The organism is Ramlibacter alkalitolerans (assembly GCF_016722765.1).
GTDB classification, from domain to species: domain Bacteria; phylum Pseudomonadota; class Gammaproteobacteria; order Burkholderiales; family Burkholderiaceae_C; genus Ramlibacter; species Ramlibacter alkalitolerans.
In genome coordinates, this window is record NZ_JAEQND010000002.1 from 1 (window position 1) to 55,071 (window position 55,071).

General features: G+C 69.8%; 54 protein-coding genes (1 of these 54 only partly in view). 21 read left to right on the forward strand and 33 right to left on the reverse strand.

Annotated features, from left to right (window positions below; translation table 11 throughout):
• The first annotated feature begins 598 nt into the window (after window positions 1-598).
• On the forward strand, window positions 599-970 hold the full coding sequence (locus JI746_RS02945) for a hypothetical protein (RefSeq protein ID WP_201687308.1): 372 nt from the start codon (window positions 599-601) through the stop codon (window positions 968-970).
• Window positions 971-988: 18 nt separating this feature from the next.
• On the opposite strand, the gene JI746_RS02950 is transcribed toward JI746_RS02945, so the two are convergent.
• A complete protein-coding gene (locus tag JI746_RS02950) occupies window positions 989-1,750 on the reverse strand; it encodes a 2OG-Fe(II) oxygenase (RefSeq protein ID WP_201687309.1) in 762 nt (253 codons plus the stop codon).
• Between the two features lie 239 nt (window positions 1,751-1,989).
• Here JI746_RS02950 and JI746_RS02955 point away from each other — a divergent pair, with 239 nt between their 5' ends.
• Window positions 1,990-2,430 (forward strand): CreA family protein, encoded by a 441-nt coding sequence (locus tag JI746_RS02955; RefSeq protein ID WP_201687746.1) that lies wholly within the window; start codon window positions 1,990-1,992, stop codon window positions 2,428-2,430.
• A gap of 96 nt (window positions 2,431-2,526) precedes the next feature.
• Here the strand turns inward: JI746_RS02955 and JI746_RS02960 are convergent, their stop codons facing one another.
• Both JI746_RS02960 and JI746_RS02965 read right to left on the reverse strand, forming a co-directional pair.
• Window positions 2,527-2,865, reverse strand: a complete 339-nt coding sequence (locus JI746_RS02960; RefSeq protein ID WP_201687310.1) for a hypothetical protein — start codon at window positions 2,863-2,865, stop codon at window positions 2,527-2,529.
• Between the two features lie 21 nt (window positions 2,866-2,886).
• A complete protein-coding gene (locus tag JI746_RS02965) occupies window positions 2,887-3,309 on the reverse strand; it encodes a hypothetical protein (protein ID WP_201687311.1) in 423 nt (140 codons plus the stop codon).
• A 153-nt stretch (window positions 3,310-3,462) separates the two neighbouring features.
• On the opposite strand from JI746_RS02965, the gene JI746_RS02970 reads away from it, so the two are divergent.
• Entirely contained in the window at window positions 3,463-4,908 is a 1,446-nt protein-coding gene (locus tag JI746_RS02970; protein ID WP_201687312.1) for an MFS transporter, read from the forward strand.
• An 18-nt stretch (window positions 4,909-4,926) separates the two neighbouring features.
• Here JI746_RS02970 and JI746_RS02975 read toward each other — a convergent pair whose 3' ends face one another.
• Window positions 4,927-5,367: a MarR family winged helix-turn-helix transcriptional regulator gene (locus tag JI746_RS02975; RefSeq protein ID WP_201687313.1), complete on the reverse strand. Its 441-nt coding sequence runs from the start codon at window positions 5,365-5,367 to the stop codon at window positions 4,927-4,929.
• A 192-nt stretch (window positions 5,368-5,559) separates the two neighbouring features.
• On the opposite strand from JI746_RS02975, the gene JI746_RS02980 reads away from it, so the two are divergent.
• From JI746_RS02980 to JI746_RS02990, 3 genes are read left to right on the forward strand one after another with little or no spacing between them, the layout of a single operon-like run.
• Window positions 5,560-6,099 carry a VOC family protein gene (locus tag JI746_RS02980; protein ID WP_201687314.1) on the forward strand — a complete coding sequence of 180 codons (540 nt, stop codon included), beginning with the start codon at window positions 5,560-5,562 and terminating at the stop codon, window positions 6,097-6,099.
• A 7-nt stretch (window positions 6,100-6,106) separates the two neighbouring features.
• Entirely contained in the window at window positions 6,107-7,729 is a 1,623-nt protein-coding gene (locus tag JI746_RS02985; RefSeq protein WP_201687315.1) for an FAD-dependent oxidoreductase, read from the forward strand.
• Window positions 7,726-7,917 carry a DUF2783 domain-containing protein gene (locus tag JI746_RS02990; RefSeq protein ID WP_201687316.1) on the forward strand — a complete coding sequence of 64 codons (192 nt, stop codon included), beginning with the start codon at window positions 7,726-7,728 and terminating at the stop codon, window positions 7,915-7,917. The genes JI746_RS02985 and JI746_RS02990 overlap by 4 nt, the downstream gene beginning before the upstream one ends.
• Window positions 7,918-7,982: 65 nt before the next feature.
• Here the strand turns inward: JI746_RS02990 and fahA are convergent, their stop codons facing one another.
• Genes fahA through JI746_RS03005 form a run of 3 tightly spaced genes read right to left on the reverse strand, consistent with a single transcriptional unit; the run spans window position 7,983 to window position 11,290 of the window.
• Window positions 7,983-9,305, reverse strand: a complete 1,323-nt coding sequence (fahA, locus tag JI746_RS02995) for a fumarylacetoacetase (RefSeq protein WP_201687317.1) — start codon at window positions 9,303-9,305, stop codon at window positions 7,983-7,985.
• Window positions 9,306-9,307: 2 nt separating this feature from the next.
• Window positions 9,308-10,285: a Bug family tripartite tricarboxylate transporter substrate binding protein gene (locus JI746_RS03000; protein WP_201687318.1), complete on the reverse strand. Its 978-nt coding sequence runs from the start codon at window positions 10,283-10,285 to the stop codon at window positions 9,308-9,310.
• 48 nt (window positions 10,286-10,333) lie between these two features.
• Window positions 10,334-11,290, reverse strand: a complete 957-nt coding sequence (locus JI746_RS03005; protein WP_201687319.1) for an MBL fold metallo-hydrolase — start codon at window positions 11,288-11,290, stop codon at window positions 10,334-10,336.
• A 102-nt stretch (window positions 11,291-11,392) separates the two neighbouring features.
• Between JI746_RS03005 and JI746_RS03010 the strand changes: the two genes are divergently transcribed.
• Together JI746_RS03010 and rarD are read left to right on the forward strand one after the other, a co-directional pair.
• The gene (locus JI746_RS03010; RefSeq protein WP_201687320.1) at window positions 11,393-12,217 is read left to right on the forward strand and encodes an IclR family transcriptional regulator; all 825 of its coding nucleotides are present in this window, start codon (window positions 11,393-11,395) and stop codon (window positions 12,215-12,217) included.
• A gap of 85 nt (window positions 12,218-12,302) precedes the next feature.
• A complete protein-coding gene (gene rarD / locus JI746_RS03015) occupies window positions 12,303-13,205 on the forward strand; it encodes an EamA family transporter RarD (protein WP_201687321.1) in 903 nt (300 codons plus the stop codon).
• A 30-nt stretch (window positions 13,206-13,235) separates the two neighbouring features.
• On the opposite strand, the gene JI746_RS03020 is transcribed toward rarD, so the two are convergent.
• The 4 genes from JI746_RS03020 to JI746_RS03035 form a co-directional block, all read right to left on the reverse strand.
• Window positions 13,236-13,517, reverse strand: coding sequence for a hypothetical protein (locus JI746_RS03020; protein WP_201687322.1), 282 nt, complete (start codon window positions 13,515-13,517; stop codon window positions 13,236-13,238).
• A 106-nt stretch (window positions 13,518-13,623) separates the two neighbouring features.
• Window positions 13,624-13,851: a DUF2798 domain-containing protein gene (locus tag JI746_RS03025; RefSeq protein ID WP_201687323.1), complete on the reverse strand. Its 228-nt coding sequence runs from the start codon at window positions 13,849-13,851 to the stop codon at window positions 13,624-13,626.
• Window positions 13,848-14,438, reverse strand: coding sequence for a flavodoxin family protein (locus JI746_RS03030; protein ID WP_201687324.1), 591 nt, complete (start codon window positions 14,436-14,438; stop codon window positions 13,848-13,850). The genes JI746_RS03025 and JI746_RS03030 overlap by 4 nt, the downstream gene beginning before the upstream one ends.
• A 43-nt stretch (window positions 14,439-14,481) precedes the next feature.
• Entirely contained in the window at window positions 14,482-14,979 is a 498-nt protein-coding gene (locus JI746_RS03035; RefSeq protein WP_201687325.1) for a DUF2938 domain-containing protein, read from the reverse strand.
• Window positions 14,980-15,057: 78 nt separating this feature from the next.
• Between JI746_RS03035 and JI746_RS03040 the strand changes: the two genes are divergently transcribed.
• From JI746_RS03040 to JI746_RS03050, 3 genes are all read left to right on the forward strand, one after another.
• Window positions 15,058-15,519, forward strand: a complete 462-nt coding sequence (locus tag JI746_RS03040) for a helix-turn-helix domain-containing protein (protein WP_201687326.1) — start codon at window positions 15,058-15,060, stop codon at window positions 15,517-15,519.
• Window positions 15,516-15,971 (forward strand): OsmC family protein, encoded by a 456-nt coding sequence (locus tag JI746_RS03045; RefSeq protein WP_201687327.1) that lies wholly within the window; start codon window positions 15,516-15,518, stop codon window positions 15,969-15,971. Before JI746_RS03040 ends, JI746_RS03045 begins: the two co-directional genes overlap by 4 nt.
• A 188-nt stretch (window positions 15,972-16,159) precedes the next feature.
• Window positions 16,160-16,606 (forward strand): PACE efflux transporter, encoded by a 447-nt coding sequence (locus JI746_RS03050; protein WP_201687328.1) that lies wholly within the window; start codon window positions 16,160-16,162, stop codon window positions 16,604-16,606.
• Between the two features lie 38 nt (window positions 16,607-16,644).
• Here JI746_RS03050 and JI746_RS03055 read toward each other — a convergent pair whose 3' ends face one another.
• The 5 genes from JI746_RS03055 to JI746_RS03075 all read right to left on the reverse strand — a co-directional run bounded on the left by JI746_RS03055 (window position 16,645) and on the right by JI746_RS03075 (window position 22,467).
• The gene (locus tag JI746_RS03055) at window positions 16,645-17,949 is read right to left on the reverse strand and encodes a flavin-dependent oxidoreductase (RefSeq protein WP_201687329.1); all 1,305 of its coding nucleotides are present in this window, start codon (window positions 17,947-17,949) and stop codon (window positions 16,645-16,647) included.
• Between the two features lie 82 nt (window positions 17,950-18,031).
• Entirely contained in the window at window positions 18,032-18,592 is a 561-nt protein-coding gene (locus tag JI746_RS03060) for a DUF3280 domain-containing protein (RefSeq protein WP_201687330.1), read from the reverse strand.
• 84 nt (window positions 18,593-18,676) lie between these two features.
• On the reverse strand, window positions 18,677-19,648 hold the full coding sequence (locus tag JI746_RS03065) for a Bug family tripartite tricarboxylate transporter substrate binding protein (protein WP_201687331.1): 972 nt from the start codon (window positions 19,646-19,648) through the stop codon (window positions 18,677-18,679).
• Window positions 19,649-19,676: 28 nt separating this feature from the next.
• Window positions 19,677-20,885: an acyl-CoA dehydrogenase family protein gene (locus JI746_RS03070; protein ID WP_201687332.1), complete on the reverse strand. Its 1,209-nt coding sequence runs from the start codon at window positions 20,883-20,885 to the stop codon at window positions 19,677-19,679.
• A gap of 10 nt (window positions 20,886-20,895) precedes the next feature.
• The gene (locus JI746_RS03075; RefSeq protein ID WP_408004073.1) at window positions 20,896-22,467 is read right to left on the reverse strand and encodes an AMP-binding protein; all 1,572 of its coding nucleotides are present in this window, start codon (window positions 22,465-22,467) and stop codon (window positions 20,896-20,898) included.
• A gap of 173 nt (window positions 22,468-22,640) precedes the next feature.
• On the opposite strand from JI746_RS03075, the gene JI746_RS03080 reads away from it, so the two are divergent.
• Window positions 22,641-23,582 carry a LysR family transcriptional regulator gene (locus JI746_RS03080; RefSeq protein ID WP_201687333.1) on the forward strand — a complete coding sequence of 314 codons (942 nt, stop codon included), beginning with the start codon at window positions 22,641-22,643 and terminating at the stop codon, window positions 23,580-23,582.
• Between the two features lie 89 nt (window positions 23,583-23,671).
• On the opposite strand, the gene JI746_RS03085 is transcribed toward JI746_RS03080, so the two are convergent.
• On the reverse strand, window positions 23,672-24,343 hold the full coding sequence (locus JI746_RS03085) for a glutathione S-transferase family protein (RefSeq protein WP_201687334.1): 672 nt from the start codon (window positions 24,341-24,343) through the stop codon (window positions 23,672-23,674).
• Window positions 24,344-24,495: 152 nt separating this feature from the next.
• Between JI746_RS03085 and JI746_RS03090 the strand changes: the two genes are divergently transcribed.
• The 5 genes from JI746_RS03090 to JI746_RS03110 all read left to right on the forward strand — a co-directional run bounded on the left by JI746_RS03090 (window position 24,496) and on the right by JI746_RS03110 (window position 28,773).
• Entirely contained in the window at window positions 24,496-24,789 is a 294-nt protein-coding gene (locus JI746_RS03090) for a DUF1330 domain-containing protein (RefSeq protein ID WP_201687335.1), read from the forward strand.
• A 32-nt stretch (window positions 24,790-24,821) separates the two neighbouring features.
• Complete coding sequence (locus tag JI746_RS03095) at window positions 24,822-25,616, forward strand: N-acyl homoserine lactonase family protein (protein WP_201687336.1); 795 nt, start codon at window positions 24,822-24,824, stop codon at window positions 25,614-25,616.
• A gap of 41 nt (window positions 25,617-25,657) precedes the next feature.
• Entirely contained in the window at window positions 25,658-26,521 is an 864-nt protein-coding gene (locus JI746_RS03100; protein ID WP_201687748.1) for an NAD(P)-dependent oxidoreductase, read from the forward strand.
• Between the two features lie 112 nt (window positions 26,522-26,633).
• Complete coding sequence (locus JI746_RS03105; RefSeq protein ID WP_201687337.1) at window positions 26,634-26,972, forward strand: hypothetical protein; 339 nt, start codon at window positions 26,634-26,636, stop codon at window positions 26,970-26,972.
• A 292-nt stretch (window positions 26,973-27,264) separates the two neighbouring features.
• Window positions 27,265-28,773, forward strand: coding sequence for an MFS transporter (locus tag JI746_RS03110; protein WP_330892927.1), 1,509 nt, complete (start codon window positions 27,265-27,267; stop codon window positions 28,771-28,773).
• Window positions 28,774-28,853: 80 nt separating this feature from the next.
• Here JI746_RS03110 and JI746_RS03115 read toward each other — a convergent pair whose 3' ends face one another.
• The 4 genes from JI746_RS03115 to JI746_RS03130 form a co-directional block, all read right to left on the reverse strand.
• Window positions 28,854-32,657, reverse strand: a complete 3,804-nt coding sequence (locus JI746_RS03115; RefSeq protein ID WP_330892928.1) for a multicopper oxidase domain-containing protein — start codon at window positions 32,655-32,657, stop codon at window positions 28,854-28,856.
• A 486-nt stretch (window positions 32,658-33,143) separates the two neighbouring features.
• The gene (locus JI746_RS03120; protein WP_201687339.1) at window positions 33,144-33,725 is read right to left on the reverse strand and encodes a DNA-3-methyladenine glycosylase I; all 582 of its coding nucleotides are present in this window, start codon (window positions 33,723-33,725) and stop codon (window positions 33,144-33,146) included.
• A 6-nt stretch (window positions 33,726-33,731) separates the two neighbouring features.
• On the reverse strand, window positions 33,732-34,355 hold the full coding sequence (locus JI746_RS03125; RefSeq protein WP_201687340.1) for a glutathione S-transferase family protein: 624 nt from the start codon (window positions 34,353-34,355) through the stop codon (window positions 33,732-33,734).
• 58 nt (window positions 34,356-34,413) lie between these two features.
• Window positions 34,414-35,025: a DUF488 domain-containing protein gene (locus JI746_RS03130; protein WP_201687341.1), complete on the reverse strand. Its 612-nt coding sequence runs from the start codon at window positions 35,023-35,025 to the stop codon at window positions 34,414-34,416.
• Between the two features lie 87 nt (window positions 35,026-35,112).
• Between JI746_RS03130 and JI746_RS03135 the strand changes: the two genes are divergently transcribed.
• The gene (locus JI746_RS03135; protein ID WP_201687342.1) at window positions 35,113-36,069 is read left to right on the forward strand and encodes a glycerophosphodiester phosphodiesterase; all 957 of its coding nucleotides are present in this window, start codon (window positions 35,113-35,115) and stop codon (window positions 36,067-36,069) included.
• Between the two features lie 24 nt (window positions 36,070-36,093).
• On the opposite strand, the gene JI746_RS03140 is transcribed toward JI746_RS03135, so the two are convergent.
• Genes JI746_RS03140 through JI746_RS03150 form a run of 3 tightly spaced genes read right to left on the reverse strand, consistent with a single transcriptional unit; the run spans window position 36,094 to window position 38,722 of the window.
• The gene (locus JI746_RS03140; RefSeq protein ID WP_201687343.1) at window positions 36,094-36,432 is read right to left on the reverse strand and encodes a GlpM family protein; all 339 of its coding nucleotides are present in this window, start codon (window positions 36,430-36,432) and stop codon (window positions 36,094-36,096) included.
• An 18-nt stretch (window positions 36,433-36,450) separates the two neighbouring features.
• The gene (locus JI746_RS03145; RefSeq protein ID WP_201687344.1) at window positions 36,451-37,365 is read right to left on the reverse strand and encodes an amino acid ABC transporter substrate-binding protein; all 915 of its coding nucleotides are present in this window, start codon (window positions 37,363-37,365) and stop codon (window positions 36,451-36,453) included.
• Window positions 37,366-37,372: 7 nt separating this feature from the next.
• Window positions 37,373-38,722 (reverse strand): dicarboxylate/amino acid:cation symporter, encoded by a 1,350-nt coding sequence (locus JI746_RS03150; protein ID WP_201687345.1) that lies wholly within the window; start codon window positions 38,720-38,722, stop codon window positions 37,373-37,375.
• 188 nt (window positions 38,723-38,910) lie between these two features.
• Between JI746_RS03150 and JI746_RS03155 the strand changes: the two genes are divergently transcribed.
• A complete protein-coding gene (locus JI746_RS03155; protein WP_201687346.1) occupies window positions 38,911-39,405 on the forward strand; it encodes a septal ring lytic transglycosylase RlpA family protein in 495 nt (164 codons plus the stop codon).
• A 28-nt stretch (window positions 39,406-39,433) separates the two neighbouring features.
• Here the strand turns inward: JI746_RS03155 and JI746_RS03160 are convergent, their stop codons facing one another.
• From JI746_RS03160 to JI746_RS03200, 9 genes are all read right to left on the reverse strand, one after another.
• A complete protein-coding gene (locus tag JI746_RS03160) occupies window positions 39,434-40,423 on the reverse strand; it encodes a Bug family tripartite tricarboxylate transporter substrate binding protein (RefSeq protein WP_201687347.1) in 990 nt (329 codons plus the stop codon).
• A 25-nt stretch (window positions 40,424-40,448) separates the two neighbouring features.
• On the reverse strand, window positions 40,449-41,465 hold the full coding sequence (locus JI746_RS03165) for a YeiH family protein (protein ID WP_201687348.1): 1,017 nt from the start codon (window positions 41,463-41,465) through the stop codon (window positions 40,449-40,451).
• A complete protein-coding gene (locus JI746_RS03170; RefSeq protein WP_201687349.1) occupies window positions 41,465-43,105 on the reverse strand; it encodes a 3-(methylthio)propionyl-CoA ligase in 1,641 nt (546 codons plus the stop codon). Before JI746_RS03170 ends, JI746_RS03165 begins: the two co-directional genes overlap by 1 nt.
• A 22-nt stretch (window positions 43,106-43,127) precedes the next feature.
• Window positions 43,128-44,468, reverse strand: coding sequence for an MFS transporter (locus tag JI746_RS03175; protein WP_201687350.1), 1,341 nt, complete (start codon window positions 44,466-44,468; stop codon window positions 43,128-43,130).
• Window positions 44,465-45,436: a quinone oxidoreductase family protein gene (locus JI746_RS03180; protein ID WP_201687351.1), complete on the reverse strand. Its 972-nt coding sequence runs from the start codon at window positions 45,434-45,436 to the stop codon at window positions 44,465-44,467. Before JI746_RS03180 ends, JI746_RS03175 begins: the two co-directional genes overlap by 4 nt.
• 9 nt (window positions 45,437-45,445) lie before the next feature.
• Window positions 45,446-46,018, reverse strand: coding sequence for an RBBP9/YdeN family alpha/beta hydrolase (locus JI746_RS03185; RefSeq protein WP_201687352.1), 573 nt, complete (start codon window positions 46,016-46,018; stop codon window positions 45,446-45,448).
• A gap of 8 nt (window positions 46,019-46,026) precedes the next feature.
• On the reverse strand, window positions 46,027-47,091 hold the full coding sequence (locus JI746_RS03190) for a BKACE family enzyme (RefSeq protein WP_201687353.1): 1,065 nt from the start codon (window positions 47,089-47,091) through the stop codon (window positions 46,027-46,029).
• Between the two features lie 28 nt (window positions 47,092-47,119).
• The gene (locus JI746_RS03195; RefSeq protein ID WP_201687750.1) at window positions 47,120-47,968 is read right to left on the reverse strand and encodes a TauD/TfdA dioxygenase family protein; all 849 of its coding nucleotides are present in this window, start codon (window positions 47,966-47,968) and stop codon (window positions 47,120-47,122) included.
• A gap of 151 nt (window positions 47,969-48,119) precedes the next feature.
• Window positions 48,120-50,765 carry a LuxR C-terminal-related transcriptional regulator gene (locus JI746_RS03200; RefSeq protein WP_330892929.1) on the reverse strand — a complete coding sequence of 882 codons (2,646 nt, stop codon included), beginning with the start codon at window positions 50,763-50,765 and terminating at the stop codon, window positions 48,120-48,122.
• A 121-nt stretch (window positions 50,766-50,886) separates the two neighbouring features.
• On the opposite strand from JI746_RS03200, the gene JI746_RS03205 reads away from it, so the two are divergent.
• Together JI746_RS03205 and JI746_RS03210 are read left to right on the forward strand one after the other, a co-directional pair.
• A complete protein-coding gene (locus tag JI746_RS03205) occupies window positions 50,887-52,104 on the forward strand; it encodes a porin (protein ID WP_201687355.1) in 1,218 nt (405 codons plus the stop codon).
• A gap of 171 nt (window positions 52,105-52,275) precedes the next feature.
• On the forward strand, window positions 52,276-55,071 hold the 5' portion of the coding sequence (locus tag JI746_RS03210; protein ID WP_269129395.1) for an ATP-binding protein. It continues 90 nt past the right edge of the window; only the first 2,796 of its 2,886 coding nucleotides appear in the window; the start codon lies at window positions 52,276-52,278; its stop codon lies off the right edge, out of view.

A 55,071-nucleotide genomic window follows, 5' to 3' on the forward strand; every position in this document is an offset into this window, starting at 1 on the left:
GGCCCCTCGGCAGTTCCTCGGACCAGACACTTTGCCTAAGTAGCTCTTCCACGCTGACCTCCTTGCACGAAGGGGGTCAATTCCTCGTGTCGTCAAGGGGTCAGTTTCTGGTGTCGCCTGACAGCCAATTCGGGGCGGCTCGCAGGATTCGACGCGATTGTCGGAGCGGAGCCACATCCGCCTTGCTGTTCCAGACCAGCGCGGCGAGCTTCAAGTAAGCTCATCCAAAGGTTTGAACGGCGATCCTGCCAGGGGTCGGATTGCCGACGCCAGCATCCACCGACGAAAGAAAACTGATGTCCATTCTCCAAACGAATCCCATCGTCTTCTTTTGGCGGTGGATACGGTACAAGGTCATGAAGTGGCAGATGAAGAACGTGGATCCCATGTACCCCGACATGATCAAGTACGTGAAGGACAAGAACGACTTCGAGTCCACCTACGGCACCGGCTGGTAGGCACCTGGCACCACCCGCCGGTCGCGCGGGCCTGCTGCCAGCCCGCGTGCGGGCGTGCGGGCGTGCGAGTGAGGGGGAACTGGCGAGCCTGCGGAACTCGGGTACGCTTTGCTTTTGCGTCCGATCCGTGAGGCCTCGCCATGAGCATTCCGGTTGATCTGTCCACCCTGGCCGAAGTCCTGGGCCGCTACCGCTTCGCCTACCTGCTCACGTCGAGCGAACGGGGAGCGCCGCATGCCGTCGCCGTCACCGCGGTGCTGCAAGGCGGCGAACTGGTGGTGGCCGAGACCGGGCGCCGCACCCGCGACAACGCCCTGCAGCGGCCCGAGGTGGCCCTCGTGTGGCCGCCGCAGTCGGAGGCGGAGTACTCCCTGATCGTCGACGGAACTGCTGCCGCGGCCGGCGATGGCTTGCGCATCGCGCCGGCGCGCGCCGTGCTGCACCGGCCGTCGGCGCCGCGCCAGCCGGCCACCCCAGGGGCCTGCGGTTCCGACTGCGTGGAGATTGCGTAGACCTCTCGCCGCGGCTTCTCAGGCCGCGTCGTGGAAGATCAATCCGAGGGTCGTGCGCGTGCCGCTGCAGATGCGGCTGACGCCGTGCCGCATGTTGACGCGATGAAAGCCGCGGCTGCCCCGCACGGGCCGATGGCTCACCGCGAACACCGCTGCATCGCCCTGCGCCAGGGGCACGACGAGCGGCCGCGATTGCATCCGCGGCCTTTGTTCGGTCAGCACCAGTTCGCCGCCTTCGAATGCACTTCCGGGCCGCGACAGCAGGATCACGACCTGCAATGGAAAGATGTTCGCACCGTACAGGTCCTGGTGCAGGCAGTTGTAGTCACCCGCACCATAGCGAAGCATCAGCGGCGTGGCACGCGTCTGGCCGGCGGCGTGGCACTGCTGCAGGTATTCGGCGTGCGAGGGCGGGTAGGCGTGCGCGATCCCCAGCATCGCATTCCAGCGGTTCGCAGTTGCGGCGAGGTGTCCATAGAACGCGGTGCGAAGCAGCGACAGCACTTGCGGGAGCGGATAGTCGAAGTACTTGTATTCGCCCCGCCCGAAACCATGCCGTGCCATCACGACTTTGCTGCGAAAGGTGTGCGGGCCAGCGGCGTCGTAGAGGGCCGCCAGGTCTGCGCATTCCGGCGGCGACAGCAACGCCGGCAGCACGGCCACGCCATCCGCATCGAGTTCCGCATGCGCGCGCGTCCAGTCATGGGCGGCCAGGCGCAGTGCCGGTTCGGGCGCATGCCTTGCCGCTGCAGGAATCGGGTCGGGATGGAGAGGGGCCATGAGGTGACGATAGGGCCGCCGCGCTGCGCCGACTCGCCGGAACCGGACACGTCGTTCCGGCGTCGAGGGCGGCAGTGATCGCCTTCGTCTTGCCAGGCCCGCGCACTCGCTACATTGGCACATCTTAGCCACCACGCAAGACGCACATGAACGCTCCACACGCATGCTCCCGGCCTGTCGCCCACGCTCCGGCCCAGCGCCGCACCGCCTTCACGGGCGCTGCCGTCGCGGCGGCCTGGATGATGACGAGCCTCTGCGCGAGCGCGGAACAGATCGGCTCCGTCGACACCGTGTTCAAGTTGATCGGCCCCAACCACAAGATCGTGGTCGAGGCGTACGACGATCCGGCTGTCACCGGCGTCACGTGCCATGTGTCGCGCGCGAAGGCCGGTGGGATCAGCGGCGCCGTCGGGCTGGCGGAGGATCCCAGCGACGCGTCCATCGCCTGTCGTCAGGTGGGCCCTATCTCCTTTCCCCAGCCTCTTGCGCAGCAGCAGGAGGTCTTCAGCGAGCGCACGTCCATCCTGTTCAAGCGCCTGCGCATCGTGCGCATCGTCGACAGCAGACGCAACGCGCTCATCTACCTCACGTACTCGGACAAGCTGATCGAAGGCAGCCCGAAGAACAGCATCACGGCCGTTGCAGTCGACCGCGCTACGCCCATTCCGGTGAAGCGCTGAGGACGGGCGGCTGAACGGATGAAGCTGACCCATTGAACCAGGCTCTGGCATCGGCGACGACTGAGCGAGTTCCGAATCTGGAACTCGCGCGCAACCTCAGCGCCTGAATTCCTCGCACATCTTCGCGGTCTCGGCCGAAGTTTGCAGCTTGCCGTTGGAGCACGCCGAGCGCGCCGCCTGCACGCATTCCGCTGCCGCGACGTCTTCTTCCTGCCGCGTCTGCCTGCGCAGACCGGGGATGACGAAGGGCCGGAAGGTCTTGCCGCACTGGCCGCTGATCTTCGGATCCCGGTTGTCCCGCGCCAGGTCCGTCACGACGTTCCAGGCCCGGTAGGCGACGTCGAACGGCGGCGCCGGTGATTCGCACCGTGCGCCGGGGCTGAGCACCAGGGCGACCGCGAAGGCAGCAGCGGCCCTGCGGCACGCTGCCTTCATGTGCCTCCTCGGGATGGGCTATCAACGATAGCGTGGATCGTTCGGGAACCGGTCGTACATGTTCGCGACGCCGTCGGCATCGCGGTCGTCGGACGGCCCCAGCGCGTAAGTGCCGGCCACATAGGGGAACAGCTGCCCATTCTGCTCGATGTACGCAGGCTGGTTGTTGGCGCCGAGATAGACCGTGCGGCCCCACTGGTCGCGGTAGCTGCCGAACTGGTCGATCGGAATCTGCCGTCCGGCCGCATCGAGCTGGTAGCGCCGCCCATAGGCGTCGGTGTAGATGCCGTTCACGATCGGCACGGGGGCCGATGGCCTGGCGTCGTACGGGACGCCGAAAATGCGCGAGATGGTGTTCCCCACGCTGTCGATGACGTCGGCCTGCGCAATCCCGCCGATCGCGAACGCCCCCACAGCGATGGCGGACAAGATGGTCTTCTTCATGAGCTACTCCTGCGCGGAACGTTCCGCTTGCAGTCATTGCAGCCGGGCGTGCCGCCGCGCGGCAGCGGTGCACCCGCCGACGCCGTGTGCGCAGATTCGCGCCCGACTGTAGGCGCTGCCGCCTGAGCAGGGCTTTTCGGCGATAGTCCGCGCATGCGCAACCCAAGCAGCGTGCCGGCGCGGCTCGACGCGCTCCCCTGGTCTCGGTGGCACTGGCGCGTCGTGCTCGCCCTCGGCGTCGCCTGGGTGCTGGACGGGCTGGAAGTGACCATCGTCGGCTCGATCGGCAGCGTGCTGGAACGCCCGGACACGCTCGCGTTGACGGCCGCCCAGATCGGCTGGTCCGGCTCGGTCTATGTGGCCGGTGCCGTGGCCGGCGCGCTGCTGTTCGGGCGGCTGGCCGACCGGCTCGGGCGCAAGCGCCTGTTCCTGCTCACGCTGCTCGTGTACATGGGCGCGACCGTCGCCACCGCCTTCACGCAGGGATTCGATGGCTTCGCGCTGTGCCGCTTCATCACGGGCGTGGGGATCGGCGGCGAATACGCGGCGATCAATTCGGCCATCGACGAACTGATTCCGGCCCGGGTGCGCGGCCGCGTCAATCTCGCCATCAACGGCAGCTTCTGGATCGGCGCGGCGGCGGGCGCCGTCGTGAGCCTGGTGCTGCTCGATCCGCGCGTGCTCGGGCCGCAGGGCTGGCGCGCCGGCTTCCTGCTCGGGGCGGTGCTGGCCGTGGCGATCCTCCTGGTTCGGCGCCAGGTGCCGGAAAGCCCGCGCTGGCTGCTCGCGCACGGTCGTGCCGGGGAAGCCGAAGCCATCGTGGCGGCGATCGAGCGGGAAGCCGGCGCGTCGAAGGCCGCGTCGGCCGAAACAGGCGCACCTGCTGCGATGAGCTGCTCGCGCGCGGGCGTGGTCCCCTCGCTGCGCGAGGTCGCGCACGTGCTGGTGCGCCGCTATCCGCAGCGCAGCGCCGTCGTGCTGGCCCTCATGGTCTCGCAGGCCTTCTTCTACAACGCCATCTTCTTCACGTACGCGCTGGTGCTCACGCGCTTCTACGCCGTCGACGCCGCGCGTGTCGGCCTGTACATCCTGCCGTTTGCGGCGGGCAACGTGCTGGGGCCGCTGTTGCTGGGGCCCTTGTTCGACCGCGTCGGCCGCCGCGTGATGATCACGCTCACCTACGCGCTGTCGGGCGTGGGCCTGCTCGCGACCGGCGTGGCCTTCCTCTCCGGCGTGCTCGGTGCGGGGACGCAGACCCTGGCGTGGTCGGGCGTGTTCTTCCTCGCCTCGGCCGCTGCGAGCTCCGCCTATCTCACGGTCAGCGAGGTCTTCCCGCTCGAGATGCGCGCCCTGTCGATCTCGATCTTCTATGCGGTCGGCACCGGTGCCGGCGGCTTCGCTGCGCCGGCCCTGTTCGGCGCGCTGATCGAAACCGGCAGCCGGGGGAATGTGTTCATCGGATACGCCGTCGGCGCCGCGCTGGTCATCGTTGCCGCAGGTGTGGCGTGGCGCTACGCCGTCGACGCCGAACGCAAGCCGCTGGAGGAGGTGGCGCCGCCGCTGGGTGGGCTGCGCGATGGTGGCGGCAAGGAGAAGTGACGGAAGCGCCCACCCGTTTCACCCCTGCCGCGTCAGCTGCCGCGCCCGCGCTTCCACCTTCTCGAGGGCACTGGCAAGCACGGCCTGTTCCTCCGCGGTGAGGTCGGACAGCAGGTACTCCTCGCGCGCCTGCACCATGGGCCCGATCTTGCGGTACAGCGCCGTGCCGGCGGGGAGCAGGCGCACGCGCCAGGCGCGGCCATCCTCGGGGTCCGGCGAGCGGGCCACCAGGCCATTGGCTTCGAGCCGTGCGAGTGCGCGGCTCACCTGCATCTTCTCGAGCGTCGTGCGCTCCTTCACGTCGGACGTGCGCACCTCGCCCTGGTCCGCCAGGGCAGAGAGCACCCGCCATTCGTCGCGCGTGAGCGAGAAGCGCTCGCCATACACCTGCGCGGTCGCCAGGCTGACCTGTTCCGCCAGCACGGCCAGGCGGTAGGGGAAGAACTTTTCGAGCTCCATCCGACGAATCGTATCAGCTGTGACGATCTCGCGGGCGCTGCCCGTCGGCGCGGCGGGAAAGGGACCTGCCTGCGGTCGTGGCAGCACGTGCGGATACCGTTCGTCGTTTGTTGATCGCAAACGCACTTGCAGGGAACGGAAGGTGCCGCTAGCATGGTAACTCCCGTTACCAACCAGCCTCGAGGAGTCACCATGAAAGTCCAGCGCATCCACCACGTCGCCTACCGCTGCCGCGACGCCCGCGAGACCGTCGAGTGGTATCGCAAGCACCTGAACATGGAGTTCGTGCTGGCGATCGCCGAAGACCGCGTGCCTTCCACCAAGGCGCCGGACCCGTACATGCACCTGTTCATGGACGCCGGCAACGGGAACGTCCTGGCCTTCTTCGAGATCCCCAACTCCCCGCCCATGGGGCGCGACCCCAGCACGCCGGACTGGGTCCAGCACATCGCCTTCAAGGTGGATGGCGACGAATCCGTCCTGGTGGAAGCCAAGGCGCGCCTGGAAGCGGCCGGCATCGAGGTGGTGGGGATCACCGACCACACGATCTTCAAGTCGATCTACTTCCGCGACCCGAACGGACACCGGCTCGAGCTGGTCGTCGACACGGCGACGCCGGAGCAGAGCAAGATGCTGGACGACGTGAAGTGGGAAATGCTGGAGGAGTGGTCGCGCACGAAGCGCGCCCCCAAGCAGGCAGCGTGGATGCACGAGAAAGAACTGGCGGCCTGAGTCGGCGATGCAGAAGACCTACACCTATCCCGAGTTCGCGTACCGGCAGTCCGAAGAGCAGCGCCTGGGCGTCACGAGGCGCCACCCGGTGGTGATCGTCGGCGCCGGGCCGATCGGATTGACCGCCGCCCTGGAGTGCGCCAGCCGCGGCATCCCCGCCGTGCTGCTGGATGACAACAACACGGTCAGCGTCGGTTCGCGCGCGGTGTGCTACGCCAAGCGGCCCCTGGAGATCTGGGACCGTCTCGGCGTCGGCGAGGCCATGGTGCGCAAGGGCGTGAGCTGGAACGTGGGCAAGGTCTTCTTCCACGACGACCTCGTCTACCAGTTCGACCTGCTGCCGGAAGAGGGGCACAAGATGCCCGCGATGATCAACCTGCAGCAGTACTACCTGGAGGAATTCCTGGTCGAAGCCTGCGATAAGAGCGGCTTGGTGGACCTGCGCTGGAAGCACAAGCTGATCAGCCTGTCGCAGGAAGCCGACCACGCCAGGCTCACCCTGGAAACGCCGGACGGCATCTTCCAGGTGGAGGCGGACTGGGTGATCGCCTGCGACGGCGCCAACAGCGACACGCGCAAGATGGTGGGCGCCGAATTCACCGGCCAGTTCTTCCAGGACCGCTTCCTGATCGCGGACGTCGTGATGAAGGCCGAATTCCCGACGGAGCGCTGGTTCTGGTTCGATCCGCCCTTCCATCGCGGCCAGAGCGTGCTGCTGCACCGGCAATGCGAGAACGTCTGGCGCATCGATTTCCAGCTCGGGTGGGAAGCCGACCCGGCGGAGGAGAAGAAGCCCGAGAACGTGATCCCTCGCATCCAGGCGATGCTCGGGCCGGACGTCGAGTTCGAGCTGGAGTGGGTCTCCGTGTACCAGTTCGCCTGCCGCCGCATCGACAAGTTCCGCTACGACCGCGTGCTGTTCGCCGGCGACGCCGCGCACCAGGTGTCGCCGTTCGGCGCCCGCGGCGCGAACACCGGCGTGCAGGACGTGGACAACCTCGTGTGGAAGCTCAAGCTCGTGCTCGATGGCCAGGCGCCCGAGACGCTGCTCGACTCCTACCACGAGGAGCGCGCGTTCGCCGCCGACGACAACCTGCTGAACTCCACTCGGTCGACGGACTTCATCACGCCCAAGAGCCGCGGCAGCCGCGTGCTGCGCGATGCGGTGCTGCAACTCGCGGAAGAACAGGCGTTCGCGCGCAAGCTCGTGAACAGCGGGCGGCTCTCGACGCCCACGCCTTACGTCGCGTCTTCGCTCAACACACCGGACGAAGAGAGCTTTGCCGGTGCGATGCAGCCCGGGACCAACTGTGCCGACGCGCCGGTGAAGCGCCGGGGCGAGAAGCTCTGGTTCCTGAACCAGCTGCCCGCCGGCTTCGCCCTCGTGGTGTTCGCGCCCGAGGCGCCGCTGCCGCAGGTGAGCATCGGCGACGTGAGCGCGCAGGTCGTGTGCGTGGGCCGCGACTTCAGCGATGCGGAAGGCCTGCTCGGACAACGCTACGACGCCCAGCCCGGCACCGTCTACCTGCTGCGTCCCGACCGCCACGTGGCGGCGCGCTGGCGCAGCTTCGATGCCGCGCGCATCCGCGCCGCGCTGGCGCGCGCCTGCAACCTGAAGGAACCGGCATGACCCTCCAGCTCCAACCCAACATCCCCGACCCGGACGGCTTCTACCAGGAGCTGATCGGCATGCAGCGCGACCTCGACGAGGAGCAGGCGGCGCTGTTCCAGGCGCGGCTCCTTCTCGTGCTGGCGAATCACGTGGGCGACCGCGCGGTGCTGACCGCGGCGATGGAGGTGGCGCGCCGCGCAGGCTGACGCAAAGCGCACGAACAGAAAAACCCCAGCGTCCTGCGACGCTGGGGTTTCTTCGTTGGAGCGGCTCAGGAATGCGCTGGTGACGCGACGATCGTGCCGGCGCACTCGCCGAAGCCGATGCGGCGAAAGCCCTCGCGCTCGCAGGTGCCGCGCAGCATCAGCGTGTCGCCATCGGCGAGGAACGCGCGGGTCTCGCCGTTCGGCAGCCGGATCGGCTCCTTGCCACCGCGCGTGAGCTCCAGCAGCGACCCGGCCTGGTCCGCGCCCGGGCCGGACAAGGTGCCCGATCCGAACAGGTCCCCTGCCTGCAGGTTGCAGCCACCGCTGGTGTGGTGCGCCACCAGTTGCGCGGGCGTCCAGAAAGCGGCCTCGTCCGCGCGTCCGCTCGAAATTCGCACGGCCGGCTCGCCGGCGGCGCGCATCGCCGCCGTCTGCAGCCAGGTCTCCAGCCGCACTGCCAGCGCTCCTTGCTCGCGCGTCGCACGCGAGTCCAGGTAGGGCAGCGGTTCTTCCGAGCCGGCAGGCCGCTGCAGGGGCGCGCGGAAGGGCGCGAGCGCCTCCATCGTCACCACCCAGGGCGAAAGGGTGCTGGCGAAGTTCTTGGACAGGAAGGGCCCGAGCGGCTGGTATTCCCAGGACTGGATGTCGCGCGCGGACCAGTCGTTGAAGAGCGTCACGCCGAACAGGTGGTCTTCCGCGGCGTCGATCGCGATCGGCTCGCCCAGCGCGTTGGGAGCGCCGATGAGGAATCCCAGTTCCACTTCGTAGTCGAGCCGTTGGCAGGGGCCGAAGGAGGGCCTCTGCGCTTCGGCGGCCTTGGTCTGCCCGAGCGGGCGGCGGATGGGCGTGCCGCTGGCGACGATGGACGAACTGCGGCCGTGATAGCCGATCGGCACCCACTGGTAGTTGGGCAGCAGTGGGTTGTCGGGGCGGAACAGGCGGCCCACGGACGTCGCGTGGTGGATGCCCGTGTAGAAGTCGGTGTAGTCGCCGATCGCGCACGGCACGGTGAGTTCGATCCCGGACTGCGGCACGAGGCAGCGCTCCAGCGCCTGTTGCTGCGAGCTGCCGGTAGTCAATGCCTGCGACAGCGCGGCCCGCAGCGCGCGGCGCGGGCCGGGGGCCGCCGCCATGACGGTGTTGAGGTCGCCTGCAGCCAGCGCGTCCAGCGCGCTGGCCAGTGCCGGCGGCCACGCGCCGTGCTCGCGCGCAGCGCGCAGGTCCAGCACCTGGTCGCCGATCGCCACGCCGATGCGCCACGGCTCGCCCGTGCCGCAGCGGCGGAAGCGCCCGAACGGCAGGTTCTGGAGCGGGAAGTCGGTGGCGGCGTCGTTGGCCGACGCGACCCAGCTGCGCAGCGCCGGGTCGTGCGTGGCGTCGATGGACATCGTCAATCCAGCTTGATGCCGGCCGACTGCACCAGCTTGCCCCAGCGGTCGCGTTCCTGCCGCGTGAAGGAGGCCATCTGCTGCGGCGTGCCGGGCATGGCTTCGAGACCCAGCGCCTGGAAGCGCGCCTTGACGGGCGTCGAGTCGAGCGCAGCCTGCAGCGCCTTGGCGTACTTCGCCACCGCATCGGCCGGCGTGCCGGCCGGCACCACCAGGCCTTGCCATGCGTACGCGGTGAAGTCCGTGAGGCCCTGCTCCGTCAGCGTGGGGATGTCCGGCATCGTCGCGAGCCGCGCCGGGCTGGCGACGCCGAGGGCGCGCAGCTTGCCGGCGGCGACGTACTGCTGCACGCTGGCCGTGTCGATGAGGCCGAAGGGCACCTGGCCGCCCAGCAGGTCCTGCACCGCCGGCGCGGCGCCCTTGTAGGCCACGTGCTGCAGCTTCAGGCCACTGCGTTCACGCAGCAGTTCGCCGGCGAGATGGTGCGGGCTGCCGATGCCCGCGGAGGCGAAGCTCACCGGATTGGCCTGCGCCTTGGCCCAGGCGACGAACTCCTTGAAGTTCTTGGCCGGGACATTGGGATTCACCACCAGCAGCAGCGGGAAACGCGCCAGCATGCCGACCGGGATGAAGTCCTTCTCCGCGTTGTAGGGCAGCTTGGAGAACAGCCAGGGGTTGGCCGCCAGCGTGGCGAAGTCCGCCGTGAACAGCATGTGGCCGGCGTCGCGCGTGCTCGCCACATAGCCGGCGGCGATGTTGGTGGCCGCACCGGGCTTGTTGTTGATGATGATCGTCTGGCCCAGGGTCTTGCCCATGGCCTCGGCGACCGTGCGGGCCACCACGTCGGAGCCGCCGCCTGCGGCGTAGCCCACCACCCATTCGATCGGGCGGTTGTCCTGCGCCAGGAGCGCCGTGGGCGCGGCCGCCAGGGCCGCCACGGCCGTCAGCACGCTGCGGCGGGAAAGGTTCTTCAGGTTCACGGTCTCTGTCTCCTCGGGTGGTCGAAAGGTTGGGGCGATGCGGGGGCTTCAGCCCTCGAGCGCGGCCCACATCTGGCGGTCGCGCTCGGCCGTCCAGATGCGCGGGTCGGGGTACTGCGTGACTTCGTCGTAGCAGCGCGTCACGTCGAAAGGCATGCAATGGTCGAAGATGACCCAGTTGCCGTAGCGCGGCCTGAGCTGGGCCACGACGTCGCGGTACACGGCCTTCAGGTCCTTGCCGGCCTTCGCGCCGGCCTGCACCAGTTCGTGCACGTCGCTGATGAAGGCGCGCGTGCCGGCCAGCCCGCGCGAGACCTGCTCGCGCGTCGTGAGGGCGGCACCGCGGCCGGGCACCAGCGCCACCGGATCGAGCTGGGCGAGCTTGTCGAGCGTCTGCGGCCAGTCGCGGAAGTAGGCGTCGCCGGCGTAGGGCGTCGCATCGAACTCCACCAGGTCGCCGGAGAAGAGGACGCGCTGCTGCGGCAGCCAGGCCACCGTGTCGCCCTTGGTGTGCCCGCGTCCGAGCTGCAGCAGCTGCACTTCGACCTTGCCGAGCCAGATGGACATCCGGCCCTCGAAGGTCATGGTGGGCCAGGTCAGGCCTTCCGGCACCGATTCGGCGGCGCGGAACAGGCGCGGGAAGCGCCCGATCTCGCTGGCCTTGTCCTGCTCGCCGCGCTCCACGATCAGGTCGTAGGTGTCGCGGCTGGCGACGATGTGCTCCGGGTCGTAGCCGGAGGCACCGAGCACGCGCACGGCGTGATAGTGGCTCAGCACGACGTACTTGATCGGCTTGTCCGTGACTTCGCGGATGCGGCGGACCACGTCCTGCGCCATCACCGGGGTGGCCTGGGTGTCGATCACCATCACGGCGTCGTCGCCGACGATCACGCCGGTGTTCGGGTCGCCTTCCGCCGTGTACGCGTAGGCGTTCGGCGAGAGCTGGACGAAGCTGACCTTCTTTTCTTCGAGGTCGGCCTGGGAGGCAAAGGCTTTGGTGCGCATGGGGGAGTCGGTCCTGATTTGCTGATTGCAAACGCGTTTGCGGAATCATAGCGGTCCGGCGCGAGGGTTGTCAAACGCGTTTGCAATGAACAAAATCAGGGGATGCCCGCATCTGCCAGGAACCAGCCCGCCGCCGAAGAGGCCGAAGACAGCCGCCGCGCGGTGCAGTCCGTGGAGGTCGGGGGCCGGCTGCTGCTTGCCCTGGCCGAGAGCCCGGGCGCCCTGCCGCTCAAGGAGCTCGCCGCGCGCGCCGGGCTGGTGGCGTCGCGGGCGCACCCTTACCTCGTGAGCTTCCAGCGGCTCGGGCTGGTGGAGCAGGAGGCGGGGAGTGGCTACTACGCGCTGGGTGCGGCGGCCCTGCAGATCGGCCTGGCCTGCCTGCACCAGCTCGATCCGCTCAAGGCCGCCGAACCGGCGGCGCAGGAGCTGGCCCACAGCACCGGCTACGCCGTGGCGATCGCGGTCTGGGGAAACTTCGGGCCGACGATCGTGCGCCTGATCGAGGCGCAGCAACCCTTGCACATCATGCTGCGGGTGGGCAGCGTGATGTCCGTGCTCGGCACGGCGACGGGGCGGGCGTTCGCGGCCGCACTGCCGACCGACATGCTCGAGCGCGCGGTGACGCTTTCACAAGGCCAGGAAGTCGGCGCCACGCGCGTCGGCGCCAAGGCTTGGCGCAAGGAAGTCGAGGAGGTCGCCGCGGAAGTGAAGCGCCACGGCGTCTCGCGTGCAGCGGGACGGCCGATCCCGGGCGTGAATGCGTTCAGCGCCGCGGCCTTCGACCACGAGGGCCATTGCGCGCTGGTGCTCACCGCCCTCGATCACGAGGACCGGCTCAAGGCGGACTGGAACGGCGCCGGCGCGCGTGCAGTGCGCGATGCAGCGGCGGCCATCACGCGACGGCTCGGCGGCGCCGCGGCTCGGTAGACGCCCATTCGGCACCCCCCGCGCAGGCAGGGGTCCAGAGCACGCGCGCAGCGCGTGCACGCAACAGCAGCGACAATTGCCACCAATGTCTTCCGGTGTGCTTCAAGCGGCCCTCGCGTACGCGATGTGGGGCCTGTTCCCGCTGTACTTCCACCTCGTGTCGGCTGTCGCACCACTGGAGATCGTGCTCCAGCGCTCGCTGTGGTCCCTGGCGTTCGTGCTCGTGCTGCTCACGGTGCTGCGGCGCTGGACCTGGTTGCGGGGCGTCGTGCGACGCCCCAGGACCGTGGCCACGTTCGCACTGAGCGCGCTGCTGCTTTCGGCCAACTGGCTGGTCTATGTCTGGGCGGTCAACCACGGCCGCGTCGTCGATTCGAGCCTGGGTTACTTCATCACGCCTCTTTTCAACGTGCTGCTCGGCTACTTCGTGCTGCAGGAGCGGCCGCGCCGCGCCCAGTGGTGCGCGCTTTCCGTAGCGGCCGCTGGTGTGCTGTGGCTGGCCATCGTCGCCGGCTCGCTGCCGTGGGTCGGGCTGGTCCTTGCCGCCACCTTCGGGATCTACGGCTTGATGCGCAAGACCGCGCCGCTCGGTGCGCTCGAGGGCCTGGCGCTCGAGACGCTGCTGCTCGCACCCCTCGCTGCGGGCCTGCTCGCCTGGCAAACGTCGCACACCGGCAGCACCGTGGGCGGTGACGTCGCATTGCTGGGTCTCCTGGCCTTGTCGGGCCCGCTGACCGTCCTGCCCCTGCTGCTTTTTGCCGCGGGGGCCCGGCGCATCCCGCTGACGACGCTGGGCCTGCTGCAATACATCGGCCCCACCATCCAGTTCGCGCTCGGCGTGTGGTTGTTCCACGAGCCGTTCGCCGGACTGCGTCTTGTCGGCTTCGTGTTGATCTGGCTGGCGCTGGTGATCTACACCGCGGAAAGCTGGGTGGCGATGCGACGGCGCCGCTCGATGGAACCCGTCACTGCCGAGGCGCGGGCCTGAGTCGCGCGCGCCGGCACGCGACGGCCCTGCTCAGCGCAGCGCCCGCGCCAGGAGGAAGCCGAGCGAGAACGCCGCGGCCAGGCAGGTGAGCGGCTTGTTCAGCACGCGCTCGCGCAAGTGCTCGCCGGCGCCGCTGAACGCCGAGTCCCTGGAGCGGATCGGCGCGAGAGCGAAGGTGTTGATGCGTTCGCCATCCGGCTGCCCGTCGAGCGGCGCCACGCTGGCGACCGGAATCACGGCGACGGGCTCGTCGCTGTCGACCTCCGGCACCGGGATGGAAGAGGCGAGGGTTGCGGGGGAGCTCGATTTCATGGGGGTCCGTCCTGGCTGCTTCGCTCGAGTCTAGGACCGCTGGCGCTACGGCCGTGTAGGCGCACGCCGGTTGTGGCGCTTCGCCGTGATGCGCAGGTGCCGGCCGTCACTCCGGCCGGAGCACGGCCCGCACGAGGCGTCGCGCCAGCGGGCCGACAAGCAGCACGATCGGGAAGGCCAGTAGCCACGCTGCAAGCCATGACCTGGCCCAGAGCCTCGGGAATCCCGCCCCGATGCCGCTCGCGAGCCCGGCGGAGACTCCCGAGACCACGAGCGACATCAGCCCCGAGAGGACCAGGCCGAACAGGACCGGCTCGAACTTCCTCGGAATCATGCTGCCGCCTCCGCTTCCGGCGCGCAGGTCATGCACGACAGCGCGCCCGCGATGTTGGCTCCGAACATTCGCGCCGTCTTGAGATCGCCCGGCGCGAAGCCACCCGCGCCCGGACCGGAATGCCCGGCCTGCGCCATCAGGCCCGACCAGGAACCCAGCCGGTTGGCGGCCTGGTCTTCGGGGATCCCGGCGTGCTGCTCGGGGAGGATGGCGTTGCCCACCCAGAACATGCCGTGCTGCATGGCGAACACGAACATCGACATCAGCGTCGACTGCTTGTCGCCCGAAGGCAGGGCAGAGACGGTGAAGCCCGAGGCGAGCCGGCCCTTCAGCGCGTGCGATTTCCAGAGCCGGCCGGTCGCGTCCATGAACGACTTGAACGTGCCCGAGACGCCGCCCAGGTAGGTGGGCGATCCGAAGACGAAGCCGTCGAACGCCAGCAGACGCTCGGGCGCGGCGACCAGGTCCTCGGCTCTCAGCAAGGTGGTCTGCACCCCTGGCGCCGTCCTCGCGCCTTCGGCGACGAGTTCCGCGATGCGGCGGGTGTTGCCGTGGGCACTGTGGTAGATGACTGCGAGCTTCTTCACTGGAAGGGTCCTTTGTGTGGGGTGGATTTCGGGGACGGGTTCCTCATCGCGAGATCCAGGCGAGGAGGAGGGCGGACAGGTAGAGACCCAGTCCGAACACAGCGTGGTTGGCCAGGCTGCGGGCCCGGTTCCTGGCCGGCGCCGGCGTCTTCGAAGCGGCGATGCCCGCGCCCATCGCGGGCTGCATGAGGAGCCAGGGCGCGGCGACCGTCGCAAGGCCGACGGCGAGCGCTGGCACCAGGGAGGGGGTGCGCGTCCACTCGAGGCCGAAGAGGGCGACGAGGACGGCGGCAAAGGCAACGCCGCTCGCGTAGTGCGTCAGCCACCCGAGCGCCAGTTCGCCCCGGACCGGAGCGGCCTTGCCGATCGACGCATGCAGGAAGACGCCGCGGGGCCAGTGCCCGACCCATCGGCCGAGCAGGGCGAAGTCGAGGGTGGCGACGCCGAGCCGGCCGAGCAGGGCCAGCCAAAGGTCCATGGCGGCTGTGGCGCCGACGCCGATGAGGGCGGTGCGGGCGACGTGTTCGATGGTGAGGTTCATGGGGGTTCCTGGTTGACGGGAAGCAGTCCGGCCGCCACTATGCAAGTTCAAGTCGACTTGAGGTCAAGAGGTTTGTTCATGGACATCGCCGAAGTCGCCAGGCGGTCCGGCGTGCCGGCTTCCGCGCTGCGCTACTACGAGGAAAAGGGGCTGATCGCCTCGATGGGACGCGCCGGCCTGCGCAGGACCTTCCCCGAGCTGGTGCTGGACCAGCTCTCGCTCATCGCGCTGGGCCAGGCAGCCGGCTTCTCCCTCGACGAGATCAAGGGCATGTTCTCCGCCCGCGGGCGCGCCAACATCGATCGCGCGGCCCTGGTGGCCAAGGCCGACGAGATCGACCTCACCATCCAGCGGCTGCAGGCGCTGAGCAAGGGCTTGCGCCATGCGGCGGTGTGCCCGGCCGCGAACCACTCCGAATGCCCCACCTTCCAGCGCCTTCTGCGGGCTGCCGGGGCGGGAAAGCTTGCCCCGGCAGCGAGGAAGCGCACCGTCTCGCCCGCCAGGAAGGCCGGCGCGGCGAAATCAGCAGGGAAACCATGATCGAAGCATTTCCCCACCACTATCGCGCGCACGGTGCAGGAACGCCCGAAGGCGCAGTGCGCGTCGAGGCCGCCGGCCTGCCGGCGATCGAGACGCTGCCGCCACCGCAGTTCGGCGGGCCGGAGGGCTATTGGTCGCCCGAAAGCCTGCTCTTGTCCGCCGTGGCCGATTGCTACGTGCTGTCCTTCCGCTCCGTGGCGCATGCGTCCAGGCTGCAGTGGATCGACCTGCAGGTGGATGTGGACGGCGTGCTCGATCGCGTGGACGGCATCGTGCGCTTCACGCACCTCACGCTCTCGGCGTGCCTGACCGCGGCGGAGGGCAGCAGCGCCACGCTGGCACTCACCGTCCTCAAAAAAGCCAAGTCGCTGTGCCTCGTCAGCAACTCCCTGATTGCGGAAAGCGTGTTGGTGCCCGACGTGCGCATCGGGGGCGAGGCTGGGCCGCGCTGAGCAGGCAAGCCGTTGGAAACAGGGCGCTCGAAACAGCGAGGCTGGCGCGTTGCGGCAGAACCACCCAGGGACCCTGGGGCTTCTCGCATCTTGTGCGGCACGTGCCCGGCGAGACCCGTAATCTCCGCAACGAGCAAGGAATCGGCCCGTCCTGCGCCGCAGGGCCGCGCGCGCACGCTCTCCGAGAGATGTCACCAACAACCCGCCGAGTTCTTCAAGCCGTCCTGTACGAGCTGGTCGCGATCGCCGCCGTGGGACCGGCACTGAGCCTGGCCTTCCACGAGCCGCAGACCTCCACCTTCGCCCTCGCCGTCGTGCTCTCCACCATTGCACTGGCGTGGAACTACGTCTTCAACTGGATCTTCGAGCGCTGGGAATCGCGACAAGGCGTCGGCGGCCGTTCACTGGCGAGGCGGCTTGCCCACGGCGCCGGCTTCGAGGGCGGCCTGGCGGTGATCCTCGTCCCGGTCATGTCGCTCTGGCTGGATATTTCCCCGTCGGCAGCCTTCGTGGCCAACCTGGGGCTCCTCGTGTTCTTCTTCGTCTACGCCATCGCGTTCACCTGGGCCTTCGATCGGGCTTTCGGGCTGCCGGCGTCGGCGGTGAAGAACGCGCCGAAGGGCGTCGACGCGTAGCAGGCCTGCACGCCGAAAACGGCGTGCAGGCTTGCGTCTCATCGAACGCTGACGCGCGCGCCCGGCGCAATGATCGGGGGCGCTGCGTTGAGCGTGTGCATGGCGAAACCGGCCGCTGCCTTGTAGCGCGCCATGTAGGCCTCGCGCTCCGCGGCGGGTATGACCTTCTCGATGTCGTCGAACACGCCGCCGCAGCGCTCGTCCACCAATCCCAGCAGGCCGAACGGGCCGGCGCCGCGGTTGCGCAGCACCAGCGCCGAGATGTCGGCGCACAGCTTGGCGTCGTAGGTGCGCAGCGCCGCCGGGGTGACACCGTGTTCCACCAGCGCGGCACCCAGCACCCGCGCATCGACGATGGCCTGGCTGGCGCCGTTGGAGCCCACCGGGTACATCACGTGGGCAGCGTCGCCCATGAGCGCCACCCGGCCATCGACCCACGTGGAAACGGGGTCGCGATCGATCATCGGATACTCGAACACCTGCGTGGCGCCGCGCAGCATGGCGGGAACGTCGAGCCAACCGAAGTCCCAGCCTTCGAAGTGGTGGATGAACTCGGCCACGTCTACCCGCCGGTTCCAGTCGCCTTGCGTCCAGCCCTCGCGGTTGTCCACCGTGATCTCCGCGATCCAGTTGATGGTGGCCAGCCCGCTCGCGGGGTCGGGCTGCGAGATGGGGTAGAACACGACCCGGTGCTTCAAGCTGCCGAGGCCCACGAACGAGGCGCCGGTGCGGATCGGCACGCCCGGTGTGGTGCCGCGCCACATGATCGCGCCGCCCCAGTGGATCGGCGGCTGCTCCGGATGCATCTGCGCACGCACGGCGGAGTGCAGCCCGTCGGCGGCGATCAGCAGCGCGCCTGCTGCTTCGAGGCGGCGGCCGTCGCGGGTCTCGATGGACGCGACCACGCCCTCGGGCTCGTTGCGGTAGCCGGTGACGCGGTGCCCCAGCCGAACGGCGTCCGGCCCGAGCCGCTCCAGCACCGTGCGATGCAGCAGCATCTGCAACTCGCCCCGGTGGACCGAATACTGGGGCCAGCGATAGCCGGCTGCCAGGCCGCGGGGCTCGGCGTAGATGTCCTTGCCGTTGCGCCCGACCAGCGCCCATTCGCGAGCCTGGATGCCGATCGTGTCCAACGTGCGATCGGCGAGGCCCAGCTCGAACAGCTCGCGCACCGCATTCGGCTGCAGGTTGATGCCGACGCCCAGCGGCTGGAGTTGTGCGACCGCCTCGAACACGATGCACGGCACCCCGATCTGGTGGAGCGTGAGCGCGAGGCTCAGACCCGCAATGCCGCCGCCGGCGACCAGGACGGGAGATTGCAGCGAGTGATGCAGGCCGGTCATGCGGGGCATTGTCCCCGATCGAGGGGGCGCAGGAGCGCGGGTCGCCTTCAGGGCACTCGCGCCGTCGTGGCCCACAACGAAGCTATTGCCCGTAGCGAGGATTGACCGATCGCTTCTCGGCCATGTCGCGCACGAGGTAGCGAACCGCACGCTTCCAGGATTCATCCTCGTTTCCGCGCATGTCCACCGACTTGCTGAAGATGACCTTGCCGGCGGGCACGTCGAAGATCTGCACGTTGAAGTTGAGGATCAGCTCACTGACCTTCTGCACCCACGGGGTCATGACGAGATCGACGCCGAGTTGCTGCCCGACCTGCGCGGCGCAGTCGTCGCAGCGGTAGAAGAACTCCTGCTGCGCGCGCAGGTTCTCCTGCAGGGCCTGGGCGGGGTCCGGGTCGACCACCCGATAGAGCCCGCGTCCGCGCAGCTCCTCGCGCAGTTGGAGCAAGGCATTGCGCAGGCGCACCTCCTGGGCGGACTTCGTCGCCGGATTGTTCTGGTCGTCGAGCAGTTCCACCTGCAGCACCGCGATGCTCCGAAGGCCGGGCGCGGGCGCGGGCGTGGGCGCCTGCGCGATTGCGTGCGGCGCGCCGAGCCAGAGGGCGGCAGCCGATCCAAGCACCATCCTGCGCCCGATGTCCATCTGCTTTCCTCCCGAGGAAGTCACGCGCCGCCGAGGCCGCCATCATTCCCCAAGCCTGACGCGTCGGTCAACGGTTCGTGCGGCTCACTGCGCCGTGATGCCGGCGACCTTCATCATTTTCTCGGCCAGCACGATCTCCGACTGGAGGCTGTGGGCGTACTCATCGGACTTGCTGGCCACGACGGCGGCCCCATTGGCCTCCAGCCGGGCGCGCACGGAGGGGTCCGCCAGGGCCTTCTGCAGGGCTTCGCTCACGCGCTGCACGATGGGCGCAGGCGTGCCGGCGGGGAGGGACAGGCCACCGAAGGAAACCAGCGTCACGCCGGGGATGCCGGCCTCCGCCAGCGTCGGGACTTCGGGCAGTCGCGGGTTGCGCGTCGGCGCGGTGATCGCTAGCGCCTTCAGCTTGCCGGCCGCGATGTGGGGCAGCGACACCGAACTGATCGTGAGCGCGAAGTCGACCTGCTTTCCCAGCACCGCATTCGCCGATTCGGAAGCGCCCTTGTAAGGCACGTGCAGCGCCTGCGCCCCGGTGCTCCTGAGGATCAGTTCCGCACCCATGTGCGCCGGGGTGCCGACACCGCCGGACGCGTACGACAGCTTGCCTGGTTGCTTGCGCGCACGTTCGATGAGTTCCTTCGCGCTGTGGATGCCGGAGTCCGCCGCGACCACCAGCACGACGTCGGAGCGCGTGATCCCGCCGACGTGGATGAAGTCCTTCATCACATCGTAGCCCGGCTTGCGGTACATGCGCATGTTGGTGGCCATCGGCGTCGCGGAGTACACCCAGGTGTAGCCGTCCGCCGGCGAGCGCGCGGCGATCTGCGCACCGAGATTGCCGGCGGCGCCGCCCTTGTTCTCCACCACCACGGGCTGCTTGAGGATGTCCGAGAGCGCCTCCGCGGTGATGCGCACGGTGATGTCCGGGGCGGTGCCGGCCAGGTAGGGCACGATCCACTTGATCGGGCGTGAGGGAAAGGCCTCCTGCGCCACGGCGGCACCGGTCAGCGCGAGGCCGGCGGCTGCCAGCACCAGGTTGCGTCGGATGGTCTGCATGCTTGTCTCCTTGATTTCGTGTCGGGTCTTAGCGGACGGCAGCCCCGAGCAGCTCGCGGGCGATGGTGTTGCGCTGGATCTCGCTCGTGCCGGTCAGCACGCGGTACATGCGAAGCAGCCGGAACAGGAACTCCACGCGGCTGCCCTGCACGATGCCCTCGCCGCCGTGCACCTGCACCGCGCGGTCGGCGATGCGGAAGGCAGTCTCGGAGCAGAACAGCTTGGCCATCGAAGCCTCGGCGCGCGCGTCGCCGCCGTGGTCCAGCGTGCGTGCCACGCTGAGCATGAGTGCACGTGCGGCGAGGAGTTCCGTCGCCATGTCGGCCAGCAGGTGCTGCACCGCCTGGAACGTGCCGATCGGCTGGCCGAACTGGCGGCGCCGTACGGCGTGCGCCAGCGAGTCTTCCAGCGCCAGTCGGGCCAGGCCCAGCATCGCGGGACAGTGCAGCAGGCGATTCACCGTGATGCGTCCGAGCGCCAGGGCGAGACCGCGGCCGCGCTCCCCGATCTGGTTGGCCGCGGGGACGCGGCAGTCGGTCAGCACGATGTTGCCGGTGTGCGTCTGCCCCGCCATGGTCCTGTACCCCGCTTCCACGCGGAAGCCCGGGCGATCGCGTTCGACGAAGAACGCCGTCGTCTCGCGCACGGCCGGGTCCTGGCTCGTCGAGCAGATGATCACGGCGAAGTCGCAGAAGGGCGAGCCCGAGATGAAGCGCTTGGTGCCATTCAGGATGAAGCTGTCGCCGTCCTGCACGGCACGGGTCTGCAGCGCGCCCGCGTCCGAACCCGCCTCCGGTTCGGTGATCGCGAAGCAGATCGCCTTCTCCGCCCGCGCCACCGGCAGGATGAAGCGCTCCATCTGGTCCGGCGTTGCCTGCTTCGCCAGCGCGCCCACACGCGGCGGGCCGGTCAGTTCGCCCAGGATGTGCGGTGCAAATGGGGACCCGCTGGCGTAGATCGCTTCCTTGATCAGTGCGTGGTCCAGGATGCTGAAGCCGGCCCCGCCCAACTCCTTGGGCAGGGTGACGCCGTAGAAGCCCAGGTCGCGCGAGCGCTTCCAGACCTGTTCCAGCACGGCGCGCGGCGCGCCGCTCTCGCTGGTGATGCCGTGCCCGCTGGCGAGCGGATCCAGCTCCTCGCGCACGAAGGTCTCGACACGTGAGATGAAGTCGCGCGCGGCGTCCGAGCCTTCGAAGGGCGGCAGCGGCGCGCGCAGCGCCGGGGTGGAGGTATGCATGCAGCGCTCCTCAGTTGACGCGCCGCTCGCGGCCGCGCCAGTAGTGTTCCCGCACGTCCTTGCGCGACAGCTTGCCGTTGCCGTTCTTCGGCAGCTGCGGCACGAAGTCGACGGAGCGCGGGCGCTTGAAGTCCGCCAGGCGGCCGCGGCAGAACTCCATGATCTCCTCGTCCCGTGCGCTGGCTCCTTCGCGCAGCACCACGACGGCCTTCACCGTCTCGCCCCAGTGATCGTCAGGCACGCCGACCACGCACACTTCGTAGATCGCGGGGTGCTGCGCCAGCACGGACTCGATCTCGCTCGGGTAGATGTTGAAGCCGCCGGACACGAGCATTTCCTTCTTGCGGTCGACGATGTAGATGTAGCCTTCGTCGTCCACGCGCGCGAGGTCGCCCGTGCGCAGCCATCCATGGGCGTCGAGCGCCGCCTGCGTCTGCTCGGGTGCGCGCCAGTAGCCGGCAAAGACGTCCGGCCCGCGCACGCAGATCTCGCCGATGGCGTCGCGGCTGACGGGATGGCCGGCGTCGTCCAGCACCTGTACGTCGGATTCGCACAGCGGACGGCCGCAGGCCGACAGCAGTTCGGGGCGATCGCCCTCGATGGCGCTTGCATGGTCGGCGATGCTCAGGCCGACGACGCCGCCGGTCGTCTCGCCGGCGCCGTAGCCTTGCGCCAGCACGGGCCCGAAGGCGGCCCAAGCCTCGCGGATGCGTGCCGGTGACATCGGCGCAGCTCCGTAGCTCAGGAGGCGCAGGCTGGACAGGTCGCGCGTACGGAGGCTGGGCTCGGCCAGCAACGCGTGGATCATGGCCGGCACCAGGAAGGCCATCGTCACGCGGTGCTTCTCGATCGCCGCCAGGTAGTCGGCCGGCCGGAAGCCCTCCAGCAGCAGGATGGTCGCACCCTGGAACAGCATCGGCTGGATGAACATGCCGCTGGCATGCGTGATGGGGCCCGACAGGAGCAACACGTCGCCGGGGCCGGCGTGCATGCGGCCCATGGTCACCTTTCGCAAGGAGGCCATGCGGTTGCCCACGGTCTGCATCGCCGCCTTCAGCTTGCCGGTGGATCCGGAGGTGTAGTGCAGCACGGCCAGTTCGTCGGGCTGCATTTCCTCGTGGAAATGCGAGTCGGGGGAGCCGGCAAGGAGGTCCTCGTACGACAACCAGCCGCGATCCGCGTCCGCAGCGGCAGGATCGAAGGCGATGCGGTGCTGCAGGGAAGCCACCTCACGGGACGCTTCATCCACCATGGCGCGGTGCTCGGGACCGGCCAGGCAGGCGATCGGCTCGGCGTTCGCGAGCGCATCCGCCAATTCCTGCGGCGCGAGCCGGGAGTTCAGCGCCACCTTGACCAGACCTGCCTTGTAGAGCGCGCATTCCAGCTCCACGATCTCGGGGCGATTGGGCGAAACGACCGCGACCCGGTCGCCTCGCTTCAGCCCGAGCGCCTTCAGCGCGTGCGCGAGGCGGTTCGAGCGTTCTTCCAGCGCACGGTAGCTGAGTGCGCCGTCGCGGAACAGGACTGCCGGCCGCTCGGGCCAGAAGCGCGCGCTGCGCGCGATGTACATGCCGAGGTTCACGGGCGGGCCTCTCCGCGGCGGGGGCTGTGCGTCATGGTCTTGTCTCCTTGGTGTGCCCGAAGTCTAGGAAGCAAGGACCGGCCTGCGGATAATCCAGCGGGGCTCTGCGATAACGAGCGGTTATCGGAGACCGTCTGCCCAGGCAAGGCGGGAATCTTCACGGAGGTGCGGGGATGGCAGTGCGACTGGACGACATCGACTACTTCCTGGCCGTGGCGGAGCACGGGCAGGTCCGCCGGGCCGCGGGAGCGCTGGGCCTGTCGCAGCCGGCGCTGACCAAGGGCCTGCAGCGGCTGGAGAAGGAACTGGGCTTCCCGCTCTTCGAGCGCGGCGCGCGCGGCATGACGATGACGCCGGTGGCGGCGCAGTTCCGGCAGCGGACGAAAGCCCTGCGCGCCAGCCTGGGCGATGCGATCAAGGAGGCGGCCGACCTGCACCTGGGGGCCATGGGCCTGCTGCGGGTCGGCGTGTCGCCGCTGTACGCCCAGCAGCTGTTCGTGCCCGCCTGCCTGAAGTTGCACCAGCAGCGTCCCGCTGCGCGCCTGCGGGTCGACATCAACCTGAACGATGCCTTGATCGCGGCGCTGCGCCTGGGCGACCTGGACCTGTCCATCCACGCGATCCCGCGCGTCCTGCCGGAGGATCTGGAGGCGGTCCCCCTCATGAGCGACGACCTTTGCATGGTGGTCCGCGAGGGCCACCCGCTGCTGTCACGCCGGCGCGTGCGCCTGCAGGATCTCGTCGATGCCCAGTGGATGCTGCCCGGCCCCGGCGTTGCAGGCCGCCGCGGCGTGGAGGCGCGGCTCGCCGAAGCCGGGCTGCCGCCGCCGCGCGTCGCGGTGGAAGTGAGCAACACCGCCGGCCAGTTGAGCCGCCTGCTGGTCCACAGCGACCTGGTCTCGATCATGAGCGAGGCGATGCTGGCGGGGCGCGGCGTCACGGGGCTGGCGCCGCTGCCCTTCGCCGAGGCGCGCTTCACGCGCGCCATCGGCGCGGTCATGCGCGCGGCCCATCCACTGCCGCCCCTCGCAAGGCGATTCCTGGAGATCCTGCAGGAGGGTCGCAAGCCGGTCAGCGAGACGCCAGCGGCCGATGTGCAGGGGTTTGGCGACTGATGCCTGCAGGATGCTTGCGCCCTCAGGCTCGACGACGGCAAGGCCCATCGTGCTCCGGTGACGTTGGCGTGGAGACACACCCACCTGGATCAGCGACCCCCGCCCAAGGGCGCTGGAACGACGGACACGCCCTGGGCGATGGCCGCCGCGTGTTCGGCATCCAGGGCGCGTCGATAAGCGCGTTGTTCGCGAAGGCGTTCCCAGTACGCCGCGACGGCCGGCGTGAACCGGGGTGCCAGGCCGATGAGATCGGCGAGCATCAAGGCATATCCAACCGAGATGTCCGCTGCCGTGAAGCGGCCGGCGCACAGGTAGCTCTCCTGCGTCAATCGGGGCTCCAGGGTTCGCAACCGGGCCAGGAACCACTTCGCATAGTCTTCGGCCACGCTCGGCTGGCGGCGATCCTCCGGCTCGAAGCGCGAGTAGCGCAGCACCAGCGTCTGCGGGAACGTGAGGGTCGCCTCCCCGAAGTGCAGCATGTTCAGGAAGCTGCCGTATTCCGCGTCCCCGCGGTCAACTTCCAGCAGCGTCCCTGGAACCAGCGAGCACAGGTACTGGCAGATGGCCGCCGATTCGGTCATCCGGGTCTCCCCGTGCACGAGCAGCGGGATCGTGCCCAGCGGATTGATCTCGAGGAACGCCCGCGCATGCTGCCGTGGCGGGAACGGCAGCATGATCAGTTCATGGGGCAAGCCGAGTTCCTCGAGAGCCCAGAGGGCGCGGAACGAGCGGGCGCTGACGCAGTGATACAGGCGGATCATCCCTGCAGCATACGAAAGCCCGGGACCTGCGGAGGGACGAACTGGCTGCAGTGCATGCCAGCCGGAAAGGTCCCGGTCCTGGGATCGTGAGCGAAGAGCCGGGATGCGCGACACTGTCGCCTTCCCACCCGTCGCAACGCAAGGAGACACCCATGCCCAAGGCCTACTGGATTTCAACTTACCGGTCGATCAGCGACCCCGCTGCCGTGGCGCAATACGCCAAGCTGGCCGGCCCCGCACTCCAGGCCGCAGGCGGCCGCTTCATGGCGCGTGGCATGCCGGCGAAGGTGTACGAGATGGGCGTCGCGCAGCGCGCCGTGCTGATCGAATTCGACAGCGTCGAGCAAGCGATCGCAGCGCACGACAGCCCCGCGTACCAGGAGGCCCTGGCGGCACTCGGAAACGGCGCCGAGCGCGACATCCGCATCCTGCCCGCCGCAGAGTGATCGGCAGATGGGGGAGGCGTGAAGGAGACATCTTGACCAACGCGCATCGCGTCTACGCCATCAAGTATGGCCATCTGGAGCGCACGGCTCGTACCAACTTCATCCATCCGCCGGGCGACCACGAGGCGGCGATGCCGATGGACTACTTCCTGTGGCTGATTCTCTGCGACAGCGGCCGCACGATCGTCGTCGACACCGGGTACAACGCGCGCGCGGCACGGGAGCGCGGGCGCACGATGCTGCGGCACCCGGCGGAGGGACTCGCGCGCATGGGGGTCGACCCGCGGCTGGTGGAGGACGTGGTGATCACCCACCTGCACTACGACCACGCCGGCAATGTCGACGCGTTTCCGAAGGCCAGGTTCTGGCTGCAGGAAAGGGAAATGGAGTTCGCGACGGGCAAGTACATGTGTCGCGACTTCTTTCGCCTCGCGTACGAGCGGGAAGACATCATCGGAATGGTCAACGCCCTGTTCGACCAGCGCCTGGAATTCGTGGATGGAGATGCCGAACTGGAACCCGGCGTCACCCTGCATCGCGTGGGCGGCCACACCGCCGGATTGCAGATGGTCCGGGTCGCGACGCAAGCAGGGCCGGTCGTGCTGGCGTCCGACCTGTTCCACTACTACGCCAACCTCGAACTCGCACAACCCTTCCCCATCGTGTACAGCCCCACCGAGCTGATGGACTCGTTCGAACGCGCCAAGGCCTTCGTCAAGGACGGCGGCTGGCTGGTGCCGGGACACGACCCCCTGGTGATGAAGCGCTTCCGCCCGGAGCCGTCGGACCCCGAGTTCACCGTGCGCCTTTGGGAACCCGCCGGCTGAAGCAGAACACCGCGCTGCCGGACATCCACTTCGACACTGCCATGCAACACATCGGATTCATCGGCCTCGGCATGATGGGGCGCCCCATGGCGCATCGGCTGCACCAGGCGGGCTTCGGCCTGGCAGTGCACGATGCCAACCCGCAGACGGAGGCCGCTTTCCTGAACGATCATCCGGGCACCGTCGCCGCCGTGGGCGCCGAAACCTGCGCGGAACGCGACGCCATCGTGACGATGCTGCCGAACTCCGACGCGGTGGAAGAGGCCCTCTCCCGCGTGACGCCGCATCTGCAGCCGGGCACGGTGGTGATCGACATGAGCTCGTCGGACCCGAATCGCACGCGCCAACTGGCAGGCAGGCTTGCCGAGCGGGAGATCGTGCTGATCGATGCGCCGGTCTCCGGAGGGGTGAAGAAGGCCGCCGCCGGAACACTCGCCATCATGGTCGGCGGGAATGCCGCGGCCCACGAGCGCTCGCGCAAGCTGCTGGAGGCGATGGGGAGCAACATCACGCACGTCGGCCCCTCGGGGGCGGGACATGCGCTCAAGGCCCTGAACAATTACGTGTCGCTCGCCGGGCTCATCGCGACCGCGGAGGCAGTGCATGTGGGGCAGGCGTTCGGAATCGCGCCCGCCACCGTCGTCGACGTGATCAATGCCTCCACCGGGCGGAACAACACGACGGAGAACAAGGCTCACCAGTACATGCTGTCCCGCACTTTCGATTCGGGGTTCTCGCTGGCGCTGGCTGCCAAGGACGTCGGCATCGCAGCGGCCCTGGGCCCCTCGCTGGGGCAACCGATGGTGCTGGCGCAGCTGGTCCAGCAGATGGCCAGCGATGCTTCGTCCCGGCTCGGACCGAATGCGGACCATACCGAACTGTTCCGCTATCTCGAAAAGGACTGAAGACGTCAGCGGTCCGGTCCGAACCGCAGCCATGAATGGAAACGGTCGATTTCCTACGCTGCGCCGGCGGCAGGGTGCCTACGCTGGATCTGCAACGACAAGGAGCAAGATCATGCAGACGAGCAACATCCAGCAAAGCATCAGTTCGATCGAGGAGTGCGCTGACGAAGCCAAGCGGGCAGCGGCCTCCGCACCGGGCGACCTGAAGCAATCCGTGGAGCAACTCCATCAGCAGGCCCGGCAGGCGCAGCAGGCTTGCAGCAGCAACGCCAGCCAGCAGCAGGGTGACGCCTCCCAATTGCGGGAGCCGGTCATGCAACTCGAGCAGGCTGCGGACCGGGCGATGCAGGCCTGCCGCAACGCCGGCAATGTGGATCCGCAGTTGCAGCAGGCCATCCAGCGCGCGCACCAGCAGGCGTCGAGTCTCAAGAAGCAGCTGCAAATGGGTTGATCGAGTACGGTCCGGCCCCTGCCGGACCGACTGCCTGCGCGCGGCCGCTCGTGCCTCCAGCTGGAGGAGAGACCTTGCGTCGCAGTCGCGAAAGCGCGATAGAAGGCCGTGCCGCGCGGTTCTGCTGTCGTACCGGTCGCTTGTCGCACTCGCCCGATAATCCGCCGGATGAACCAGGTGATCTCCGGCGAGCGTGCGACCCGTGAGCCAGGGCATCCGTCTTCCCTGTGATGAAGCCGCGGCGCGCCGCGGTGAGTGCCTGTCCGCCTGCACTGCGGGCCAGAAGCGCTGGGTGCTGGCCGCTTCCATCCTCGGTTCCAGCCTCGCATTCGTCGACGGCACGGTCGCGAACGTGGCGGTGCCGGCGATCCAGCATGGGCTGTCGGCCACCGTCTACGAGGCCCAGTGGGTCATCGAAGCCTACGCCCTCCTGCTGGGCGCGCTCCTGCTGGTGGGCGGCTCCCTGGGCGACCTGCACGGGCGGCGGCGCGTCTTCCTGGCCGGCGTCGGCCTGTTCGGCCTGGCGTCGCTCGCGTGCGCCCTGTCGCAGACGGTGCACCAGCTCATTGCAGCGCGCGCCGCGCAGGGTGTCGGCGGCGCGCTGCTGGTGCCGGGGAGCCTCGCCTTGATCAGTGCGACGTTCCCGCAGGACGAGCGTGGCAAGGCGTTCGGCACATGGGCCGGATTCACCGGCGTCACTTCGGGCGGCGGACCCCTGGTGGGCGGATGGCTGATCGATCACTACTCGTGGCACTGGGCGTTCGCCGTCAACGTGCCGCTGGCGCTGGTGGTGCTCGGCATCACCTGGGCGCGCGTGCCGGAGAGCCGCGACCCGGCGAAATCGGGCACGAAGCTCGACACGCCCGGTGCCTTGCTTGCGACGCTCGGGCTCGGTGGCATCGTCTTCGCGTTCATCGAGGCGCCGACGCGGGGCTGGCGCTCGATGGCGGTGCTGCTGGCCCTCGTCGTGGGCATCGCCTCGCTCGCGGCCTTCATTCGCGTCGAGCGTGCGCGGCCCTCGCCGATGCTGCCGCTGCACCTGCTGCGCAACCGCAACTTCGCCGGTGCCAACCTGCTCACCTTGCTGCTGTATGCGGCCCTGGGCGGCGGCCTGTTCTTCCTGCCCTTGAACCTGATCCAGGTGCAAGGCCTGTCGGCCACGGCCGCGGGTGCGGCCCTCCTGCCCTTCATCGTGATGATGTTCGCCCTCTCGCGCTGGGCCGGCGGACTGGTGGAGCGGTACGGGGCGCGCCTTCCCCTGGTCGTGGGCCCGCTGATCGCCGCCGGCGGCTTTGCGCTGCTGGCGCTCGCGGGCGTGCACGCGAGCTACTGGAGCGCCTTCCTGCCCGGAATCTCCGTCATGGGCCTCGGCATGGCCGTCGCCGTCGCACCCCTCACGACGACGGTGATGAACGCGGTGGGACCCGAGGTCTCGGGCACGGCCTCGGGCGTGAACAACGCCGTGTCGCGCGTCGCGGGCCTGCTGGCCGTCGCCGTCTTCGGCTACCTGATGGCCTCCATCTTCGAGCCGCGGCTGCAGCAGGCCCTCGTTTCTTCGGGCTTGCGCGGCGACGTTGCCGATGGCATCTGGTCACAGCGCGCCAGCCTGGCGGCGATCGCGTTGCCGCAGGAGTTGCCGGCGGCAGCGGCGGCGGCCGCGCGCGATGCCGTTCACGCGTCGTTCGTGGCGGGCTACCACTGGATCATGGCCGTGAGCGCCGCGCTGGCGCTGGCGAGCGCCGTGGTCGCTGCGGTGTGGATCGAGCCACGGCAGGGCGGGGAGGGTGCCGGGACGCAGTAGCATCCGGCGCCGCAGAGGCGGCCCGGATGCCGACTGTGACCGAGTGCCTGGATCGCGGAGGATCCAGGGCCGGGTCGCCGTCAATGGATGAGGGTGATCGGGAGTGTCGCCGACCCACCGAGATCCGGGCTGCTCGAGAACGCACGCACGCTCGCGGGCGGCGTACTCCACGTGCCGTCGGAATTGCTGGGGTCCTTCGCGCCGCCGCTGCCCAGGCGCAGGTTCACGCTCCAGGTGTTGGAAGCACCGAGGACCACGGTACCGACCACGCAGTCCGGAACGGTCGCCGTTCCGTCGCAGCTTCGACCTGCGGAAGGCCCTTTGGCGAAGGTGCCGCTCGTGTAGGCGACGACGATCGTCTGGCCGGCATGGACCCGGTCCGTCCCGACCACCGTCCAGATTCCGAACTTGGGGGTGTAGTTGGCCCGGACCAACGCGATGGCCTCCTCGGCGACTGCCGCCCCCGAACCCCCGCCGACGTTCGTGGGAGGAACATCGGCGTCGTCGACGAAGTTGATCGGGAACGTGGCCGACCCGCCCAGATCCGGAGCAGTCGACGAGGCACGCAGGCTCGTGGGCCGCGTACTCCACGTGCCGTCCGAATTGCCGGGGTCCTTCGCGCCGCCGCTGCCCAGGCGCAGGTTCAGGCTCCATGTGTTGGATGCACCCAGAAGCACGGTACCGACCACGCAATCCGGAATGGTCGCCGTTCCGTCGCAGCTTCGACCTGCGAACGGCCCTTTGGCGAAGGTGCCGTTCGCGTAGGTGACGACGATCGTCTGGCCGGCATGGACCCGGTCGGTCCCGACCACCGCCCAGATTCCGAACTTGCGGGTGTAGTTTGCCCGGAGGAAGGCAAGGGCCTCGCTGGCCACCGCCGCCACCGAACCCTTGCCGACGTTGGTGGAAGGAACACCTGCGTCGTCGACCACCCGGTAGCCGAAGCTGAAGTTGCCGACGCGCGGAGGCACGAAGCTGAGGAGCCCGTTCACCGGCGAGGGCTTCGGTCCCAGCGCCACCGGCCAGTCGGTGATCTCCGCATGGTGCACGGTGTTGTTGCCATCCGGGTCGGTGGCGCCGGTCAGCAGGTTCATGGTCACGGGCCGGGCGGCCACGGCGCCGGTCGAGGCGCTGCCTGCCAGCGGCGGATCGTTCGGCGGCGGCACGACGACGGGCGGCCCGCCGGCGGAGCCGGAGCGGAAGGTCGGCACGCCCACGGAGGCCACGTACTCCACGCCTTCCCAGGACGGCAGCGGCGTGGGCATCAGCAGGAACTGGCCGGGCCGCTCGATGTCCCAGCGCAGCAGCATCGAGTTGTCCTCATGCTGCGTGTTGTGGCAGTGCTCCATGTACGTGCCGGCGAATTCGCGGAAGTGGATCGCGAGTTGCACGCTGCGGGTGCTGGCGTCCTCGCTGCCGATGCGGTAGACGTCCTTGCGGGCCCACTTCTCCCATTCGGGCGGCTCCATGCCGCCACGCTGCAGGATGATGCCTTCCTCGAAGTGCACGTGCACGGGGTGGCTCCAGCCGCCGCCGGTCTTGAGTTCCCACACTTCCAGGGTGCCCTGGCCTTCGTAGCCGCCCGGCGTCGGGCCGTTGGCGAGTTGCGCCGCGGCGTCGATGCGGCGAATGTCGGCCGTGTACGCCAAGCCCTCGTCGGTCTGGATCGTCCACGGGCTCTCGTCCGTGCCGGTGTTCCTGCCGAAGTGGAAGGCGCGGTGGCGCGCGTTGGCCAGCTTCGCGAGCATGGCGGGATCCGAGCGGTCCAGCCACAGGGGCACCATCTTCTTGCCTGCTGCCTTGCCGGGTTTGGCCGGCTCGTAGTCGGCGGGGTTCATGCTCGCATCGAGACCGGCGTAGGGCTGCACCACCATCTGCATCACCAGGCCGACACCCGGATCGCCGTCGCGCCAGCGCCGGTCGACGCCGTCCTTGCGCTCGATGACGGCCTTGTAGGTCTCGTTCAGCACGGACTCGAGTGCCACCGTCGCGTTCACGCCGACGCCGGTGTCGTGCTCCAGCAGGTTGACCAGGTACAGCCTGGTGCCCGCCGCGTATTTCGAGAAGTCCACCACGATGTCGTAGCGCTCGGCGATGCCCTGCAGGGGCAGCACGCCATTGTGTTCGGCCGCATCGCCGTCGTGGTCCAGGTCCATCGTGCCGTCGAAGGGCACCGCATGCTCCATGACGTTGCCGTCGTTGGCGACCATGTGGAAGGGCGCGCGCTGGTACGACTTGCCGGAGCCCACCGGCCCCGGCATCGGGCAGGTGGTTTCGCCCGTGCATTCGGCCACCAGCGCGAACTCGAAGAAGCGCGAGACGGAGCCGTTCAGGATGCGGAAGCGGTACCTGCGCGCCCGCACGTCCAGGACCGGCGCCCACTGCCAGTTCACCAGCACGCGGTCGCCGATGAAGCCATCCAGGTTGAACGGATTGAACCAGAGCTGCCCCTGCCTGTCCCAGGCCTTGTCGGCGATCAGCAGGTTCACGTCGTAGTCGCGGTTGCCCCAGGGCAGCGCGGAGCCGGAGGGCAGGCGCAGGCTCACACCGTCGGCGATGGCCTCGTTGCCGCGATCGAGCGCCGAGTAGTAGTTCATCATCGCGGCGTTGCCCTTGTAGACGTTCTGCGCCGTGAAATCGAACATGTGGTCGTGGAACCAGTGCGTGGACATCGTCTCGCGCCAGTCGCCGCGGATGTTGATGCGCCCCTGGTCGCAGGTCTTGCGGCTGGCCGTCATGTCGTTGACCCACAGCGTCTCGCCCGGCGCGCACGGGAAGGCGGCGCGCGAGTCGGTGGCGGCGGTATTGATGCTGTCGTAGCCGGCCAGCTGGATCGGCCAGCGGTAGTCGTAGAACTGGCCGGGGAAGAAGAAGGCGTTGGCGAAGCCGTCGCTCTCGGCCGGGTTGTGGCCGTTGTGCTCGTGGGTGGTGATCGTGTGCAGGCCGAACCCGTGGTTGGCCGCGGGATCGATGGGCAGGCCGTTGTAGTGCCGCATGAGCACCGGCTGGCCGTAGCGCACCATGAGCAACTTGGGCGGGAACGTGCCGTCGAAGGTCCACACCGACTTGTGATCCTGCACCGGCATCTTCGGGTGGATCCGTACGGGGATGCCCCGGGTCGTGCCGTCGAACTGCGGGTTGGTGTCGTCCGCGGTGTTGTAGTACAGCCCGCCCGGGCCGAACTCTCCCACCTTGTATTCGTGCATCTGCCGGGCGTCGCGAACGCCGTTGTTGGTGCGCGCACCCGCCTGCACGGTCTTGAAGTACGCCTGCGGGTAGAACTCGTTCCAGCGCTGGTGCGCCCATCCCTCGCCCGGCGGGCGGCCCTCGGCGGGTGCCTCCGCCAGGAAGCGATCCAGGAACAGTTCCACCTCGGGTTTCCAGGGATTGGACCAGGAGGTGTTCGCCTGCCGCGTGGGGAAGGGATGCAGTCCGGTCTGTGCGAGGAACGCGTCGAGCTCGGCGGAGTCGGGGCCGCTGCGCGCCACATTGCCGGGGTCCTGTTGCGGCGCCGGCCCCTTCCGGGGCTGCGGGAAGGGCAGGGTGCCGGCCTGCTGGTTCGGGTCGAGCCGTTCGGTGCCGAACTCTTCGAACATCAGCAGCTTCTGCGTCCAGGGCGTGGCGCCGAACAAGGAGCTGGGAAAACCGTTGCTCGGATAGTTGCGCGAGGTCAGGTCGACCGGCGCGAGCGCTCCGCCGCTGTTCACTTCCTCCTTGGTGAGATAGCTGCCGCCCGGCACTTCCATCGATCCGTAGACCGGGGTGGGCGCGAGCTTGAGCGCGTCGATCGACAGCACAGGGTTGTCGGATTGGGGACGGTAGTACCCCGGGTCCGTCGGCGGCGGTTCTTCGAACGTGTCCACGTCGTCCGAAGCCAGGCTCACGTTCAGGGTGAGGGAGCCGATCGCGGCCGCGCATGTGGCGGTGAATGCGAACCAGGCCCTGTGCGCGGGTCCTTTGACCCGCTGCGTCCGTGCATCGTCCTTCATACTGCCCCCTAGCGACAAGGGATAGAAGCGCGCGATGTGCATCGCCTCTGCAGATACCTGCAGGCTGCGGGGATGCACCGAACGTGCCTGCGTGCGGACCTTTGGTTTAAGCAGTAATTCTTGTGAAGTAGTAGACAGAGGGGCGCAGGTTCGCCGACCGTGCGATCGGCACGTTCTGACCTTCGTTCGTCGGGTCCATCGAGGAGAAGGCCGTGAGCCCGCTCCATCGGAACTCCGGTGCCGGCACCATCGGCACCTTGGGGCCTGAATCCTCCCACTTCCGGGGGAAAATCCCCGCCACGTTTGGGGGGAACTGACCCCGAATGCGGGGGTTGGGCGACACGAGAGGCGCCTGCATCGCGCCATGCGGCGCCAGCCGACCTAGCTCCCGCCAGCCGCCTGCGCCTGCCGGCGGAAACAGCCCACGGCATGATCGTCGACGATGCCGACTGCCTGCATCCAGGCATACACGATCACGGGGCCGACGAACTTGAAGCCGCGGCGCTTCAGTTCCCTGGAGATCTCCGATGACTTCGGCGTGCTCACGGGCACCTGCCGGCCGTCACCCCGGAGCACCTGGCCTGCGGTGAAGGACCAGCAGAAGGCGGCGAAGTCCTCGCCGGTCTCGCGCATGCGGCAATAGATCCTGGCGCCCTCGATCGCGGCCTCGATCTTGGCGCGCGAACGGATGATTCCCGGGTCGGCCAGGAGCTGCGTGACGCGGCTCTCGCCGAAGCGCGCCACCTTCTCCGGGTCGAAGCCGGCGAAGGCCTGCCGGAAAGCCTCGCGCTTGTGCAGGACGGTGCGCCAGGACAGTCCCGCCTGGAAGCCCTCGAGCATCAGCATTTCCCACAGCATGCGCGGATCGTGCTGGGGCACGCCCCACTCCTCGTCGTGGTAGCGCGCCATCAGCGTGTCGTCGCCTTCGGCCCAGGCGCAACGATGGGGGCGGGCGGCGCTCATGGCCAGCTACATGTCCAGGCCATGCTCCTTCGCGACGGCCAGGTTGCGCGCGTCGGCGCGCTGCAGTGCGGGACGCGCGGAGAGGCGGTCGCTGTAGGCGACGAAGGCGGGCCGCGCCTCCAGCATTCCGAAGCGCAGCAGGTAGCGCAGCGTCCCGCCGAAGATCGCGTCGGCCATCGAGAAGTGATCGCCGAGGAGGAACTCGCGCCCGCTGACCGCGGATTCCATCGCACGCAGCATCGATGCATGGTCGCCCCAGCCTGCCTGGAAGGGCTTGAACTCCCAGTTCGCGGCCTTGGCCATGGAGCCGGGCTCGATCACCGACGGCGCGAAGAAGGACCAGCGCAGGTAGGTCGCGCGCGCCGGATCGTCCGGTCGCGGCGCCAGGCGACCGAGCGCGTACCGGTCCGCCAAGTACAGCCCGATGGCCGCCGACTCCGTGGCGACGGCCTCGCCGTCGACGAGGATCGGGAGCTTGCCCATCGGATTCAGCTCAAGGAGTTCTCTGGACTTCTGGTCCCCCTGCCGGATGTCCACGAAACGAAGCTCGTACGGAACACCGAGTTCCTCGAGCATCCAGACGACGCCCGCCGCGCGGGAGAAGGGGTGGTGATGAAGCACGATCGCCATGCGGTGAGCTCCCTGTGGGTGGACGCAGTCTAGCGGCTCGCGCGCGGCCTCTGCCCGATCAGCAACAAGGACCCGCGCCATCGACGTCCTCGATGGCGTAGGAAAGCCCGTCGGGTGTCACGTGCACCGGCGGCGCGAGGCGGTGGGACGCGCATTCATTGCGGCCCATGATGTGCGTCACCCGCCAACCGCAGTACAGCATCACGTCGGCGATGAGCCGCCGGTGGCAGCGCCACCACAACAGCTCGGAGCACATGATCGCCGTCCTGCCGGCCGTGGCCACGTGCATCAGCGAATGCAGGCCCTGCGCAAACTCCTCCGATCGCAGGTACTGCGCGTACGCCCGGAACGACGGATGCCGCCATGCACTGCCCTCCGGTTCCAGCAGGTCCGGCCGCCGGCGCCCGCCGAGCTCGGCGAACCAGTGGTAGGCGATGCCATGTGCCTCCAGGGAGGAAGCCAGCGCGTCGGCGCCGAACTGCGGATGGCGGCGCGAGCCCGGAAAGCGCCGGACGTCGGCGATGCAGTCGATGCCGTTGGCGTCCAGGAGGTCCAGGAACGCAGGAAGGGGGTGCGTGGAATGACCGATGGTCCAGACCTCGGCCTCGGGCACTGCCGCAGGGGCCAAGCTCGGGGATCCGTCCTGATCTTGCGCTGGCGAGCCATCCATGGGCGCATGGTAAGAGGGCAGGAGGGGGAGAGGGAGGGAGACCCGTTTCTGCCTGCGACGTGCCGGCCCCTGTGCAGAATGGTGGCCATGTTCCGCCACCTCGTCGTCCTCGCCGCGCTGAGCGTTTCGGCAGCCGCCTGGGCTTTCGACCTGCAGGGCCACCGCGGCGCCCGCGGGCTGCGGCCGGAAAACACCTTGCCGGCCTTCGAGCACGCGCTCTCGATCGGTGTGGACACCCTGGAGCTGGATGTGGGCGTCACTGCGGACGACGTCGTGGTGATCTCGCACGATCCGTTCCTCAATCCGCTGATCGCGCGCGACGCCTCGGGCCAATGGTTGCCCGGCCCGCGCGGCCCGCTGTTGCGCGAGCTCACGCTGGCGCAGGTCCAGAGCTTCGACGTCGGCCGCATCCAGCCTGGCACCGCGTATGCGAAGACCTTCGAGACGCAGCAAGCCGTCGACGGCACCCGCGTGCCCACGCTCGCGCATCTGTTCGATGCCGTGAAGGCGCGCCATGCCGATGCCGTGCGTTTCAACATCGAGACGAAGACCGATCCGACGCAGCCCGGCGAGACCGTCTCGCCCGAGGCCATGACCCGGCGCCTCCTGCAGGTGGTGAACGACGCCGGCATGGCCTCGCGGGTGAGCATCCAGAGTTTCGACTGGCGCACGCTGCAGATCGTGCAGCAGCTCGCGCCGGCGATCCCCACGGTCTACCTCACGGTGCAGTCCCCCGGCAACGACAACACCCGCGACGGCACGTGGACGGCGGGAATGAGGTTCGCCGACCACGGCAGCGCGCCGAAGATGGTCCAGGCCGCGGGCGGCAAGGTCTGGTCGCCCAACCAGGGAGCGCTCACCGAGGCCCTGGTCAGGCAGGCGCAGGCGCTCGGCCTGAAGGTGATCCCCTGGACGGTGAACGACCCCGCCGTCATCGATCGCCTCATCGGCTGGGGCGTGGATGGCGTCATCAGCGACTACCCGGACCGGGTGCGCGAGGTGATGGCACGACGGGGTCTCGCGCTGCCTGCCCCGGTGCGGTGACGTGAGTGCCGTGCGACGCGCGCGTCAGCTGCGCGTCCACACCGCCAGCACGAGTGCCGCAGCAAGCAGCCAGCCCAGCGTTGCCCCGCCCAGGGTGGCCAGCAGGGTGGTCCGCACGCTCAGGACGTAGACGAGCCCCAGGTAGACCGCGTAGGGGAACAGCGACCACAGCCCGAACAGCGCCGTCTGCCGCAGGTCCGCGGCGGAGCGCTCGCTGCCGACGATGTAGTGGGCGATCAGCGCGAAGGTCGGGAACAGCGGCACCATGCCGGCGATGTAGAAGCTGCGCGACTTCGACAGCAGCGCGATCAGCAGGACGGCGGCGGCACCGATCAGCGCCTTGAGCACGAGGGACAGGGGCATGGCCTCGCTCGGACCTCGCTATTCGACCTCGCCGCCGGAGGACTGCATCTCCAGGATCGCCTCCAGCTGGGGACTCATGGGCAGGTCGAGGCTGACGTCCGACCCGGGCAGCCGGCGCAGGAACCAGCGCTCGTAGCGGCGTTCCAGCTCGCGATCGTCGGCCAATTGCCGGAAAGTTCGCGCGACGAGCTCCGCGAGTTGCGCATCGCCCTTGCGGTACATGAGGCTGTAGGGCTCGTACGAGAGGAACTCGCCCACCACCTCGAATTCACCCTGGCGCCTGTTCAGCGCTACCAGGCCATGCAGCAGCACGTCGTCGGTCGCGAACACGTCCACCTGGCCGCTGGCGAGCTGCTCGAAGGATTGCGCATGATCGGCCGCCGTCGACAGCAGCATGGGAACCTGGAACTTGCGCACGATCTCCTTCATTGCGGCCTCGTTGGTGGTGCCGGCGGTGACCACCACGCGCTTGCCGGCGAGATCGCGGAACGAGCGGATGGGGCTGCCCTTGCGCACCAGCAGCTTGGTGCCCGCGACGAAGATGACCGGCGAAAAGGCGACCAGCTTCTTGCGCTCGACGTTGCTGGTGGTGGAGCCGCATTCGAGGTCGACCTGCCCCTGGGTCACGGCGGGGATGCGCGTCTCGGAAGTCACCGGCAGCCACTGGATGCCGGGCGCACGGCCGACGGCCTCGCCGATCGCGTCGACCAGCAACTTGCACAGGTCGATCGAATAGCCGATGGGTTCGCCGCGGGTCGAGAGATAGGAAAAGGGAACCGAAGCCTCGCGGTAGCCGAGGGTGATGCTCCCCGTGTTGCGCACTTTCGCGAGCGTGCCCGTGAGCGCGATGGGCGACGTTTCGGTCTGCGCCGCGCCGAGGCTGGCCGTGCAGGCCAGCAGCGTGGCAAGCAGCAGCGAGGTCCACGGCTTCATGGACGCCTCACTCCGCAATCGCGTGCGCCGGCTGCGCCGCTTCCGCCTCGATGGCCTGCAGGTGCGCCTGCGCCTCCGTCTCGGTCATGAGCGCGCCTTCCCATTTCGCCACGACGGCCGAGGCGATCGAGTTGCCCACCGCGTTGGTCGCGGAGCGGCCCATGTCCAGGAAGGTGTCGACGCCGAGAATGAGCAGCAGGCCGGCCTCCGGGATCGCGAAGTGGTTGAGCGTCGCGGCGATCACCACCAGCGAGGCGCGCGGTACGCCCGCCATCCCCTTCGAGGTGAGCATGAGGATCAGCAGCATGGTGACCTGCGTGCCGATCGGCAGGTCGATGCCGTAGGCCTGCGCGACGAAGAGCACCGCGAAGGTGCAGTACATCATCGAGCCGTCCAGGTTGAAGGAATAACCCATCGGCATCACGAAGGCCGAGACCTTGCGGCGCACGCCGAAGCGGTCCAGCGCATCGAGGATCTTCGGGTACGCCGCCTCGGAGCTCGCGGTGGCGAAGGCGAGCAGGAAGGGCTCGCGCATCAGCAGCATGAGCCTGAGCACGCGCGGCCCCAGGAACACGAAGCCGGCGGCGATGAGCAGGGACCACAGCAGGATGAGCCCCAGGTAGAAGTCGCCCATGAACACGGCGAACTTCAGGAGGATGCCCAGTCCATTGACGGCCACCGTCGCCGCCATGGCCGCGAGCACCGCGAGCGGCGCGAGCTTCATCACGTAGCCGGTGATCTTGAGCATGGCGTGCGAGAGCTCGTCGATCGCGTGGATCAGCGTCTTCGCCTTCTCGCCCAGGGCCGAGAGCGCGACGCCGAAGAACATCGAGAACACCACGATCTGCAGGATCTCGTTGTTGGCCATGGCCTCGAAGAAGGAGCGCGGCACGAGGTGGCTGATGAAGTCCTTGAGCGTGAACTTGGAGGTGGCGAGGTTCGCCGACGTGCTGGCGTCCGGCAGCGGGAGCCCGATGTTCACGCCGGGCTGCAGCAGGTTGGCCAGCACCAGCCCCAGCATCAGCGAGACGAGCGAGGCGGTCAGGAACCAGGCCAGCGCCTTGCCGAAGACGCGCCCCACCGAGGCCGCGTCGCCGATGTGCGCGATGCCGACGACCAGCGTGGAGAACACGAGCGGGCCGATCAGCATCTTGATCAGGCGCAGGAATACGTCCGACACGATGGAGATGTAGCCGGCGATCTCCGCCGCCACCTTGCGGTCCGGAAACTCCACGTAAACGGCGTAGCCGAGTGCGATGCCCGCCAGCATGGCGATGAAGATCCACGCGGCCGCCGGCAGCTTCCTGCGTGGCACGGCAGGTTCGACCCTGGATCCGGAATACACGGTCTCGGCCATCTGTTTCCTGCACTTTCTTCGTCGATGGGGAATTATCGCGATGCGCAGCAGGCCTGCGCACACCTCGATCATGCGTTTCCTGGGGCCATCCAGGTGTGACGGAGCTTGTCTCCTTTCGCCGACGATGCCTTTGCCCGGGCGCAGGGCGGCTGCTATCTTCGCTCGCTCGAAGAGAGGAAGGAGTGGACATGGCCGTCTCGCCCGTTGCGAGCCAGCGGAGCTTGCCCGTGCGGGGGGCCGCCAGGCTGCTGCCTGCCTTGCTGCTCGCCCTGTTCGTGGCGGGATGCTCCACCACCCCCGATGGCAGCCGCCCCGGGCCGGATCCCGGTGCAGTGACCAGGCCGGCGGAGGGCACCGGGCCCGAGCCCGGTGCAGTGACGAAGCCCGCGGAGGCCGAACTCGGGCGCGGACGGGCTTCCTGGTATGGGCCGGGCTTCCACGGCAAGCGCACGGCGAGCGGCGAGCGCTTCGACATGAACGCGCTGACCGCCGCGCACCGGAGCCTGCCCTTCGGCACCCGCGTGCGCGTGCGCAACGCCCAGAATGGCCGCGAGGTCGTGGTCCGCATCAACGACCGCGGCCCCTGGATTGCCGAGCGCATCATCGATGTGAGCAAGGCCGCGGCCGTGGCGCTCGGCCTGCTGCAAGCCGGCGAAGCGCCGGTCGTCCTGTTCGGCCTCTGACCTGATGTCGCGCCCGCATCGGGGGCGCTTACTCCGGCCGGAAACCGACCGACTTCAGCACGGCGCCCACGCGCTCGTAGTCGCTGTGCAGTTCGCGCGCCAGGTCCTCGGTGCTGCGCGGCCCGCCGGCCTCGAAGCCGGTCTCGAGCAGTTTCGTGCGCAGGGCCGCATCGGCCAGCACCTTCAGCGTCGCCGCGCGGATGCGCGCCTGCGTGGCCGCGGGCACTTCGGGTGCCGTCCACAGGCCCAGCCAGGCGGTGGCCTCCATCTGCGGGTAACCCGCCTCGCGGAAGGTCGGCACCGCGGGCAGTTGCGGCACGCGCTGCGGCGTGCTGACCGCCAGCACCTTCAGCTTGCCGCCGCGCACCAGCGGCAGCGAGGTGGCCAGGCCGTCGAACATCAGCGGCACGTGCCCGCCCATCACGTCGGCGAGCGCCGGCGTCGACCCCTTGTAGCCCACGTGCAGCAGCTCGATGCCGGCGGCGCGGTTCAGGATCACGCCGAGCACGTGCGACATGGTCCCGGGGCTGTACGAGGCGTAGCTCAGCTTGCCCGGATGGGCCTTGGCATAGGCCACCAGCTCCGGCACCGTCGCGGCCGGGACCGAAGGATGCGCCACCAGCACGAGGCCGCCGCGGGCCAGTTCGGCCAGCGGCCGCACCGCCTTGGCCATGTCCCAGCGCAGCTTCACGATGTGCGGGATCTCGCTCACCAGCGAATTCACGCCCACCAGCAGCGTGTTGCCATCCGCCGTCGCCTGCAGCAGCTCGCCGACGGCGATCGCGCCGGCGGCACCGGGCTTCGGGTCGACGATGACGGGTCGCCCCAGTTCGCGCGACAGCGGCTCGGCCACCAGGCGCGCCACGATGTCCGCGCTGCCGCCGGCGGGCCCGGCGACGAGCAGCCGCAGGGGCCGCGCGGACGCGTCCTGCGCGGCGGCCCAGGGGCTCGCCAGCGCGCCGGCGGCCAGGGCCAGCCAGGCGCGGCGGCGCAGGGAAAGGGAATGCGGTCGTTGCATGGGGTTCTCCAGTGTAGGCTTGCGCTCAGGAAGTTGCGCGCAGGTAGACGAGGACGAGGCCGGCGAGGAACAGGGTCTCGCCCAGCATCAGCAGCACCGGCCGCCAGCCCACCGTGACGAGTTCGCGCAGATGCGTCTTCATGCCGATGCCGGCGATGGCGGCCAGCAGGCACCAGCGCGAAAGCTCGCTGCCCGCCACCTGCGCGGCGGACGGGATCCAGCCGAAGCTGTTGATCGCCACCAGCAGGGCGAAACCGAGCGCGAACCCGGGCAGCAGCGGCGGCCGCTCGCCCTGCGCCGCGCCGGCGCGGCTGCCCAGCGCCACCAGCACGATCACCGGCAGCAGCGTGGCCACGCGCATCAGCTTGACCAGCGTGGCGGCGTCGCCGGCGGGTGTGGAAATGCTGTAGCCGGCGCCGACCACCTGGGCGACGTCGTGGATGGTGGCGCCGAGGAACAGGCCCGCCTGCGCATCGGAGAGTCCCAGCCAGCCGGTGAGCACCGGATACAGCACCATGGCGAGGGTGGAGAGCGCGGAGACGCCGATCACGGTGAACAGGGTCGCGCGTTCCTTCAGCGGATGCGGCGACAGCGCGGCCGAGAGCGCCAGCGCGGCCGATGCGCCGCAGATGGCGGTGGCGCCGCCGGTCAGCAGCCCGAAGCGGGCATCGAATCCGAGCACGCGGGCGGCCAGCACCGAGACGGCGATCGTGGCCGCCACCCCTCCCACCACCAGGGCCGCCGGCTCCCAGCCGAGCGCCACCACCTGGGCACCGGTGATGCGCAGTCCGAGCAGGGCGATGCCCACGCGCAGGACCTGCCGCGCGGCGAACTCGATGCCGGCCCGGCACGCGCCGTCGGCGGACAGGAAGTTCATCGCCATGCCGAGCAGCAGCGCGAACAGCATCACCGGGCCACCGTAGTGGTCCGACAGGAAGGCGGAGGCCGCGCCCACCACCGCGCAGGCGATCAGGCCGGGCGAGACGGCGCGCACGGCATCGCCGATGCCGCCCGCGGAAAAGGCCGCCAGCTGCGCGCGCATCACGCCGCCTGCAGCTGGCCGGACAGCAGGTGTTCGCCGAAGCGCTCGCGCAGCACGCCCTTGAGCATCTTGCCGGTGGCACCGAGCGGGATCGCGTCGACGAAGACGACGTCGTCGGGCATCCACCAGCGGGCGATCCTGCCTTCGAACGAGGCCAGCAGCTGCTCCCGGGTGAGCGAGGCTCCCGGCTTCTTCACGATCACCAGCAGCGGCCGCTCGTCCCACTTCGGATGGCGCGCCGCGATGCAGGCTGCCATGGCCACGTCAGGGTGCGCCATGGCGATGTTCTCCAGGTCGATGGAGCTGATCCACTCGCCGCCGGACTTGATCACGTCCTTGCTGCGGTCGGTGATCTGCATGAAGCCGTCGGCATCGATGGTGGCGACGTCGCCGGTGGGGAACCAGCCGTCCACCAGCGGATCGCCGCCGTCGTCCTTGAAGTAGCGCGAGATCACCCACGGCCCGCGCACCATCAGCTCGCCGGCGCTGCGGCCGTCGTGCGGCAATTCCTTGCCGTCGGTCCCGGTGATCTTCAGGTCGACGCCGAACACCGCGCGGCCCTGCCGGGCCTGGATGGCCAGGCGCTCCTCGGCCGGCAGCGCCGCCTGGCGCGGCTTGAGCGTGCAGACGGTGCCGATCGGGCTGATCTCCGTCATGCCCCAGGCGTGCAGCACGGTGACGTCGTGCCGCTCCTGGAAGGCGCGCATCATGGCCGGGGGACAGGCCGAGCCGCCGATCACCGTGCGTCGCATGGTGGAGAAGCCGAGGTCGTGCGCGTCCACGTGCGCCAGCAGCCCCTGCCAGACGGTGGGCACGCCGGCGGACAAGGTGACGCCTTCGGCCTCGAACAGCTCGTACAGGCTGCGGCCGTCGAGGAAGGGTCCGGGCAGCACCAGCTTGGCCCCCACCATGCAGGCCGCGTACGGCAGGCCCCAGGCGTTGACGTGGAACATCGGCACCACGGGCAGGATGGTGTCGCGCGCGGAGCAGTTCAACGCGTCGGGGAGCGCACTGGCGTACGTGTGCAGCAGCGTCGAGCGGTGGCTGTAGAGCGCGCCCTTCGGGTTGCCCGTGGTCCCCGAGGTGTAGCACAGCGACGAGGCCGTGTTCTCGTCGAACACCGGCCATTCGAACCGGTCGGACTGGGTCGCGAGCAGGTCCTCGTAGCACAGGAGCCCGGGCAGGGTGCTTTGCGTCGGCAGGTGCGCGCGGTCGGTCATGGCGACGAAGCTGCGCACCGTGCGCAGGCGCGGCGCGGCCGCTTCCACCAGCGGCAGGAAGCTGAGGTCGAAGAACAGCACTTCGTCCTCGGCGTGGTTCGCGATCCACACCAGCTGGTCCGGATGCAGCCGCGGATTGAGCGTGTGCAGCACCGCACCCGACCCCGACACGGCGTAGTACAGCTCCAGGTGGCGGTAGCCGTTCCAGGCCAGGGTGGCCACGCGACCGCCGGCCGGCACGCCGAGCGCCGCGATGCCGTTGGCCAGTTGCCGCGTGCGGGCCGCCATGTCGCGGTAGGTGTAGCGGTGGATGTCGCCTTCGACGCGACGGGAGACCACCTCCTGCTCGCCGTGGTGCCGCTCGGCATGCGCGAGCAGGGAGGAAACCAGCAGCGGCTGCTGCATCATCGATCCGAACATGATTGTTCTCCGGGGGGGGGATTCAGGCCTGCGCCGTGCGCAGGGCGTGCGGCAGCGGCGCCGCGGGAGCTTCGGACGCGCGGCCCATGTCTTCGACATAGGTGCGCGCGGCCGCGAGGAAGGCGGCGGCGGCCGCCAGGGCGAAGCAGGGGATGCAGGCCAGCGCGGCTTGCAGGCCCCAGAGGTCGGACACCGTGCCGGCCAGGACCGGCCCGAGCGCCAGCCCGAACAGGTTCTGGAACAGCGCGAGCACCGAGGAGCCGGTGGCCCGCACGCCGGGATGGACGACGTCGATCACGATGGCCGCGACCGGGCCGACCGTGCAGGTCATGAGGAAGCTGCCGAGTGCGATCAGCGCGAGCTGCCCCTGCGCACCGAAGCCAGCACCGGCGCCGAAGGCGAAGGACAGCACGGCGAGCGAGGCGACGCACATCAGCGCCATCGCCTGCAGGCGTGCGACCGGCCGCCGCTTGCCGGCGCGGTCCGCCACCGCGCCCCAGACCACGCTGCCCAGGGCGCCGCACAGCACCACCAGGGCGGCCTGCCGCGCGGCCTGCTCCGGCGCGACCCCGTGCACGCGATTCAGGAAGCTGGGCATCCAGGACCACACCGCCGACACCACCACCAGCTGCGCGGCGCCGCCGATGCACACCCACAGCAGCGTGCGCGAGCGGGTGAGGGACTGCGTCACGTGGCGCGCCGCATGCGCGCTGCTGCGCGTCGCCTGCGTCAGCACCGGAGTGAGGCGCACCGTCCGGTAATCGCGCACCAGCAGGTAGAGGGCGGCCAGCACCAGCCCGGGCACGCCGACGACGCCGAAGGCGGCCTTCCAGCCCCAGTGCGCGGCGATCGCCCCGCCCAGCACCACGCCCAGCACCGAGCCGACCGAAGCGCAGGCGAAGAAGCCGGCCAGCAGCGCGCCGCGCATGCGCTCGGGGAAGTGGCTGGCGATCAGCGCGGCACCCACGGAGCCGTAGCCCGCCTCGCCCAGGCCCACCAGCGAGCGGGCCGCCAGCAGCGCGCCGTAGCTGCGCATGAACATGCAGGAGAGGGTGGCCGCGCTCCACACGGCCGCCATGGCCGCGATGCTGCGCACGCGGCTCACGCGGTCGGCGAACAGCGCCACCGGCAGCGCGCCCAGCGCCACCGTCACGGAAACGACCGAAACCAGCGAGCCGAGCTGCACGTCCGACAGGCCCCATTCGTTCTTCATGTACGGGAACAGCGAGACGATCACCTGGCGGTCGATGTAGTCCATCAGCATCAGGGCGACGGTCATGGCGTAGGCGAACCAGGCGGCGCCCTTGCCGGCGAGGTAGTCCTGCGCGCCGGTCCGCGCGGCGGGGATGGCGTGCGTGTTCATGGCATCAGCACGGTGGCGCCGGTGGTGCGGCGGGATTCGAGGGCCCGGTGCGCCTCGGCGGCATCGGCCAGCGGGTAGACGCGGCTCGGCTCGCTGCGGATGCGGCCGGCCAGCACGTGGTCGAAAAGCTCGCGCGCCATCTCCAGCATGTGCGCGCGCGGCGTGGCGTAGTGCACCATCGCAGGCCGCGTGACCCACAGCGAGCCCTTCATGGCCAGCAGCGTGGTGTCGATGTTCACCGGGCCCGAGCTGGTGCCGTTGCTCACCAGCGTGCCGCGGGGCTGCAGGCTGGCTAGGGAGGCCATCAGCGTGTCGTGGCCGACGGAGTCGTACACCACCGGCACGCCCAGGCCGTCCGTGATCTCGCGCACGCGGGCGGCGATGTCCTCGCGCGAGGTGACGATCACGTGTTCGCAGCCGTGGGCACGGGCGATCTCCGCCTTCTCGTCGGTGCTGGCCGTGCCGATCATGGTGACGCCCAGCGCCCTGGCCCATTGGCAGGCGATCAGGCCGACACCGCCCGCGGCGGCGTGGTACAGGATGGTCTCGCCGCCCTGCAAGGGGTAGACCTGGCGGAACAGGTACTGCACCGTCAGGCCCTTCATCATCAGCGTCGCCGCGGTGCTGTCGGAGACGCCGTCCGGCAGCGGGATCAGCACCTCGGCCGGCATGACGCGGGCGCTGGCATAGGCGCCCTGCGGGCCCAGCAGGTAGCCGACGCGGTCGCCGGGCTTCAGGCCGGTGACGCCGGGGCCGACGGCCTCGACCACGCCGACCGCGTCGGAGCCGAGTCCGCTGGGGAGCGCGGCCGGATAGCGGCCGGTGCGAAAGTAGATGTCGATGAAGTTGACGGCCACGTAGCTGTGGCGCACGCGCGCCTGCCCGGGGCCGGGCTCGCCGACGTCGATTCCTTCGTGCCGCAGCACGTCGGCGCCGCCGGTCTTATAGAAGCGGATGGCATGGTCCATGGTGTTTCCTCAGGAGGCCCGTGCGCCCAGGCGCGCGAGCAGTTCGTCGGCCGCGTGCCACGGCCCGAAGCCGGATGCGGGGTTCAGGTGGCCGACCGGGCCCAGGTCCACCAGCGCCGCACCCCAGTCGCGCGCCAGTTCGCCCACGCGCGAGAACGCCGCGAGCGGATCGTTGCGGCTCGCCGCCACGATGCCGGGGAAGGGCAGCGGCTGGCGCGGCACCGGCAGCCAGCCGTGTTCGCGCAGCGCGGTCGCCTGGGGATAGCCGGCCGGCAGGGGCTTCTCGAAATCGGGCGGCGTGACGAGCAGCGCACCCTGCACCGCGCAAAGCGTGCGCAGCGCCCAGTGCACCACCACCATGACACCGGCGCTGTGGGCGACGATGACGATGGGGCCCTCGATGCTGCGCGCCGCATGTTCCACCACCGTCATGCGGGCTTCGAGATCCAGGTCGTCGCGGCCCATGGGCGGGACCATGAACGCGCGCGGCAGCCGGGCCGCCAGCAGGGTCTGCCAGTGATCCTCGACGTGATCGCGCAGGCCCGGCACGAGCAGCACGGTCGCGGGAGAGCTGGTGGCCATGGCCTTGCTCACGCTGCCAAGGCGTGCTGCACGAAGCCGCGCTGGCTGGCCTGGCGATTCGGCGCGAAGCCGTTCTTCGCCAGCGTCTCCTGCGCGCTGCCATAGAACTCGCCGATGCGGTAGATGCGGCGCGCCTGCTGCGCGTCGGCCACTTCGCGGCTGCATTCGCGCGCGATGCGCACCAGCTGTTCGATCTGCTTGATCGAACCGAGCTTCGCCTTGCGGTCCTGCGTCCAGATGTTGTCCTCGATGCCGCAGCGCACGTGCAGGCCCAGCGCGATGGCCATCATGTTGACCGGCAGCACGTTGAGCATCGACGTTTCCAGCGTGAGCACCGCGCCGTCCGGTACCGCGCGCACGAAGTTCGCGAGGTTGTAGAGGTTGGGCGCGTCGAAGCCGCCGCCGATCGCCACCCAGGTCAGGATCAGCGGCACGTTGCACACGCCGCGGCGCATCATGCGTTCCACCGTCTCCAGCTGCGTGATGTTGGCGAGCTGGAAGTGCGTCTGGATGCCCTTGGCGGAGAGGCGGCGGATGTGCTCCTCCACCCATTCCGGGCCGGCGGGGATCGTCATCTCGCGGTAGGCGCGGTAGCCCTCGGGCGTGCCGAGGCTGGTGCCCGCGAGGTCCTCGGGCAGCATCTGCTCCACCACGTTCATCTGGTTGGAGTTGATCGCGATGGTCACCTGGTCCGGCGCCGGATTCAGCTCCGCCAGCATGTGGCGCGTGTCGTCGGACAGCCACTTGGCGACCTGGCCGTCGTCCTCCGGCGCGAACGAGATCGAGCCGCCCACCTGCAGGACCAGGCCCGGCACGCGCGAGCGGATGCCATCGAGCAGCTCGTTGAACTTCGACAGGCGCTTGGAGCCCTTGCCGTCCGGCTCGCGCACGTGCAGGTGCAGCACCGTGGCGCCGGCGTTGTAGCAGTCCACCGCCTTCTGCACGTGCTCCTTCATGCTGACGGGGATGTCCTCGGGGAAGTCCGCCGGCATCCACTCGGGGCCGTAGGGGGCGCAGGTGATGACCAGCGGGTCCTGGTGTTCGGGATAGAGCGAGCCGTCCTGGAAGTTCATGGTGTGTGTCCTTGGTGGGGTGCGGGTTTCAGAAGGGGGTGTCGCCGACGATCCCGGCGCGTTCCATCTTTCGGTGGCAGGGCGGGTAGTCCATCACCGCGTAGTGCTGCGTGGACCGGTTGTCCCAGAGCGCCACGCTGTTGCGCGACCAGCGCCAGCGCACCTGGTATTCGGGGATCTGCGCCTGCGCGATGAGGTACTGCAGCAGCTGCGCGGCGCCGGGCGCGTAGTCCTGGCCGCAGCGCACGTTGGCCGGCGTGTGGAAGTTGGTGAAGTGGGTGGCGAAGGCGTTGACGAACAGGATCCGCTCGCCCGTCTCCGGGTGCGTGCGCACCACCGGGTGCTCGGCGTCGGGGAACTGCGCCTTGAGCGCCAGCCGCTTTTCGGTGGGCATCGCGGCGCCGAAGGTGGCCTCGATGCTGTGGCGCGCCCGCAGCCCGGCGACCTGCGCCTTGACGTGCTCCGGCAGCCGCTCGTAGGCGAGCACCATGTTGGCCCACATCGTGTCGCCGCCCACCGGCGGGCACTCCACGCAGCGCAGCACGCAGCCGAAGGGCGGCTTGGCGCGCCAGGTGGCGTCGGTGTGCCAGGCGTTCTCGTAGCGGTCGTTGGGCGTCTCGGGCGACTTGTAGATGCGCACCAGGCCCGGATGCTCGGGGTCGCTGCCGGCGACCGGGTGGTCCTCCAGCTCGCCGAAGCGGCGCGCGAAGGCGACGTGCTCGGCGCGCGTGATGTCCTGGTCGCGGAAGAACAGGACCTTGTGCGTCAGCAGCAGGGCGCGGATCTCCTCCATCAGGCCGGCGTCGCGCGCGGCCGCGCCCAGGTGGACGTTGCGCAGTTCGGCGCCGATGGCGCAGGTCAGCGGTTCGACGGCGATCGCGCGATCGCGGGCGGCGGTGCTGATGAGCGCGGGGGCTTCGGTGCAGGTGGCAGGGGCCATGGCTTGTCTCCTCGGAATGCGAGAAGACTAGGGGTCGGCCCCCGCTGGCGCCCCCCCATCGTCGAGGGGGGGTGGGTTCAGGGAGGGTTCAGGCGGCGTCGGCGAGGAAGCCCAGGATGCGGGCGCGGCCGACCACCTGCTTGCGGCTGCCGACGTCGAGCTTGGCGAACAGGTTCTTCACGTGCCACTTGATCGTCTCCTCGCCGAGCTGCATGGCGAGGGCGATCTCCTTGTTCGACAGGTTGCGCGCGAGCAGTTCCAGGACCTGGACTTCCTTGGGCGTGAGCGCCGCGGTGGCGGTGGCGGCGGCGGCGCGCGGGGCCGGATCGCGCGGCGGCGCCGGGGCCGGCGCTGGTGGCGGGGCCATCCTGCCGGCCGCGTGCTTCACCCAGGCCGCGAGCTGCGGATGCGCGTCGTCGAACAGTGCGCGCAGGTCGGCGGCCTGCGCCAGCGTCAGCACTTCCTGCAGCAGGGGCAGCGAGCGCTCGGCGGCGCGGTCGAGCACCCAGGCGCGCAGGGCCATGGCCTCGAGGCGGTCCCGCCCCAGCTTGCGCTCGCTGGCTGCGGACTCGGCCTGCTGCAGCAGGGGAACCGCAGCGCGCCAGTCGCGGGCGGCGATCGCTGCGTAGGCGCGCGACAGCAGCCACAGGCCGGCGACGCTGCGCCGCCAGAGCTCGCCGGTGGGCTGGGCGGGATGGTCCAGGAGCTGTTCCATCTGCCCCAGCAACTCGCGGCAGGTCTCGCCGCGGAACTCGCGCGCGTGCAGCCGGATCTGCTCCGCCAGGCTGGCCAGCCGCAGGCGCGGCATGCGCCGGGCGATGCCCGCCGCATCGAGCGCGCCCAGCAGCCCCAGCGCCCGCAGCTCGCCCGCGTCGGCGCGCGCGCCGCGGGCCAGCGTGCGGAATCCGAGCAGCACCGACTCGGGCAGGCCGCTGCGTTCGAGAACGTCGAGGCGGTCCGCCAGCAGCACCACCGCTTCGGCGGCCTGCCCGCGTTCCCACCGCGCGGCGGCGAGAGCGGCCGCGACGACGCAGGCGAAGGCGCTGCGGCGTCCCAGGTCGGCCTCGGCGCTGGCCAGGCAGGGCGCCAGCAGCTGTTCGACCATCAGCGGCTGGCCTTCCCACAGGTAGCTCAGGCCCACCACGTACTCGCCCCAGCGATCGAGGTTGCCGGCCACCGGAAAGTGATGGGGGCCGTGCTGCTGCCGCAGGCGTGCCAGCGCGGGCTCGCCGGCCAGCAGCGCGCGGAAGGCGGAGCGGTTGGCGTGCACCTGCAGCAGCGCCTCGGTGGCCAGCGGCGGCTGCTCCGCCCAGGGGTCGTGCAGGGCCGCGAAGCCGTCGGGGTCGTCGGCGAACACCGCGGCGGCGGCGAGGATCAGGGCGGCCTCGCAGCGCAGGCTGTCATCGGCGCCGGGCTGCGCCAGCAGGCGCTCCACGTGGCGCCGCGCCTCCTCGTGGCGTTCGCTGATCGCCAGCGACCAGGCGGCGGCCAGCAGCAGCCGTGGCCGGCGCGCGAGTTCCTCCGGCGAGGCGCTGGCGACCCATTCCAGCACCAAGCCCTGCTGGCCGCGCGCCATCAGCGACCCGTAGACGGTGCGCTCGGCGAAGTCGAAGGCCTGGTCGGCATGGCCGCAGGCCAGCGCATGCCGCGCCGCGGCCTCCAGCAGGCCGTGGCCGGCGAGCCACTCGCAGGCGCGCGCGTGCAGTGCGGCGCGCTCGCTGTAGGGCAGCGCTTCGAAGCGTGGCGTCAGGGCCGCCCGCGCCAGGGCGTGCATGCGCACCCATCCGTGCAGTTCTCCGGCGACGAAGACCGGCGCCTCGCGGACCAGCCGCTCGAGGCGCGAAGGCGTGTCCGCGGCGGGCACCAGGGCGGCGCAGAGGTCTGCGTGCAGGTGCTGCACGAGGCTGACGCGCGTGAGGAAGTCGAGGTCGCCCGGATCGAGGTTGCGCAGCAGCACCGAGACGAACTGTTCCGGCAGCGCCGCCGCTTTCAGGCCGGCGACGTCGGCGCCGCGGCCGGACGGGTCGACCGACAGGGCCAGCTGCACGCCCAGCGGCCAGCCCTCCGTCAGCGCGTGCAGGCGCGCCGCGCGGTCGCGGTCGAAGGCGGCGCCGAGCCGCTGGCGCGCCAGGCGCAGCGTTTCTTCGAGCGTGAAGCGCAGTTCGGCTGCACCGAGACGCGCGCACTGCCCGTACGAGACCAGGTCGTCCAGGCCCAGGTCCGCCTCGGGCCGGGCGGCGACGATGCATTGCAGGTTCGGCGGCGCGTTGCGCACGAGGTAGCCCAAGGCCTCGCGGGCGGCCACGGGCAGGCGATCGGCCTCGTCCACCATCAGCACCAGTTCGAACGCGGCGTGCGCCACTTCGGCCAGCCAGAGGGTGATCCCTTCGAGGCCGCCGGCGGCGCCGCCTTCGAGCAGCACATGGCCGAAGCCGGGCCGGCCCGCGCCCACCCGCACGGCCATGGCGAGGCAGCGCACCAGCCGGTCCACGTCGTCGCTGCCTTGCGCACCCACCCAGGCGACAGCGGCGCCGCGTGCGAGGTGCTCCAGCCGCCACTGCGCGAGCAGGGAGGTCTTGCCGGAACCGGGCGGTGCCTGCACCAGGACGGCGGCGCGATCGCGCAGCGCGGGTGCGTCGGCGGCGAATTGCGCCCGCGTGAGCAGGCCCTTGGGCACCCGCGGGGCGGTGACTTTCAGCAGCAGCTCGCTGGGGTGGGCGGAGGACGCGGGCACGCGGCCATCGTAAACCCGGCCGTGCCCGGCACCCCATCCCCCCTCGGCGCTGGGGGGGCGGCCGGCGGGGGCGGCTCCTACGCTCGCGGCCATTGCAACGAAGCCCCCCGAGGAGACCCGCATGAAGACCCCCATCGCCCTGGCCGCCGCGACACTCGCCGCCGCTTGCGGCCCCGCCCTGGCGCAAAGCAGCGTGACGCTGTACGGCACGATCGACCTGGGCATCCTGTCGATCAACCACGTGAGCGCCAGCCGCCTGGGCTACGTCCCCAGCGGCGCCGACGGCGGGCGCGCCACGCAGATGAAGGACGGCGGCATCGGTGCCAGCAACTGGGGCCTGCGCGGGCGCGAGGACCTGGGCGGCGGCCTGGCCGCGACCTTCCAGCTGCAGGGCAACATCAATGCCAAGGACGGCACGACCGGCGGCCCCAACAGTGCCGCCGGCACGTCCTTCTTCAACCAGTTCTCCACCGTGGGCCTCGCCGGAGCGTGGGGCGAGGTGAAGGTGGGGCGGCAGGTCTCGCCGATGTACTACGCGATGGCGAGCACCGACGCCCGCGGCGCCCGCTACTTCGGCTCGATGCTCACGGGACTCGTGGCCCTCAACAGCGCCAGCGGCGTCTTCGCCGGCAACAACTCCAACCCGGCCTTCGGCACCATCTACAACGACAACGCGATCGTCTACAACGCACCGGCCTGGAACGGCCTGAGCCTCAGCGCGGAATATGCCTTCGGCGACACGGCAGGCAGCGCCAAGGCCAACTCGCAGCAGGCCCTGGCGGCCATCTATGCCAACGGCGGCCTGCGGCTGTCGGCACTCTGGTACAACGGCTACGGGAACAACCTGGGCACGGCCACGGCGCTCTTCACGGCCGCGAGCGGCAGTGCCGCGGCCGGTGCCGCGGCCGCCGCCGCCGCCGGCTTCTCGCCGACGGCGAACACCAACCGCCTGCAATCGGTGGGGGCGCTCTACACCCTCGGCGCGTGGACCGTCAGCGGCGCCTACATGCAGGCGCGCAACCCCGCGCACGCGGTGGTGCCCAACGGCTCCGACCGGCTGGACCTCTGGAGCGTGGGCGCCGGCTGGCGGCCCACGCCACTGCTGAACGTGACGGCCGGCTACTACCGCGTCAAGGACAAGCGCAACGTGGGCAACCACGCGAGCCAGCTGGCCGTCGGTGCCGAGTACGCGCTCTCCAAGCGCACGCTGCTGTACGCCGAAGGTGCCGTGGTGCGCAACGCGGGGGCCAACATGAACTTCAGCCCGGTGTACGCCACGCCCGTGCCTGCCGACACCAACGTGCATGCGGTGATGGCCGGTATCCGCCACACGTTCTGAACGCGCTGCCCCGGGAGGCTGCGGGTTCGGCACCGAGTTCGGCGGTGGCTCGCTGCGCTTCGATGCAACTGCCATGGTTGATTTGGAACGGGAAGCTGGCTACCCTGCCTCCACCCGGGTTTGACGGAGGAGCGCCCGCCGTGAAGACTTCCAGCCGCCACCGGCCGAACGATGCACGCCCATCCTGCCGTACCTGAGCGTCGCCAGCTGACGCTGATGTTCTGCGATCTCGCGGGATCGACCCTGCTGTCGCAACAGCTCGATCCCGAGGACCTGCGCCTGCCGATCCTGCGCTTCCAGCGGCTCATCGCGGCGGAGGTGGCGCGCTACGACGGCCAGGTGGCGCGCTACATGGGCGACGGTGCGCTGGCGTATTTCGGCTACCCCGAGGCGCACGAAGACGACGCCGCGCGCGCGATCCATGCGGCGCTGGCCATCGTCGAAGGCCTGGCGCGCCTGGAACCGCCCTTGTTCCCGCCGCGATCCGGCCCCACGCGGGCACCCGCGGTTCCGATGCGCATCGGGATCGCGACCGGCCTGGTCGTCGTCGGCGACCGCATCGGCGACGGTGCGGCGGAGGAGACGGCCGCCTTCGGCGAAGCACCGAACCTCGCGGCACGCCTGCAGGCGGCCGCGCAGGAGGGCGAGATCGTCGTCTCCGACAGCACCCACCAGCTCGCCGGCAGACGCTTCGATTACGGTGCGCCCCTGCGCCTGCAGCTCAAGGGCTTCCAGGAGCCGGTGCGGGCCTGGCAGGTGCTGGGATCGAACGCGAGCCGCAGCCGCTTCGATCTGACGTGTTCCAGCCTTCTGGCGCCCCTGGTCGGCCGGGAAGTGGAGCTCGCCAGCCTGGCAGCGTTGTGGCGCCAGGCGGCGGCAGGGCAGGGTCGCATCGTGCTGCTGGCCGGCGACGCCGGCCTCGGCAAGTCACGCCTCGCGCTCGCGCTGTCGGAGGCGATCGGGAGCCAGGCGCACATCACCCTGCGCTACCAGTGCTCGCCTTACCACGTCGACAGCGCACTGCACCCCTTCGTGGGCCCGCTGGACGGCGCCGCGGACTTGCTCTCGCCGCCGGACGACAGCCAGCTCGCCACGGCCTTGACGCCGCAGCAACGCCGCCAACGTACGCTCGCCGCGATGGCCAGCCGGTTGCGTGAACTGGCATCCGGCAAGCCGGTGCTGATGCTGATCGAGGACGAGCACTGGATCGACCCCACCTCCCTGGAGCTGGTGGACCTGCTTGCGCGCGGCATCGCCGGAATGCCGGTGCTGATCGTGCTCACCACGCGCAGCGTCGCGCAGCGCGACTGGCTGCGGCTGCCGCACGCCAGCCTCCTGCAGCTGACGCGCCTGAGCCCGCTGCAATCGACCGAGCTGGTGTCGCACCTGGCCGGGCAGGACTTGGCGGGCAACGTCGTCGACGAGGTCGTCCACCGCTCCGACGGCAACCCCCTGTTCATCGAGGAACTGACCAAGGCGGCGGCCACCGGCCACGGCGCTCCGGAGGTGCCGGTCACGCTGCAGGACTCGCTGATGGCGCGGCTCGACCGCCTCGGTACCGCCAAGGAGGTCGCGCAGGCCGGCGCGGTGATCGGCCGCGAGTTCTCGCGCGGCCTGCTCGCGGCGCTGCTGCCCTTGTCGCCGGCGGAGCTCGAGGACGCGATGTCGGACCTCGTCGCCTCGGCCGTCGTGCAGCGCGCACCGGCGCACTTCGTCTTTCGCCACGCGCTGCTGCAGGATGCCGCCTACGCCAGCCTGCTGCGCACGCGCCGCCAGGAACTGCACGCCAGGGTGGCGGAGGCGATCGTGGCCGTGGAGCCCGAGCGCGCCAGCAGGGAGCCCGAAGTGCTGGCGCGCCACTATGCGCTGGGCGGCCGGCCCTTGCTGGCGGCGCGCCATGCGAGTTCGGCGGCGATGCGGGCCCTGGAACGCTCCGCGAACGTCGAGGCCTTGCGCCAGGCGCAGGCCGGGGCTGAACAACTGGCGAGCGTCGATGCCGGCCCCGAACGCGATCGCGTGGAACGGGACCTGCTGCTCCTGCGCGGCGCAGCGCACCGGGCCCTCAGCGGCTTCGCTTCCACGGATGCGGAGCGCTGCTTCACGCGGGCGCTGCAGCTGTGCGAAGGGCTGCAGGACCTGGCGACGGCGATCGAGGTGCGCCGCGGGCTGTTCTCGACCCACTATGCGCGCGGAGAGCTCGCGCTGGCGCGCGCGCACGGCCGCTACGTCGCCGAGGCCGGCGAGCAGCGCGCAGAGCGCGCCACCCGCATGCTGGGCCAATGGATGCTCGGTTGCATTTCGACCTGGCAGGGGAACTTCGTCGACGCCCGCCGCGAGCTGGAGCGCGCGCTCTCGCTCTACGTGCCGCAGGAGCACCGGGCCCGCGCGCTGGCGGCGCAGATCGATCCCGGTGTCAACGCCAACGCCCACCTGAGCTGGGTGCTCTGGATCCTCGGCGAACCGGAGCGGGCGCTGCAGGCGAGCGACCGCGCCGTCACGTCGGCGCGCGAGCTGCAGCAGCCCTTCGCGCTGGCGATGGCGCTGTTCTTCGCCTGCGTCACGCGCACCGGTCGCGACGAGTACGAGGCGGCGGCACCGCTGCTCGCGGAGCTGTTCGCCGTGACCGCCGAGCATCGCCTGAACTTCCTCGGAAGCTGCGCGCGGGTGCTGCGCGGCGAGATGCTGATCGCGGGCGACGAGGGCGAAGCTGGCCTGGAACAGGTCGAACTCGCCCTGCGCGAGTTCGAGGCCCAGCAGGCGGGACTCGGGCGTCCCTGGACGATGGCCATCGCGGCCTGGGCCTGCCAGCGCCTGGGCCGCCGCGGGCAGGGCTTGCAGTTCATCGAAGCAGCCCTGCAGGCGATCGAGCGGCACGGGGAGCGCCACTGGGAAGCCGAGGTCTGGCGGCTGCAGGGCGAACTGCTCTGGCCGCAAGCGCCGGCACGCGCCTGCCTGGGCCGGGCGCTC

Excerpts from the sequence above, each read along its gene's own strand:
- JI746_RS02945 (WP_201687308.1), top strand. The coding sequence starts at position 599 with ATGAGCATTCCGGTTGATCTGTCCACCCTGGCCGAAGTCCTGGGCCGC.
- JI746_RS02950 (WP_201687309.1), bottom strand. The coding sequence starts at position 1,750 with ATGGCCCCTCTCCATCCCGACCCGATTCCTGCAGCGGCAAGGCATGCG.
- JI746_RS02955 (WP_201687746.1), top strand. The coding sequence starts at position 1,990 with ATGATGACGAGCCTCTGCGCGAGCGCGGAACAGATCGGCTCCGTCGAC.
- JI746_RS02960 (WP_201687310.1), bottom strand. The coding sequence starts at position 2,865 with ATGAAGGCAGCGTGCCGCAGGGCCGCTGCTGCCTTCGCGGTCGCCCTG.
- JI746_RS02965 (WP_201687311.1), bottom strand. The coding sequence starts at position 3,309 with ATGAAGAAGACCATCTTGTCCGCCATCGCTGTGGGGGCGTTCGCGATC.
- JI746_RS02970 (WP_201687312.1), top strand. The coding sequence starts at position 3,463 with ATGCGCAACCCAAGCAGCGTGCCGGCGCGGCTCGACGCGCTCCCCTGG.
- JI746_RS02975 (WP_201687313.1), bottom strand. The coding sequence starts at position 5,367 with ATGGAGCTCGAAAAGTTCTTCCCCTACCGCCTGGCCGTGCTGGCGGAA.
- JI746_RS02980 (WP_201687314.1), top strand. The coding sequence starts at position 5,560 with ATGAAAGTCCAGCGCATCCACCACGTCGCCTACCGCTGCCGCGACGCC.
- JI746_RS02985 (WP_201687315.1), top strand. The coding sequence starts at position 6,107 with ATGCAGAAGACCTACACCTATCCCGAGTTCGCGTACCGGCAGTCCGAA.
- JI746_RS02990 (WP_201687316.1), top strand. The coding sequence starts at position 7,726 with ATGACCCTCCAGCTCCAACCCAACATCCCCGACCCGGACGGCTTCTAC.
- fahA (WP_201687317.1), bottom strand. The coding sequence starts at position 9,305 with ATGTCCATCGACGCCACGCACGACCCGGCGCTGCGCAGCTGGGTCGCG.
- JI746_RS03005 (WP_201687319.1), bottom strand. The coding sequence starts at position 11,290 with ATGCGCACCAAAGCCTTTGCCTCCCAGGCCGACCTCGAAGAAAAGAAG.
- JI746_RS03010 (WP_201687320.1), top strand. The coding sequence starts at position 11,393 with ATGCCCGCATCTGCCAGGAACCAGCCCGCCGCCGAAGAGGCCGAAGAC.
- rarD (WP_201687321.1), top strand. The coding sequence starts at position 12,303 with ATGTCTTCCGGTGTGCTTCAAGCGGCCCTCGCGTACGCGATGTGGGGC.
- JI746_RS03020 (WP_201687322.1), bottom strand. The coding sequence starts at position 13,517 with ATGAAATCGAGCTCCCCCGCAACCCTCGCCTCTTCCATCCCGGTGCCG.
- JI746_RS03025 (WP_201687323.1), bottom strand. The coding sequence starts at position 13,851 with ATGATTCCGAGGAAGTTCGAGCCGGTCCTGTTCGGCCTGGTCCTCTCG.
- JI746_RS03035 (WP_201687325.1), bottom strand. The coding sequence starts at position 14,979 with ATGAACCTCACCATCGAACACGTCGCCCGCACCGCCCTCATCGGCGTC.
- JI746_RS03040 (WP_201687326.1), top strand. The coding sequence starts at position 15,058 with ATGGACATCGCCGAAGTCGCCAGGCGGTCCGGCGTGCCGGCTTCCGCG.
- JI746_RS03045 (WP_201687327.1), top strand. The coding sequence starts at position 15,516 with ATGATCGAAGCATTTCCCCACCACTATCGCGCGCACGGTGCAGGAACG.
- JI746_RS03050 (WP_201687328.1), top strand. The coding sequence starts at position 16,160 with ATGTCACCAACAACCCGCCGAGTTCTTCAAGCCGTCCTGTACGAGCTG.
- JI746_RS03055 (WP_201687329.1), bottom strand. The coding sequence starts at position 17,949 with ATGACCGGCCTGCATCACTCGCTGCAATCTCCCGTCCTGGTCGCCGGC.
- JI746_RS03060 (WP_201687330.1), bottom strand. The coding sequence starts at position 18,592 with ATGGACATCGGGCGCAGGATGGTGCTTGGATCGGCTGCCGCCCTCTGG.
- JI746_RS03065 (WP_201687331.1), bottom strand. The coding sequence starts at position 19,648 with ATGCAGACCATCCGACGCAACCTGGTGCTGGCAGCCGCCGGCCTCGCG.
- JI746_RS03070 (WP_201687332.1), bottom strand. The coding sequence starts at position 20,885 with ATGCATACCTCCACCCCGGCGCTGCGCGCGCCGCTGCCGCCCTTCGAA.
- JI746_RS03080 (WP_201687333.1), top strand. The coding sequence starts at position 22,641 with ATGGCAGTGCGACTGGACGACATCGACTACTTCCTGGCCGTGGCGGAG.
- JI746_RS03085 (WP_201687334.1), bottom strand. The coding sequence starts at position 24,343 with ATGATCCGCCTGTATCACTGCGTCAGCGCCCGCTCGTTCCGCGCCCTC.
- JI746_RS03090 (WP_201687335.1), top strand. The coding sequence starts at position 24,496 with ATGCCCAAGGCCTACTGGATTTCAACTTACCGGTCGATCAGCGACCCC.
- JI746_RS03100 (WP_201687748.1), top strand. The coding sequence starts at position 25,658 with ATGCAACACATCGGATTCATCGGCCTCGGCATGATGGGGCGCCCCATG.
- JI746_RS03105 (WP_201687337.1), top strand. The coding sequence starts at position 26,634 with ATGCAGACGAGCAACATCCAGCAAAGCATCAGTTCGATCGAGGAGTGC.
- JI746_RS03120 (WP_201687339.1), bottom strand. The coding sequence starts at position 33,725 with ATGAGCGCCGCCCGCCCCCATCGTTGCGCCTGGGCCGAAGGCGACGAC.
- JI746_RS03125 (WP_201687340.1), bottom strand. The coding sequence starts at position 34,355 with ATGGCGATCGTGCTTCATCACCACCCCTTCTCCCGCGCGGCGGGCGTC.
- JI746_RS03130 (WP_201687341.1), bottom strand. The coding sequence starts at position 35,025 with ATGGATGGCTCGCCAGCGCAAGATCAGGACGGATCCCCGAGCTTGGCC.
- JI746_RS03135 (WP_201687342.1), top strand. The coding sequence starts at position 35,113 with ATGTTCCGCCACCTCGTCGTCCTCGCCGCGCTGAGCGTTTCGGCAGCC.
- JI746_RS03140 (WP_201687343.1), bottom strand. The coding sequence starts at position 36,432 with ATGCCCCTGTCCCTCGTGCTCAAGGCGCTGATCGGTGCCGCCGCCGTC.
- JI746_RS03145 (WP_201687344.1), bottom strand. The coding sequence starts at position 37,365 with ATGAAGCCGTGGACCTCGCTGCTGCTTGCCACGCTGCTGGCCTGCACG.
- JI746_RS03150 (WP_201687345.1), bottom strand. The coding sequence starts at position 38,722 with ATGGCCGAGACCGTGTATTCCGGATCCAGGGTCGAACCTGCCGTGCCA.
- JI746_RS03155 (WP_201687346.1), top strand. The coding sequence starts at position 38,911 with ATGGCCGTCTCGCCCGTTGCGAGCCAGCGGAGCTTGCCCGTGCGGGGG.
- JI746_RS03160 (WP_201687347.1), bottom strand. The coding sequence starts at position 40,423 with ATGCAACGACCGCATTCCCTTTCCCTGCGCCGCCGCGCCTGGCTGGCC.
- JI746_RS03165 (WP_201687348.1), bottom strand. The coding sequence starts at position 41,465 with ATGCGCGCGCAGCTGGCGGCCTTTTCCGCGGGCGGCATCGGCGATGCC.
- JI746_RS03170 (WP_201687349.1), bottom strand. The coding sequence starts at position 43,105 with ATGTTCGGATCGATGATGCAGCAGCCGCTGCTGGTTTCCTCCCTGCTC.
- JI746_RS03175 (WP_201687350.1), bottom strand. The coding sequence starts at position 44,468 with ATGAACACGCACGCCATCCCCGCCGCGCGGACCGGCGCGCAGGACTAC.
- JI746_RS03180 (WP_201687351.1), bottom strand. The coding sequence starts at position 45,436 with ATGGACCATGCCATCCGCTTCTATAAGACCGGCGGCGCCGACGTGCTG.
- JI746_RS03185 (WP_201687352.1), bottom strand. The coding sequence starts at position 46,018 with ATGGCCACCAGCTCTCCCGCGACCGTGCTGCTCGTGCCGGGCCTGCGC.
- JI746_RS03190 (WP_201687353.1), bottom strand. The coding sequence starts at position 47,091 with ATGAACTTCCAGGACGGCTCGCTCTATCCCGAACACCAGGACCCGCTG.
- JI746_RS03205 (WP_201687355.1), top strand. The coding sequence starts at position 50,887 with ATGAAGACCCCCATCGCCCTGGCCGCCGCGACACTCGCCGCCGCTTGC.